Raw genomic sequence first — 55,269 nt, 5'->3', positions numbered from 1 at the left:
AAGGTCGTCTTCAACCCGTCGTTCCCGTACCGCCTCGTGCACATGACGATCGCGGCATTCATCGTCGCGGGCTTCATCGTCGCCGCGTGCGGCGCGTGGCACCTGCTCAAGGGGCGCCGCGACGAGCCGGTGAAGCGCAGCTTCTCGATGGCGCTGTGGATGCTGCTGATCCTCGCGCCGATCCAGATCGTCGTCGGCGATGCGCACGGGCTGAACACGCGCGAATACCAGCCGGCAAAGATCGCGGCGATCGAGGGGCTGTGGGAAACCGAGAAGGGCGGCACCGCGCTGAACCTCGTCGGGCTGCCCGACATGCAGGCCGAAACCACGCGCTATGCGATCCAGGTGCCGCACCTCGGCAGCCTGATCCTCACGCACAGCTGGGACGGCGAGATTCGCGGGCTGAAGGAATTCCCGCCCCAGGACCGCCCGTATTCGCCGATCATCTTCTGGACGTTCCGGATCATGGCCGGCCTCGGGATGCTGATGCTGCTGACCGCCGTGCTCGGGCTGCTGCTGAGAAAGGGCGGGCGCCTGTATGAAACGCGCTGGTTCCAGTGGTTCGTCGTATGCATGGGGCCGTCGGGCATCGTCGCGCTGCTGGCCGGCTGGATCACGACCGAGGTCGGGCGTCAGCCGTGGACCGTGTACGGCGTGCTGCGCACCATCGATTCGGTCGCGCCGCTGAGCGCGCAGCAGGTCGGCGTGTCGCTGCTGGTCTTCGTGGTCGTGTACTTCCTGGTATTCGGAACGGGGATCTACTACATGATGAAACTGATGAAGCACGGGCCGGCAGCCCAGGCCGGCTACATCGAGCTGCACCGGCATCCGGGGCTGCGCAAGAGCGCGCTGTCCACGCCGCTGAACGTCACCGAGGCGGAGTAACCATGCACATCGATCTTCCTGTCATTTGGGCCGCGATCATCGGCCTCGGCGTATTCATCTACGTGATGCTGGACGGCTTCGATCTCGGCATCGGCCTGCTGTTTCCGTTCTTCGATGCGAAGGCCGAGCGCCAGGTGATGCTCGACACCGTCGCGCCGGTGTGGGACGGCAACGAAACGTTCCTGGTGCTCGGCGGCGCGGGGCTCTACGGCGCGTTCCCGGTCGTGTATTCGACGCTGCTGCCGGCGAACTACCTGCCGCTGGTGCTGATGCTGGTCGGGCTGATCTTCCGCGGCGCGGCGTTCGAGCTGCGCGCGAAGGCCACCCGTACGCAGCACATGTGGGATCTCGCGTTCATCGGCGGCTCGGCGCTGGCCGCGTTCTGCCAGGGGATCGTGCTCGGTTCGCTGCTGCAGGGCATCAAGATCGAGAACAACCAGTTCGCGGGCGGCCCGTTCGACTGGCTGTCGCCGTTCAGCCTGCTGTGCGGGATCGGCGTGCTCGTCACGTATGCGACGCTCGGCTGCGGCTGGCTGATCCTGAAGGTCGACGGCGAACTGCAGCGCAAGATGCGCCTCCTGATGAAGCCGCTCGCGGGCGTGCTGCTCGCCGTGATGGGCGTGGTCAGCCTGTGGACCGTGATCGGGCTGCCGGCCGTCGCGCATCGCTGGTTCGGCAGCGGCAACCTCGGCTGGTTCCTGCCGGTGCCGGTGCTCGTCGTCGCGTGCGTGTGGGGCATCTTCCACACGGTGAAACGCGAGCACGAGGCCACGCCATTCCTGCTGACGCTCGCGCTCGTGTTCCTCGGCTACACGGGGCTCGTGATCAGTATCTGGCCGAACATCGTGCCGCCGTCGCTGTCGATCTGGGACGCGTCGTCGAGCCACTCGAGCCAGCTGTTCGCGCTCGTCGGCACCGTGATCGTGCTGCCGATCATCCTCGTATACAACGCGATGCAGTACCGCGTGTTCCGCGGCAAGGTGCGCGAGGGCGATATCGGTTATCACTGAGCGGCTATCACTGAACGCCGCATGATGTGACGGGCGTGGCGGGCGCGGGCGTATCATCACGCGCAGCGCGTGGCCCGGCCCGGCCCTCACCCGACAGCGGCCCGCCACGCGCGGGCCGTTGCGCATCGGGCGCCGGCGCGCGTTTGATGCATTCCCTGCAGTCGAGAAAACACCATGATCGTCCGACCACAACAAAACTGGCTCAGGATGCTGTTCGTCTGGAACGGCTCCGTGCTGCAATCGATCATTCCGCAGCTCGTGTTCATGGCGGTCGTCAGCACGCTGGCGGTCTTCACGAACGGGCGCATCTTCGGCGAGAAGATTCCCCTCAACACCGCGCCGTTCACGCTGTTCGGGCTCGCGCTCGCGATCTTTCTCGGGTTTCGCAACAGCGCGAGCTTCGAGCGCTTCAAGGAGGCGCGGCATCTGTGGGGCAACCTGCTGATCGCGGCGCGTACGCTGACGTCGCAGTTCAATCGCTACCTGCCCGACAGCGTGAGCGACGCCGAGCGCCACCGGCTCGCCGACCTGCTGATCGCGCTCACTTATGCGCTCAAGCATCAGCTTCGTCATACCGATCCGACCGCGGACCTGCAGCGCATTCTCGGTGCGGAACGCACGGCCGAGCTGGGCGGCAAATGCTTCAAGCCCGTCGCGATCCTCGACGAGTTGCGCGGCAGCATCGTCCGCGCGCTGGGCCGTGCGCCTGGCAGCGACGCGACCTGCTGGATGTTCGAGACGCAGCTCGACGAGGTCGGCAAATCGGTCGGTGGTTGCGAACGCATCCTGTCGACGCCGATCCCGTTCTCGTACAGCGTGCTGCTGCATCGCACCGTGTACGCCTATTGCGTGCTGCTGCCGTTCGGCCTCGTCGATTCGACGGAGTTCTTCACGCCGCTGATCTGCGTGTTCATCTCGTACACGCTGATCGCGCTCGAAGCGATCGCGAGCGAGGTGGCCGAGCCGTTCGGCCTCGCGCCGAATGCGCTGGCGCTCGACGCGATGACGCGCACGATCGAGCGGTCGGTGCTCGAACTGGGCGACCGCCCGCTGCCGGAGGAATTCGTGCCGGCGTCGACGTACCAGATCACGTAAGCAAGGGCGCGCAAGCGCGAAAGGGGTGCATCGCGTCGGGCGCTAGAATGGCGCTTGCCTGCTCTTCGGACCTGACGCGATGACCCTCGTCGACACCTATCTCGGCGGCCTGCGCGCCGCGCTTCCCGACACCGACAACGCGGCGCTTGCCGCGGCAACGGGCGCGACGCCCGCGCAGCTCGACGCGTTGCGCGCCGCGTATCCGCAGTGCCCGGCCAGCCTGCTCGAATTGCTCGGCAAGCTCGACGGGACCTACTGGCGCGACTACGGCGGCACGACGGTCCACGTGCGGGTGCTGGGCTCCGACGTCTACGAATACCCGTACTACCTGCTGTCGGCCGGGCAGATGCTCGAGGAAGCGACGAAGTACGCCGACAGCATCGCGCAGATCTATGGCGACGATGCAAACGACGACGGCGAACTCGTCGACCCGCGCATCGACATCGCGCTGCCGATGAACCGGCGGCTGTGCTTCTCGCACTGCATGAACAACGGCGGCACGTCCCAGCTCTACATCGATTTCGAGCCGGCGCCGGGCGGCAAGGTCGGGCAGGTCGTGCGTTTCCTGCACGATCCCGACAGCTACGCGGTGATCGCCGACGACTTCGACGGCTACCTGCGCAAGCTGATCGACGACGGTTATGCGTTTGTCATCGATTTCGACGAAGAATAGGGGCGGGGCGGTGGCTGCCGCGACAGGAGAGATTGACATGCGAATCTACGTGACGAGTATCTTCGTCGACGACCAGGACGAGGCGTTGACGTTCTATACCGACAAGCTCGGGTTCAAGCTGAAGAACAACGTGCCGGTGGGCGAGTACCGCTGGCTGACGGTGGTGTCGAAAGACCAGCCGGACGGCACCGAGCTGCTGCTCGAGCCGAGCAATCATCGCGCGGTCGGGCCTTACAAGCAGGCGCTGTACGAGGACGGCATTCCGGCGGCATCGTTCCAGGTCGACGATCTCGATGCGGAGTTCGCGCGGCTCAGGGATCTCGGTGTGCGCTTCACGCTGGAACCGATGGACGCGGGGCCCGTGCGCGTCGCGATCATCGACGATACGTGCGGGAACCTGATTCAACTGATGCAAATGACGTGACGCAATGCGCCGGTCGCGGGGTGCTCAACGCACCGCGACCGGCGGCGCATCATGCATCCAGCTGCGCCCGTCGGCGTGACCGACATCGCCCGTGACGGTGCCGCGTGTTCACGTATCGCCCACGGACGGTAGGGGGACTTCCATGAAAAATGCCGTGCTCGGGTAGACTCGTGTGCCCTTCGACGGAGGAGATGCGATGCAATTGCTTGACCACGTTTCAATCAGCGTGCCGGATATCGACCTGGCGCGCCCGTTCTACGATGCCATCATGGCCGCGCTGGGCGCAGCCAAGGTCTATGACCGGCCGACCGCGCTCGGCTACGGCGAACGCTGCAGTGCGAACGACACCGCATCGACGTTTCTGGCGGTCTATCTGGATCCCGCTGAAATCGGCGCGAGCAAGCGGCACTGGTGTTTCAAGGCCGCGAGCCGCGAGCAGGTGGAGGCGTTTTTCGAAGCCGGCCTGGCGACGGGCGGGCAGTCCGACGGCGAGCCCGGCTTGCGGCCGCAGTACCACGGCGATTACTACGGCGCGTTTCTCGTCGACCCGGCCGGCAATCGGGTCGAGGCGGTGTGCCACGTGTCCGTGCCGGTGCATGCATCGTGATGAAGGTGCGGTTCACTCGACGCTCGCTCGCGCGCGTGACGCGGTGAACGCCACGCGCCGGCCCGATACCGGCCGGCGCGCCATGCGCGTTCGCGCGCACGCTGCCTGCGTCGCTCAATCGAAGTAGTTCAGCCCCATCGCGCCCTTCACCTCGGCGAGCGTCGCGCCGGCCACGTCCCGTGCGTGCGTCGTGCCGCGCTTCAGGATCGCCATCACCTCGGCCTTGTCGGCCTCGAATTCGCGACGGCGCGCGCGGATCGGCTCGATCAACGCCTGCAGCCGCTCGTTCAGCACGCGCTTGACGACGCTGTCGCCGAGTCCGCCGCGACGGTAGTGCGCCTTCAACTCGTCGACCTTCTGCACGTCGGGCTCGAACGCATCGAGGAACGTGAACACGACGTTGCCCTCGACCTGGCCGGGATCGCTCACGCGCAAGTGGTTCGGGTCCGTGTACATGTCCTTCACGGCCTGCGTGATCTCGTCCGGTGTCGAGCCGAGCGTGATCGCGTTGCCGAGCGACTTGCTCATCTTCGCCTTGCCGTCGATCCCCGGCAGCCGCGTGACCGCCGACAGCACGGCCTCGCATTCGACCAGCACCGGCTGCTCGACGGTCGCGTTGAAGCGGCGCACGAGTTCGTTGGTCTGCTCGATCATCGGCAGTTGATCGTCGCCGACCGGCACGTGCGTCGCCTTGAACGCGGTGATGTCGGCCGCCTGGCTCACCGGGTAGGTCAGGAAGCCGGCCGGGATGTCACGCTCGAAACCGCGCAGGCGAATCTCTTCCTTGATGGTCGGATTGCGTTCGAGGCGCGCGACCGTGACGAGGTTCAGCAGGTATTGCGACAGTTCGGCGAGCTCGGGCACCTGCGACTGCACGACGATCGTCGAGATCGCCGGATCGATGCCGACCGCGAGATAGTCGAGCGCGACTTCGATCACGTTCTCGGTGACGCGCTGGCGGCGGCCCATGTTGTCGGTCAGCGCCTGCGTGTCGGCGAGCAGCAGGAACTGCTTCGCTTCGTGCTGCATCTGCACGCGGGCGCGCAGCGAGCCGATGTAGTGGCCGAGGTGCAGCGGGCCGGTCGTGCGGTCGCCGGTGAGGATGGTCGGTCGGGTCTGGGTCATGTTGGTCGTTGCTCCGGGTTATCGAAGCCGCCAGCCATGGTGTCTGCGCAGAAACGCAAATGCCGCCATCGCTGGCGGCATCACGTTTGGGACATGCAAAAGGAAACGGGCCGCCTGGGTCAGGCGCGCCACCAGCAATGCACGTTCGGCGAGGCAGGTCGGGTTTCCATTGCGTGAGTATAGCGTAGTGCGGGGAGGGGGTGCCGCGTCAGCGGATGACCGACTCCATCGCGAGGTACGCGGTTTCGGCCGACGGCCACAGCAGGTACAGCAGGCCGGCCATCAGCAGCAGTGCGCCGGCGCGCGCCAGCGACGTGCGGTCTTTCTCGCGCGGAGGGCGGGTGGACGGATTCGACTTCTTCATGCTTGCTGGCGCACGAGGCGCCACTCCAACGGTTGCTGCAACGGGTCGCGCGGGGCGACGCCGGGGTGTTGCGGGTTTCACGGGGGCTGGGGTGCGGTTCAGTGCACCGATGCGCGAGGGCGGGGTGAGCCGGCCGCGCGGCATCAAAAAAAGGGACGGTTGAATGTCCGGCTGCCGTCGATACCGAGGCGACGTGCATCCTACCAAATCATCGGCACGGGCACAGTCAAGAATTATCGGGGACGGGTGTGGCGTGATCCCGACAATGTCATTCACGCACGGCGCCCGATTTCACGGACGCGTCTCCCGGTTCGTCCCTGCAGCGGTCCTGCCGAACTTTCCGGCGAGGCCGTCGCACGTCCATTTCCGGGAGAACACCATGCAATATCCATTGCCGCCTACCGGCCGGCGCGCCTCGGCGCCGCGTCCGTCCGCCCCCCGACCGCACGCATCGGCGCCGCGGGCGGACATCGAGGAGAGGTAAGCCATGAGCCACGACGCACTCGACCCGCTGCTGCGGCAGTTCGCGGAGAAGCGATTGGGGCGGCCCCTCGCGCCGGCCGAAGAACAGGTGCTGCTGGAGCAACTGCCGAGCAGGAACGGGAACCCGCCAGCGCCGGGCACCGGCACGGCCGTGCCGGCGCCTGCCGCGAACCGGCCGTTGCCGCAGTTGAAAACCCGGCAGGAGGCACGCGAACAGGTCAAGCATTTCCTGCAGCTCAACCAGCAGAAGGCGTACGAGAAGATGCGCGGCATCCTGCAGACGATCGACGCGCAGAACGAGACGACCCTCGGCATGCTGGCGTCGGAACAGCGGAAAGTGTCGGGCGTACTCGACGCGCACGAGCCGCCGGGCGACGCGCAGGCATCCGGCGCGGCCGAGATCCAGGACAGTACCCGCGAGGCGCTGGCGATGATCGGCGAACAGTTGACGGGCCTGATCCGGCAGGAAATCGACGCATGCTTTCGGCAATACGTCGATGCGCTCGCCGAACGGCTCATCGCCCGGCTCGACGCGATGGAGGCGCGGTCGCGAAATGCCGACGCCGCGCCGGTCGAATCGTTCGAACCGACGACTGTCGTCGCCACCGCCGTTCACGATCCCTCCGGCCACGCGTCCATGGAGTAGCACGCGGGGGATTCGGCAGAAAGCAAAACCGGCCGGCCCCCGATGTGCGATCTCTCAACTACGTGAACCAAGGAGCAACAAATGACTGATACGTGCCAAGTGTGCCAGGTCAATCCCGCGATTACCGATGCGGTCACACAGGTCAACGTCAAGGTGGTCGCGGAAGCGCCGGCAATGGCGATGGGCTCGCTGTACCAGGCCCAGAGCCATTCGCTCAGCATCCTGTTCGAGAACGCGGTGCAGCAGCAGTCGCAGGCCGCGATCCAGTCGCAGACGTCGACGAACGTGGGGACGATGCAGCTCTATACGATCGGGCCGGAAAGCGCGGGCGCGGCCGCCACGGAAATCGGCGCGAACGGGATCATCTCCATTCTGGCCGACGTGATCGCGATCGGGAAGGCAGTCAAGGGCTGACGCGCCATCGCAACGCCGTGGTCGAGCAGCGGCGCAAGCGGCGCGAGCCGCCGATGCCGCCGCCGCGCCACGGAGCCGCAGCATGGCCGCCGGCGCCTGGACAGCGGTGCCGCGCGGTGTTCCGGAGTAACCGACAGAACGGGCAGAGCCGATTCGATGCGGTGCCTGTTCGAGAACCTGGAGAAATATGATGGCAACTGACACAACCGACCCGACGGACCCGAAGGACCCGAAGGACCCGAAAGATCCCTGCAACTGCAAGACGTGCGCGGTGAACGCCGCGATCACCGACGCGGTCACGCAGACCAACGTCAAGGTGGTCGGCGAAGCGCCGGCGATGGCGACGGGCTCGTTGTACCAGGCCCAGAGCCATTCGCTCAGCGTGCTGTTCGAGAACGCGGTGCAGCAGCAGTCGCAGTCGGCGGTACAGCTGCCGACCTCGACGAACGTGGGCACGATGCAGCTGTACACGCTCGGGCCGGCGAGTGCGGGCGCCGCCGCGACGGAAATCGGCTCGAACGGCGTGCTGTCCGTGCTGGCCGACGTCCTCGCGATCGGCAAGGCGCTCGCCTGACGCGCAGCCTGGCGTCGACGCCGGGCGGCGGCCCCGATCGGTGGCTGCCGCCCGGCGCCCGATGCCGTGCCGGCGTTCGCGACGTATCGACGGCCCCATGCGGCGCGCGTCGCCGGCCGACCCTTTCATGCTTTCGCCGTGACTGCACCGCAGCGGCGAGCCAACCAGGAGCAACGACATGCCGGAACAGGTTTCCGCCGCGGTGACCGATGCGGTCACGCAAGCCAACGTCAAGGTGGTGGGCGAGGCGCCCGCCGTGGCCTTGGGCACGCTCATGCAATCGAACAGCCATGCATCTGCGATCCTGCTGCACAACGCGGTGCAGATGCAGGCGAACCAGGCGATGTCCAATCTCGCCGCGACGACCGTCGGCGTCATGCAGCTCTATGCCGGCTCGCCGGCCGCCGCCGCCGGCGCCGCGCGGTCGGCGAACGACAGCTTTGCATCGCAGCTGGCCGCCGTCGCGCAGTTGATGAACGCGATCGGCCACTGGCGCGGCTGATTCTCTCCGCGCGCCGCCCGACGCGGCGCCCGCGATTCCCTCGCGCCGCGGCACCGCACGATGCGCGTGCGTGCCCGGCCGTCAATTGGCGTCGACGATGGTCCGGAGCTGCTCCGGCTTCTTGATCGTCACGCCGTGTTCGTGAAGCCGGATCAGCCCGTCGCGCTGCATCTTCTGCAGGCTGCTGTTCAGTCGCGGCCGGCTGACGTTGAGCATCGCTGCGAGCACGCTCTGGTTCTCCGGCAGCGGCACCTCGAGATCATTCCCTTGCATGCGGTTCAGCAGATGGCGCGCGAGCCTGGCATCGAGCCGGTACAGGCATGCCGACTCGACGAAGTCGCTCAGCTGGTGGATATGCCGGCACAGCTGCTCGTGGATGCGCCCCATGAATTCCGGGTTGGCCAGCAGCGGTGCGAAGTACTGGCGATGCAGCAGCGAAATGCGGCAGTCGGCGCTCAACTGGGCGGTGAAGGGGCGCCGGTGCGCGCGAATCAGCGTGTTCTCGCCGATGAGCTCGCCCGGCATCGAGTGGCCGAGAATGATCTCGCGCCCCCCGGGTTCGTGCAGCGTCTTGTAGACGTGTCCGCGGTGCACGAAGGCGACGAAGTCTCCCGGATCACCCTTGAAGAACAACAGGCGATTGCCGTGTTCGGGCCACGGTGTGACATGCCGCTCGATATGCGCGATCAGGCTTTCCGGGAGGTCGGTGAGTATCGGTATATTGCGCAGCGTTTGAGCATTAGCAAGGGCAGGCATGTTTTCCGCGCGAGGTTGTTTGACGATACGGCCACCTAGCGAAAAACGCTGCCTTCGGCATGACGTGAAAAATGAATGATGAAAGGTTCGAGATAATCGGCAAGCAATCCGGACAGGGCGGTATTTTGGCGGTAACGGCGCCTGGTCGATCGACATGGGGAGCTGCGTGCGGGCGCATGAATCCTTCGCGGCGGCCGTCGTTCTGTTTCATCGCAATGCCGTTATTCAGGCCCGGCGACGCACCTGAAACAACGGATCGGGCCATGCCGGAGAATTGAAATTTCCGTTCATAATAATCAAGAAAATTTACCGAACCCGATTATCGTTATAACGGTGTTACACGGGTAACAGCGCCCTTCGCGGTGTCGAATCGATTCTGTGTTTTCCATAAAAACGGGAAGGCACGGGATGACAACCTCGAACCAGCACGCTGCGCCGACGCCCGAGTCTCCGGCGCAGCAACTCGATCGCACGTGGCGGGAAATGCAGGGGAAATTGCGGCGCCGTGCTCGCCTGTTGTGCAAGGGCGATATTCACCGCGCCGACGAACTGCTTTCCGATACCGCACTCAAGGTCCACATTTACCTGCAGCGCTCGCCCGAGCGCGTTCAGAACCTGGCCGGCTTTCTCTTTCTGGTGCTGAACCACGCATTCCTCGATGGCGCACGGCGCCGGCTGCGCGAAAGCGGCATGCTCGAATTCGACCCGGGCTGGGACGACGATCACACCGTCGAGCTGGCCGGCCACGCGCCGTCGGTGGAGCAGCAAATGCTGTTTCGACAGCAGTTGCTGCGCCTCCAGCAGGCGCTGTCCACGCTGCCCCCTCAGCAGCAGATGCTGTTCACGCTCAAGTTCGAGGAGGACCGGCCCTATCTGCACATCGCGGCGACACTCGGGATCAACGAGCCGCTTGCCCGGAAGCGGGTCGAGTTGCTGCGCAAGAAGTTGCGCGAGGAACTCGCGTGAACGCGTTCACGAACGCGGGCGCGCAGCGTTCCTAACGGCATGTGCGGCGTCGCTGGCCTGCCGGCCCGTCCGTTCCTTCAATCGCATGCCGGAGCCGGGTTCCGAGGAGGCCTCGTGGCAGACAAAGTCAATGAGCAGATTACCGACGCGGTGACGCAGACCAACGTCAACGTCGTCGCGGGATCCCCGGCCCAGGCGCTGGGCACGCTTTACCAGATGTTCAGCCAGGCCGTCGGCATCTCGGCGCAGAACATGACGCAGCAGCAGGCCGCGCTGAACCAGATTTCGAACGCCGTCGTGTCGAAGGCGGTGGCCATGATCCTGTCCGTCGAAGCATCGCCGAAGGGCGGATCGGGCGGTGGGTCCGGCGGCATGCCGCAGGTTCCGGCGGCCGGGCCGCAGACGGGCCCCACGCATTAGGATGCGATGACTCTCGGGATACCTGAATCATGAACATGAAAGGTCTTTTGGGCGGACGCGGTGACGGCACGGCGCAGACGCCGGACGATGTCGCGGACACCGCAGCCGAAGCCGAAGCCACGACGCCGGCCGATGTCGCGCCGCACGCCGCGACACCGAAAGCCGGCGCGCGCGCGTGGCCGGTGAACCGGCTGCGCCGCTTGACCGATGCACTGAAGGCACCGGACCAGGTCGCGAATCCGGCCGGGTCCGGCGGCTCGGCGCTGCAGACCGTGCAGGCGATCAACGCGGAGGCGGCGTCCTATGCGACGACGCAGATTGCCGTCGGCCCGAACATGATGATCACGCAGGCGGGCGGCATGGTCGCGCAGGCGGCGGCGAACTACTTCGAGGCGACGACGTCGCTGGCGATCGCGGGCAAGAGCGTGCTGATGAAGGACCTGGCGCAGAAGACCGTCGACGAGAACGTGCGCGGCATGGCGATGGATGCGGTGGGCCTGCTGTTGACCGATCTGTTCGTGGCGACCGCGGCGATCGTCGCGGGTGCCGCGGAAGCGATCGAAGGGGAGGCCGCCAGTGTCGCACTCGACAGGATCGACGAAAGCCTGCAGAAGTACCAGGCGCTGCTGGACAAGAAGGGCGCGTAGGGTGCGCCGACGATGCAGCCGCGGGCTGCGCTTGCAGCGTCGACGACGACCACCGCCGGCTCGCAAGGGCAGGCATTGAATCGATGCAGGCGTGATCGTCCGCGTGGCGTGGAGGATCGCGCCGAGGCGGAACGTCGTGAGCCATTGCTTTGCGCACGCCCACCGACGCAGCATCAATCGACACGACCCGCCGGGCCGTCAGGCTCGATGCGGGATGTGAGCGGCGGGACCGACACACGTTCGCTTTCCCGGACACGTCGCGGCCCGCTACCGGCAGTCCTGTCAGTCAAGTGAGGAACCCATGTCCTACATCATTCACAACGTACACGGTCCCGCGCCGCTCGCGGTTGGCGAGCGCACCTGGGGCGATGCGACGGAAATCGATTTCGGTGCGATGACGAGCTGCATCGCGCTCGTCGAGCAGGCACCGGCTCAGCCCACGCAGGTGCGCGGCATCCACCTGTCGATCGTCAGCGCCGACGGCACGCGGGTCTACGATCCGGCGGCGAACGTGGCCGGCCAGGTCGAGACGATCATGCAGCAGAGCGGCGATCTGCGTGCATGCCTCGGCCGCATCGACCTCTGGCAAGCCAGCCAGACGCAAGAACTGCAGGATTTCTTCGTCGGGTTGATGCAGAGCCTCGACATGCTCAATTGGGTGCAGGTGCCGGACGGCAACCTGCGGGTGCGGATCCACGGTGGCGTGATGCAGTATCAGCACGGCAACGGGGCATGGACCAACGTGTAGCCGGCACGATTCGTTGAAGCCGGTGCCCGCTGTGCGGGCGGGCGCCGGGTCGAACGGCTGGGATGCCACCCGCTCGGGATCTCGTCGTTCAGATGTCGCGATGCAGTCTTCCTTGCCCTCCGCGAGTTTTCACCGGTTCCCGCGACGTGGACCGCATTCACCGGAGACGTGGGTTTGCAGCACCGTCACGCAGCTCGACTCACGACGCTCTCCCGGCCAGAAACGATTACATCCGGCAAGGACCTGCCGACGATCGTAAGGTAGCCGTCGGCCGATTGCATTAATAAACTCCGCTGCGCACATGTGATTATCTGGCGCCGGTTTTTACGATATCGTCGCAAATGCGCAAGATTATTCATGAAAATAAAACGAGCCAATGGCTGCTTCCGCATTCGCATTTTTTTAATAATTCAGGCTGCCTTGTCCTTGCTAAAAACAGTGGCATCTGCTTTATTTACTCATACCAAATCAGGATAAAACGCTACGGGGTATCTCGGCCACTTCGCCAGGCATGCGTGCCTGGCGAATCGGCATCGATTCACCACGGCATCCCTACGATCTGAAGGCGCAGCCCCTTGTCAGGGGCCGTGCTGTGCCTGTTGCGCGTGTCCACGCCACCCATGGAGGCGATCCGGTGACCACGCGGGCCCGCCTATGGTCCGCCGGTTAATGCTTTCAAAATGCCAAACGCTATTTAAATAAAACGAATTCAATTGAACGCGAGTTTGAGTGATTTATGAATTACCTGCTTACGTTCAAAACCTGGCGGTCAAACCGTAACGCTATCCACGAAGGGGACTGGGCACATCATGAATAACGCACCTGGGGTCAGAGTTCGTCCGTCGATCGAATCGTTGCAAGCCGAATATCGGAAAGGCAACAAAAAGCCGCTGGAAGACGTGATGCGCGCGTGGAAAGGCATCAAGGCGTTGCCGCCCGACGATCCGAACTCGTTCTTCATGATCGGCGGCTTCCACGGCGAGCCGTTCCGCGGCGCCGGCTGGGGTTCGGCGTCTTACTGGGGCGGTTACTGCAACCACGGCAACGTGCTGTTCCCCACCTGGCACCGCGCTTACCTGCTGCGGCTGGAACAGGCGCTGCAGAGCATCCCCGGTTGCGAGGAGGTGATGCTGCCGTTCTGGGACGAAACCAGCGAAGAGTCGCTGACGAAAGGCATTCCGTGGGCGCTGACCGACCCGCATTTCGAGCTCGACGGCGAAAAGATTCCGAACCCGCTGGCGTCCTTCGCGTTCAACCGGGCGATCACCGACAACATCAACGGCGACAATCCGAACTACAGCAAGCCGCTGCCCTACGTCACGGTTCGCTACCCGTTGTCGGGGCTCGTGGGGACCGACAAGGACCGGGCCGCCACCGAGAAGCACAACGCCAAGTTCCCCCACGCCAAGGAGAACGTCGTCATTCTGAACCGCAACATCGTGGACTGGCTCACGTCGTACATCGTCGTGAAGGGCGACGTGGTGCCGACCAACGTGAAGAGCAAGTTCGAGCAGTGCCTGGATGCGCCGAACTACACGGTGTTTTCCAACACGTCGTCCGCGGCCCAGTGGAACGAGAATCTTCCGGACGGCGCGATTCCCGTGGTCCCGCTCGAGTCGCCGCACAACGACATTCACCTTGCCGTCGGCGGGTTCGACGTGCCGCACGGCCCGAACAAGGGCGATTTCTCGCCGATTCCCGGTGCCAACGGCGACATGGGCGAAAACGACACGGCGGGCCTCGACCCGATCTTCTATTTCCACCACTGCTTCATCGATCGCGTGTTCTGGCTGTGGCAGAAGCGGCATGGCTTCACGCAGCACCTCGACGTCATCGCCGAGTATCCGGGCACCAACTCCGTCGATGCGCAGGGGCCGACGCCGGGCATCGTCCCCAACTCGTGGCTCACGCTCGACACGCCGCTCGATCCGTTCAAGAAGAGCGAGAACGGCAAGGAGCGCGCCTACACGTCGCTCGACTGCATCAACATCGAGGAACAGCTCGGCTACACGTACGGCCCCGGTTCGCTGGAAGACCTGCCGAAACGCTCGCTCGCGGCGTCGACCGTGCCGGCCGGCAACAGCAGCAAGGTCGTGCGCGTCTCCGGGCTGAATCGTGCGCCGATTGCCGGGTCGTTCCTCGTGTCCGCGTACATCAACGTGGACGGCCAACGGCAACTGCTCGGTTCGGAGGCCGTGCTGAGCCGCTGGAGCGTGCAGTCCTGCGCGAACTGCCAGACGCACCTCGAAGTGAAGGCGTTCTTCCCGCTCAATCACTTCGCCGAAAGCGCGGTGCAGGATGCGCAGTACGACGTCGAAATCCATACGCGCGAGGGCGTACGCCTTCAGACGCAACCCGCGTCACCGCCCGCTTCGCAAGCCGCCGCCGGCGCGGCGCCGCAACCCGTACGGAAACTGTTCCGGCTCGAGGTCCGGTAGCGGCGGCGCGTGACGAACCGGCGCCGTTGCCCGGCGCCGGTTCACCTCGGGACTTCGACAACGCGGACATGACGGGGAGACGCGGGCATGAGCTACACACCCGAAACCGGCAGCCTGGTGGGGCTGTGGACCTATCGCAGTTTCCTGAACGATCCCGACCCGGCCACCGCATTCAACGACCTTGAATTCGGCCTCGGCACGATCGAGATCGCGCACGCGCCGGCGGGCATTTTCAAGGGGCGCATTTTCGGACCGGGGTGGGAGCTGCAGCTCAACGGCTGGATTACCTACGGGAATCCGGGCACGGTGCGATTCCAGGGGCGCGGCGTGGTCAGCGGCGAGGAATGGGTCTACGACTATGTCGGGTACGTGAGCGCGCCCTGGCCCAACGGCATCGATCAGCGCCCGGCGCTGACCGGTTCGATCGTCCGAACGGTGCCGCATGCGAGCGGCAACGGCGGCGTCGCCCCGGCCGGGGTGGTGTGCTCGTGGTACGCGGTCATGAGAGATCCCGCCTGAACCATCATGACTACGCCGACTGCACCGCCGGCTGACCCGGCCAGGCGTCCGGCGACGGTGATGGACGCGATTCGCGCATGCGTCGGGATCGGGCCTGCGCGAACGGCTGTTATTTCGCGATCCGAACGGGTGGGCGGCGCGATGGCATTCGCACTCCTCGGCTACCTGGCTTGCGACTTGCCGACCCGGCTGCACGGTGCCCCTTCCAGCTGGATATGGAACGGCGTCGGCGCAATGGTTTGCGGCATCGCCGGCTATTCGATGAAAGGCGGAGCGTCCGGCGGGTGCGCGCGCAGGGCGATGCTCCAGTGCATGGCGGCCATCTGCGCGGGATTGACGCTCGATGCGATACGGTCGCCCGTCGAAGCCATTCTCGACATCTGCGGTGGAACGCTCGATGCCGGCGCGATGTGGAACACGCTCGTGCTGCATCTCCAATGGTTCCCGATGTCGATGCTGGCCATGCTGGCGCTGTTGATCCGGCGCGAGGCCGATCGCAAGGACCGGCGCCGAAGCGGCACGGTACGCGCGCTGGTTCGGGCTCCGGCTCGGGTCGCGCTTGAATTTGCGGCGATGTTGCTCGTCATGGCGCTCGGCATGACCGCGATCAGGGCATCGGCGTTCGCTGCCGGGCTGCGTTGGGATACGAGCGGCGTGGCAGTGTCGATGATCGCCAGCATGCTGGCGTTCTACGCATTGAGCGATCGGGCGGCGCGCGCAGGGCGGGCGTTGAATGGTCGATTACGAAATAAAAACAGCCATATTACTTAGGATGACAAAAAAGCAGGAGATTGTATTCGACGAAACATGATCGTGGCGTGAGTCGATTGCAATAACGAGACCACGCGTTCGGCGACAAGCGAATGGCGCGCAACGGTATCGGCCGGTATGCGCGTGGCGACTGCTTGCCCGCGAATCGCCGCGTTGGACGTCGGGTCGTGCGCGCAGTGGCGTTCGCGCCGGCGCCGGGCAACGAGCATGCACCGGCAGCGAGTACACGGCTACTTTCGATGTGACGGCGTGGAAGGTCGCAGGGATGCAGTTGATCAGGCGATCATGCAACTGAGCAATTGCAAAAATGGCGCGGCCATCTCTTGTCAGACGAGGCCGCGTTCAAGCTGATCTGGAAAAGTGTACTGGCGCGGTTTCCGCTCATTTACCGGAGCGCTTTGGCATCCGAATCCGGGTTTTAACCCGCGTCACACGGAAGTTGCGCGTACGCCAGGAGGCGGTCGTCACTATTCACGATGCTCGCCCTCATGCTCGTGCTCATGCTCGCGCCACGGATCACGATCGCGCGGATGACGATGCCTCCACTCGTCGCGCTCCCAGTAGCGATGGCCGTCCCAGTAGCGGTCTCCGTGCACGCCGATCTCGACCGATACACCGGCCCCCGGGGCGGGCGCTCGCTCTTCGACCCTCGGTGGCGGTGCGCCGTAGCCTTGCGCGAAGGCCGTGCTGGTCGCGGCGAGTGCGCCGCCTGCCACGAGGGTCGCCAGAATTCGACGCGTTGCAATTGTCAGGGGTTTCATCGAGCCGTCCTCCATTGAATGCCGACCACGACTGACGCGCATGATTCGTTCCCGTATGGCGCGGCAGATGCCCCCCGCTCACCATTTCGACCCTGCCGCCGCGTCACCTCGCGGCCGGTGCCGACCCGGTGTCGGACCGCATGATGTCTCCATCTGGAGGCGTCACTGATCCCCCAGCTTTTTTCTCGTCAACAACGACAAAAAACATCATTTCGCCCACGCCTGGCTGTCAGCAGAATGTCTCCATTCCCACTCGCGCGACGACACGGGCATACGAGCCTCGCAGCGAGCCGCACCTCAAGGAGACAGCCGTGGCAGTCGAAACAACCTCAATCGATACGCTCATCGTCGGCGCCGGCCAGGCCGGCGTGGCCATGAGCGAGCACCTGGGCAAGCTGGGCGTACCGCATCTCGTGCTGGAGCGCAGCCGCATCGCCGAGCGCTGGCGCACCGGGCGCTGGGATTCGCTGGTCGCGAACGGCCCCGCATGGCATGACCGTTTTCCAAGCCTCGAATTCGACGGCCTCGATCCCGATGCGTTTGCAACGAAAGACCAGGTCGCCGACTACTTCGAAGCGTATGCGCGCAAGTTCAACGCGCCGATCCGTACCGGCGTCGAGGTGAAGCAGGTCGTGCGCAATGCCGGCAAGCCGGGTTTCATCGTCGAGACGTCCGACGGCACGATCGAGGCGAACCGCGTGGTCGTTGCGACCGGGCCGTTCCAGCGCCCGGTGATTCCGCCGATCGCGCCGGACGATGCGCGCCTCGTGCAGATTCATTCCGCCGACTATCGCAACCCGGAGCAGCTTCCGGAAGGTGCGGTGCTGGTGGTCGGCGCGGGGGCGTCGGGCGTGCAGATCGCCGACGAGCTGCAACGCGCGGGCCGGCAGGTGTACCTGTCGGTCGGCCCGCACGATCGGCCGCCGCGTGCGTATCGCGGCCGGGATTTCTGCTGGTGGCTCGGCGTGCTCGGCGAATGGGACAAGGAAGTCGCGACGCCCGGCCGCGAACACGTGACGATCGCGGTGAGCGGCGCGCGCGGCGGCCATACGGTGGATTTCCGCAAGCTCGCGAACCAGGGCGTGACACTCGTCGGGCTGACGAAGTCGTTCGACGGCGGCGTGGCCGTGTTCGAACGCGATCTGGCGATCAATCTCGCACGCGGCGACGAAAACTACCTGTCGCTGCTCGACGCGGCCGACGCCTATGCGGCGCGCAACGGCCTCGACCTGCCGGAAGAGCCGGAAGCCCGCCGCATCCTGCCGAACCCCGACTGCGTCGCGCATCCGATCCTCACGCTCGACCTTGCCGGCGCGGGCGTCACGTCGATCATCTGGGCGACCGGCTACGCGGTCGACTACGGCTGGCTGAAGGTCGACGCGTTCGCCGACAACGGCAAGCCGCAGCACCAGCGCGGCGTGTCGAAGGAGCCGGGCATCTATTTCCTCGGGCTGCCGTGGCTGTCGCGGCGCGGCTCCAGCTTCATCTGGGGTGTGTGGCACGACGCGCGGCACATCGCCGATCACATCGCGATCCAGCGCACCTACCTCGACTACCACGACGCAGCGCAGCGTCGCTCGACTTCGCACGCGGAGCAGGACGGCGCCGCGCCGCACGCCGACGCGCAGCCGCACGACGATACGCAGCCGCTCGCCGACGCGGTGAACTGACCGAACCCATGCCGCTTGCCGCACCGCGTCTGCGGCCGGTGCGGCGGCGTGCCCCCTGACGACTGAAGGATTCCGATGAGCCAACCCACCCATACCCGTATCCGCATGTTCAACACGAAGGATACCTACCCGAACCAGACGCTCGACAACGACCTGTGCCAGGCCGTGCGGGCCGGCAACACCGTCTACGTGCGCGGCCAGGTCGGCACCGATTTCGACGGCAGACTGATCGGCCTCGGCGATCCGCGCGCGCAGGCCGAGCAGGCGATGAAGAACGTCAAGCAGCTGCTGGAGGAAGCCGGCAGCGACCTCACGCACATCGTGAAGACGACGACCTACCTGATCGACCCGCGCTATCGCGAACCCGTGTACCAGGAAGTCGGCAAGTGGCTGAAGGGCGTGTATCCGATCTCGACGGGGCTCGTCGTGTCCGCGCTCGGCCAGCCGCAGTGGCTGATGGAGATCGACGTGATCGCCGTGATCCCGGACAACTGGCAGCCGAACCGCGCGTAGGAGGCGACATGACTTTCTCCATCGTCGGGCGCTGCCCGGAGACGGGCCAGCTCGGGATCGCGATCAGCTCGTCGAGCATCGCGGTGGGCGCGCGCTGCCCGTGGGTGCGCGCGGGCGTCGGCGCCGTCGCGACGCAGAACATCACGCTGCCGGCGCTTGGGCCCCAGATCCTCGACCTGATCGAGCACGAGCAGCTCGCGCCCGCCGCGGCGCTCGACCGCGCGCTCAGCGCGAACGGCTGGAGCCAGTACCGGCAGGTCACGGTGATCGACGGGCAGGGGCAGACGGCGTGCTTCACCGGCAAGGAAGCGCTCGGCACGCATCACGCGGTGCAGGGCGACCAATGCGTGGCGGCCGGCAACCTGCTGGCCGCGCCGGCCGTGATCGACGCGATGGCGCGCGCCTTCGAACAGGCGCCCGGCCTGCTCGCCGATCGGCTGCTGGCCGCGATGCACGCGGCGATGGCCGCCGGCGGCGAAGCAGGGCCGGTGCATTCGGCCGCGCTGAAGGTGGCCGGCGACGTGACCTGGCCGATCGTCGACCTGCGTGTCGACTGGGCCGACGCCGATCCGATCGGGCAGCTCGATGCGCTGTGGCACGCGTATCGGCCGCAGATGCAGGATTACCAGACGCGCGCGCTGAACCCTACCGCCGCGCCGAGCTACGGAGTGCCGGGCGATGAATGACACGTCGAGCCGCGCACTGTTGGAACGGCTGGTCGGTTTCGCGACGGTCAGCCGCGAGTCGAACCTCGAGATGATCGGTTTCATCCGCGACTATCTCGCGGGCTTCGGCGTCGAGAGCGAACTGTTCTACAACGCGGAGCGCACGAAGGCGAGCCTGTACGCGACGATCGGGCCGCGCGATCGCGGCGGCATCGCGCTGTCGGGCCATACCGACGTGGTGCCGGTCGACGGGCAGGCGTGGACGGTCGAGCCGTTCCGGCTGACCGAGCGCGACGGCCGCCTGTACGGCCGAGGCACGGCCGACATGAAGGGCTTCATCGCGTCGGTGCTCGCGGCCGTGCCGGCGTTCGTGGCCCGGCCGCTGAGCGTGCCCGTGCATCTCGCGTTCTCGTACGACGAGGAAGTCGGCTGCCTCGGCGTGCGGCCGATGCTCGACGCACTGGCCGCGCGCGAGCATCGGCCGCGCCTGTGCCTGATCGGCGAGCCGACCGAACTGAAACCGGTGCTCGGTCACAAGGGCAAGCTCGCGATGCGCTGCCACGTGAAAGGCGCCGCATGCCACTCGGCGTACGCGCCGTCGGGCGTCAACGCGATCGACTATGCGGCGAAGCTGATCGGTCGGCTCGGCGAGATCGGCGCGGCGCTCGCGCGGCCGGAGCGACACGACGAACGATTCGATCCGCCGTTCTCGACCGTGCAGACGGGGCTGATCAAGGGCGGTCGCGCGCTGAACATCGTGCCGGCCGAATGCGAGTTCGATTTCGAGGTGCGGGCGCTGCCGGATTTCGATGCGCACGACGTGCCGAGGACGCTGCAGGACTATGCGAAATCCGAACTGTTGCCGAGAATGCGCGCGGTGCAGGCCGATACCGACATTCAGCTGCAGCCGCTGGGCGCCTATCCGGGGCTGGCGACCGCGCCCGACAGCGAGGCCGCGCGCCTGCTCGCGATGCTGAGCGGCTCCGATGCCTTCGGCACGGTGGCGTTCGGCACCGAGGGCGGTCTGTTCGGGCAGGCCGGCATTACGACCGTGGTGTGCGGGCCCGGCAGCATGGACCAGGGGCACAAGCCCGACGAGTTCGTCACGCTCGACCAGCTCCACGGCTGCGACGCGATGCTGGGGCGGCTGGCCGCCCATCTCGCCACGGCCGCCTGACGCGGCGCGCCTTACCGACACGACCGACCCGCACGCACCGCCTCCCGCGGCGCGTGCGTTTTCGTGTTCCTTCCGGTTCCTTATCGCGCCGCTTCCGCGACGATCTGCGCGAGCCGCTCGCGGCAGAAATCGACAAACGACTGCGCCTGCTTCGTAAGTTGCCCGCGCTTCAGCCGTGCGCTCACGAGCCCGGACGGGCTCACCGTTTCGCTGAGGCCGATCGTCACGACGCGCTGGCCGTCGTACGTGTATTCGGAATGCGGGCGCGTGACGAGCAGCGAGAAGCCGAACCCCTGGCCGACCATCCCGCGCACCATCTCGATCGACGGCGACCCGAACACGATGTTCGGCGTGAGCCCGAGTTCGTGAAAGAGGCTGACGAAATACGTGCGGCTCGGCTGCACGTCGAGCAGGATCATCGGTTCGACGCAGAGGTCGCGCAGCGATACGTGCGTCTGGCCCGCGAACCGGTGGTTCTCCGGCAGCAGCACGTACGGCTGCTGCGGCGGCATCAGCGGTTCGGTCTCGATCGTGCCGTCGAGATCGTGGTCGTACATCAGCGCGAGATCGAACGTGCCCGACGTCAGGCCCTGCACGAGTTCCTGCTGGTCGCCGTCGCGCAGCCGGATGTTCACGCCCGGGTAGCGCTCGCGAAAGCCCGCGATCAGTTGCGGCAGATAGAGCGGTGCGACCGTCTCGAAGCAGCCGATGTCGATCTGCCCGGTGATCACGTCGTTGTCGGCCAGCGCGTTCTGTTCGAATTCGTGCGCGATGCGCAGCAGCTCCTGCGCTTTCCGGTAGAAGCGCGTGCCGCTCGGCGTCAGCGACACGCCCTGCGCGTGATGGCGGATGAACAGCTTCACGCCGAAGCTTTCCTCCAGCCCCTTGATCGCGCTGGAGATCGACGGCTGCGCGATGAAGAGCTGGCGCGACGCCTCGGCAACACTGCCGGATTCCACCGTCGTCACGAAGTATTTCAGTTGCCGCAAAGTGTAGTGAGCCACAAGCACCTCTGATGCACGGCCCCGGCGTGCCGCCGCGGGCGCAATCTGTCCATGGTTTGCCTAGCACCTTACCTGAAAGCCTCCCGGTGCCGAAATGTCCGCTGCAGAGCTTTTTCGTATGTCGCGGAAATATTTTTAGTATTTTCCGGTCGCGCAGGTCGTGGCGCACCATCGTCTCCAACCTGGATCAAGAAGCAAACGAAGCGGCCGCGCACGCACCGGCGGGACCGGTCATCCGTCCCCGCACGCGCATCGTCCGTTTCGTTCGACCCCGCCGCGCGTGCACGCGGCGCGTCGTCGCTCGCGTATCCGGACCCGATTGCAGGCGCGACCCCCAACGCGCGCCGGCTGACACGGCAAGCGCGCATCGCCGCGCAGGACAGGAGACATCACCATGACGAACGTGGACCGCAACGCGTCCCCGATGATAGAGAAACACACGATCGGCTACGTGCCGCCCGCGGAGCGCCACGGCAAGGTGCGCGACCTGTTCACGCTCTGGTTCGGCGGCAACATCGCGCCGCTGCCGATCGTGACCGGCGCGCTCGGCGTGCAGCTCTTCCACCTGAACCTGATGTGGGGCATCGTCGCGATCGTCGTCGGCCAGGCGGTCGGCGGCGTGCTGATGGCGCTGCATTCGGCGCAGGGGCCGCAGATGGGCATCCCGCAGATGATCCAGAGCCGCGCGCAGTTCGGTTCGTGGGGCGCGCTGCTCGTGACCGTGATCGCGGCCGTGATGTACGTCGGCTTCTTCGCGTCGAACATCGTGCTGGCCGGCAAGTCGGTGCACGGCATCGCGTCGTCGGTGCCGGTGCCCGTCGGCATCGTGATCGGCGCGGTGGGCTCGGGGCTGATCGGGATCGTCGGCTACCGGTTCATCCACATCCTGAACCGGATCGGCACGTGGGTGCTCGGCATCGGCATCCTGGTCGGCTTCTGGATGATCCTCACGCACGTGACGACCGACGATTTCCTGACGCGCGGCGGCTTCAACTTCGCCGGATGGCTCGCGACGGTGTCGCTGTCGGCGTTGTGGCAGATCGCGTTCGCACCGTACGTGTCGGACTATTCGCGCTATCTGCCGGAAAACGTCGGCGTGGCGTCGACGTTCTGGGCGACCTATCTCGGCTGCACGATCGGCTCGACGCTGGCGTTCATCTTCGGCGCGGTCGCGGTGCTCGCGGTGCCGGCCGGCGTGGACGCGATGGATGCGGTCAAGCAGGCAACGGGCCCGCTCGGCCCGCTGATGCTCGTGCTGTTCCTGCTGAGCGTGATCAGCCACAACGCGCTGAACCTGTACGGCGCGGTGCTCGCGGTGATCACGTCGGTGCAGACGTTCGCGTACCAGTGGATTCCGACCGCGAAGGCGCGCGCGGTGGTGTCGGTCGTGATCTTCGTCGCCTGCTGCTACGCGGCGATCGGCGCGTCGACGAACTTCGTCGGCAACCTCGTGGATCTCGTGCTCGCGCTGCTCGTCGTGCTGGTGCCGTGGACGGCGATCAACCTGATCGACTTCTACGTGATCCACAAGGGCAAGTACGACATCAAGTCGATCTTCATGGTCGACGGCGGGATCTATGGCCGCTTCAACCCGCAGGCGCTGCTCGCGTATGCGATCGGCATCCTCGTGCAGATTCCGTTCATGAACACGCCGATGTATGCGGGCCCGATTCCCGCGCATCTCGGTGGCGCGGACCTGTCGTGGCTCGTGGGGCTCGTGCTGACGTCGCCGCTGTACTACTGGCTCGCGACGCGCGACAGTGCGTATCGGCGCCGGCAGACGGGCGCGACGATGCCGCCGACGGCGGCGCGGTAACGACGGGGAAGGAAGGGGGCCATCGCGTCCGTCGAGACACGGTGGCCCGTAGAGGAGGTCGGGCCGGCTCGCGGTAGCATGTGCGCCGCGAGCCGGCCCGTCAGTCGGTCAGACCACCGCCGAGCGCGCGACGCGCACCGGCACCGACTTGTACGACGGCGTGCCGCTTTCCTTGTCGATGTAGTCGAGCGGCACGAGCACGTTCGCTTCCGGGTAATACGCGCCGACCGACCCCGGCGCGATGTCGTACTCGATCGCGGTGATCTTCTCGAGACGCAGCGCCCGGCCCGATGCGGTGACCGTCTCGATGTCGACGAGGTCGCCGTGTTCGAGCCCGTACTTCGCGAGGTCGGCAGGGTTCATGAACAGCACGTCGCGCCGGCCGAACACGCCGCGATAGCGGTCGTCGAGCCCGTAGATCGTCGTGTTGTACTGGTCGTGGCTGCGCAGCGTGATCAGCCGCAGCACCTGCTCGGCGCCGAGCACGTCGGCGTCCTCCTTCACGCCCTTGTAGACCGAGAACATCGCCTTGCCGGTCGGCGTCGGCCACACGCGCTCGGTGGGCGGCAGCGGCAGGCGGAAGCCGCCCGGCGTGCGGATGCGCTCGTTGAACGCCTCGAAGCCGGACACCGTTTTGTCGATCAGGTCGCGGATGCGGTCGTAGTCGGCGACCAGGTCGAGCCACGCGACCTTGCTGGCCGGCAGCGTCGCATGCGCGATGCCCGCGACGATCGCCGGCTCCGAGCGCAACTGGTCGGACGCCGGCTTGAGCTTGCCGGCCGACGCGTGAACCATCGACATCGAATCCTCGACGGTGATCGACTGCCGGCCGGTGGCCTGCATGTCAAGCTCGGTGCGGCCGAGCACCGGCAGGACGAAGGTTTCCTTCGCGACCAGCAGGTGCGAGCGGTTCAGCTTGGTGCCGAGATGCACGCTCAGGTCGAGCTTCGCCATCGCCGGGAACGACTGCTCCGGATCGGGCAGCGCGACCGCGAAGTTACCGCCGAGGCACAGCAGCGCCTTCGCGGTGCCGTCGATCATCGCCTGCATTGCCTGCACGGCGTCATGCCCGTGATGCGCGGGCGGCGTGAAGCCGCACACGTCCTCGATCTTCTTCAGGAACTCGGCCGACGGCTTCTCGGTGATGCCGACCGTGCGGTTGCCCTGCACGTTCGAGTGGCCGCGCAGCGGGCACACGCCGGCGCCGGGCTTGCCGATGTTGCCGCGCATCAGCAGCAGGTCGGCGATCAGGCGCACGGTTGCGGTGCCCTTGTTGTGCTGCGTGACGCCCATCCCGTACGTGACGATCGTCGCGTTCGACTTCGCATACGCGAGCGCGACCTGTTCGAGCTGCGCCTGGCTGAGCCCGCTCGCGCGCTCGATGTCGTCCCACGACGTGGCTTCGAGGTCGGCCGAGAACGCGTCGAAGCCGTTGGTGTGCTGTGCGATGAAGTCGCGGTCGAGCACGTCGCCGCGCTCGGCTTCGAGCTGCAGCAGCGCCTTCATGATGCCCTTCAGCGCGGCCGCGTCGCCGCCGGCGTCGACCTGGTAGTACGTCGATGCGATCCGCGTCGAGCCGAACGACGCCATCTCGATCATGTCCTGCGGATCCGCGAAGCGTTCGAGCGCGCGTTCGCGCAGCGGGTTGAACACGATGATCGGCACGTTGCGGCGCGAGCACTCGTGCAGCGTGCCCATCATCCGCGGGTGGTTCGTGCCGGGGTTGTGGCCGATCGAGATGATCAGCTCGCAGTGGTCGAAATCCTCCAGCGATACGGTGCCCTTGCCGATGCCGATCGACTGCGGCAGGCCGACGCTGGTCGGCTCGTGGCACATGTTCGAGCAGTCGGGGAAGTTGTTGGTGCCGAGCTCGCGCGCGAACAGCTGGTACAGGAACGCGGCTTCGTTCGACGCGCGGCCGGACGTATAGAACTCGACCTGGTCGGGCGGCAGCGCGCGCAGCACTTCGCCGATGCGTGCGAACGCGTTGTCCCATTCGATCGCGCGGAACGTGTCGGTCGCGCGATCGTAGACGAGCGGATGCGTGAGCCGGCCCATGTTCTCCAGCTCGTAGTCCGACATGCGCAGCAGCGACGACACGGTGTTCGCCGCGAAGAACTCGGGCGTCACGCGCTTGGTCGTCGCTTCCCACGTGACGGCCTTCGCGCCGTTCTCGCAGAACTGGAACGTCGATTTGTGTTCCTTGTCGGGCCACGCACAGCCGGGGCAGTCGAAGCCGTCGGGCTGGTTGGTCCGCATCAGCACGATCGGCGCCTCGATGGTTTCCATTTGCGTGCGCACCGCATCGGCTGTCGCGCGAAGCGCGCCCCAACCACCGGCGGGCCCGTCGTACTTCCTGATGCCTGGCACTTCGCGTCGATTTGTCATGTGAATCTCCATCTGCCGTTCCCGGTGCGGGCGGCTCGGTTTGCGCCGTGTCGCGGCGTGGGGCGGCTCCGTCCGGTGGACGGAGCCGGTCATGCATGCCCCGTGCGTGCGGGGCAGGCGGGTTTTCAGTGCGCGTCCTTCTTCGCGCCCGACGACTTCTTGCCGGACGCCTTCGCGGCGGGCGCGGGCGGCGGTGCATCGGCGGGCGTGTCGCCCGTCTTCGCATCGTCGGTGGCCTTGGCCGCCTTGCCGTTCGATTTCGCCTTGCCGTCGGCGTCCTTCTTCGCGTCCTTGGTCTCCTTCGCTTCAGGCGCCGCGAGCTTGGTGAACTTCACTTCGTCGCTGGCCTTGTCGTAGTCGACTTCACACCGGTCGCCCGACTTCAGCCGGTCGGCGAGGATCTCCTTCGCGAGCCGGGTCTCGATGGTCTGGCGGATCTGGCGCTTCAGCTCGCGTGCGCCGAACTCCGGCTGGTAGCCGGCTTCGGTCAGGTGCTCGACGAGCGAATTGCCCATCACGAGCGTGATGTCCTGCGCGGCGGCCGTGCGCACCACGCGGTCGAGCTGGATCTGCACGATCGCGCGGATGTTCTCCTTCGACAGCGCGTGGAAGACGATCACCTCGTCGATCCGGTTCAGGAACTCGGGCCGGAAATGCCCCTTCAGCACCTGCATCAGTTCCTCGCGGATCGCCTTGTCGGTCTTGCGCGCGGCTTCCGGTTGCGTGAGGTTGTCCATGATGATCGCGGCGCCGAGGTTGCTCGTCGCGATGATGATCGTGTTGCTGAAGTCGACCACGCGGCCCTTGCCGTCGGTCAGGCGGCCGTCGTCGAACACCTGCAGCAGCACGTTGTAGACGTCCGGATGCGCCTTCTCGATCTCGTCGAGCAGGATCACGCTGTACGGGCGGCGCCGCACGCGCTCGGTGAGCTGGCCGCCTTCGTCGTAGCCGACGTAGCCGGGCGGCGCGCCAATCAGCCGCGCAACGGCATGCCGCTCCATGTACTCGGACATGTCGATGCGGATGATCGCCTGCTCGTCGCCGAACACGGTCTCGGCCAGTGCCTTCGCGAGTTCGGTCTTGCCGACGCCCGTCGGCCCGAGGAACAGGAACGTCGCGATCGGCCGGTGCGTCTGGCCGAGCCCCGCGCGCGACAGCCGCACGGCATCGCTGACGGCCACTACCGCGTCGCTCTGGCCGACCACGCGCTCGCGCAGCTGCTCTTCCATCTTCAGCAGCTTCTGGCGCTCTTCCTGCGTGAGTTCGGAAACCGGGATGCCGGTCAGCCGCGACACGACCTCGGCCACCGATTCGACGGTGACCTCGAGCGTCTCGGAGCCGGTCTTGCGCTGCCACGCCTCCATCTTCTCGTCGACGGCTTTCTGCTTCTCGTTGATCTGCTCCTCGAACTGCTTCGCTTCGTCGAAGCGCTTGCGCGACGTGGCGTAGTCCTGCTCGCGCTTCAGTTGCGCGATCTGCGCTTCGCCTTCCTGGATGTCGACCGGGCGCGACGTCGCGCCGATCCGCACGCGTGCGGCGGCCTGGTCGATCAGGTCGATCGCCTTGTCGGGCAGGAAGCGCGACGTGATGTAGCGATCGGCGAACTCCGCGGCCGCGACGAACGCGTCGTCGGCGAACGTCACCTGGTGGTGCGCCTCGAGGCTGTCGCGCAGCCCGCGCAGGATCACGATCGTCTGCTCGACGCTCGGCTCCGGCACGAACACCGGCTGGAAGCGCCGTTCGAGCGCGGCATCTTTCTCGATGTACTTCTGGTATTCGTTGAGCGTCGTCGCGCCGATCAGGCTCAGCTCGCCGCGCGCGAGCGCGGGTTTCAGCACGTTCGCGATGTCGAGGCCGCCTTCGCCGCCGCCCTGGCCGGCCCCGACGATCGTGTGCAGCTCGTCGATGAACAGGATCAGTTCGTCCTGCTTCGCAGTGACTTCGTCGATCAGCTGCTTCGCGCGCTCCTCGAACTCGCCGCGATACTTCGCGCCGGCCACCATCGAGTTGATGTTGACTTCGACGAGCCGCTTGTCGCGCAGCACCTCGGGCACGTCGCCGTTGACGATCCGCTGCGCGAGCCCTTCGACGATCGCCGTCTTGCCGACGCCCGGCTCGCCGATCAGCACCGGGTTGTTCTTCTTGCGGCGCGCGAGCACCTCGATCGTGCTCTCGATTTCCTGCGCGCGGCCGAGCACCGGGTCGAGCTTGCCCTGGCGCGCGATCGCGGTGAGGTCGCGGCCGAACTTGTCGAGGTTCGGCGTGCCGGTCGGCGCATCGACGCGGCCGTCCTCGGCGCCTTTGCCGACCACCTTCACGACTTTCTGGCGCAGCGCCTCGGGCGTCACGCCGTATTTCTTCAGCAGCGTGCCGGCGACGCTGTCCGGCACCGACGCGAGCCCGATCAGCAGGTGCTCGGGGCCGATGTACGAGTGGCCGAGATCGCGCGACGCCTGGAACGCGTACTGCACGGCCTTCTTCACGCGCGGCGAGATCGACAGCTTGTCGAGCGGCGCATCGGGAGCGGCCGTGCCGGTGTGCGCATGCGCGTCGATGTACGACTTGATGTCTTCCGGCGACAGCTTCAGTTCCTTCAGCAGCGCGGCGCACACGTCGGTGTCCGCGAGCGCGTACAGCAGGTGTTCGGAATCGAGCTCGCTGCGGCGCAGCTCGTGCGCCTTCTCGGCCGCGCGCTGCAGCAGCTCCAGCGTCTGCTCGCTGAACGCGTCGGTCGGGTCGACCGATTCGCGCGGAATCTCGGCGGCGAGCGGCGCGTCGTCGTCGAGCCCGCCGAACAGCGACGACGAGCCGCCGCCCAGCAGCGAATCGAACGGGTTCAGCATGCTCTGATGCCGCATCAGCTGACGGAAGTGGTAATCGCAGATCGAGATCGTCTTGCGCTCGCCGTCCTGCATCACGGTTGCGCGCGCGACGGCCGGCCGGGCGTGGCAGATATCGCAAAGTGCGGGCATGGTGGTCTGGCTCCTGTCGGTGAAAGTGGGTCGAAGGGTGAAGTCCCGATGCGGTGCGGCGCTTGGCGCTTCCGACCGCGAACGCACGACACGCGGCACGGCGGCGCGCGGGCGGCACCGGTGCTGTCACGCGGCGCGCGTCGGCGTCGTGCACGGTCGCGGTCAGGGCGGCAAGCGTGCGTGCCGGGAGGAGCCCACGGCATCGCTTCGACTGCGTTCAAAATAGCGAATCGGCGGAGGCTATCCAAGGCACAGTTCTGCACCGGCCCGGCCGTGAATTGCACCCTCGCATGCACTCGCGCACGGGTGGCGAGGAGTACAGACGGGCGGGCGCACGGCGCCACGGGCGTGCGCGGCGTGCGCAGCGTGTGGTGACAGGAAGCGGAAGCGGGCGGAACGCGAACGGATCGCGGTGCGACATCGGCGCGCAGGGCGCCGGTTATCGGGGGATGAAAGGCCGCGCGGATGGAGAGGCGCGACGCAAGCGCCGCAGGGGGCGCGTGCCGCGAGCGGTCAAGCGCCGCCACACACGCACCGCAGACGATGCGTGTGGGGCGGCCACAGGCGAGGGCAGGTTGCACGGTCCGGGCCGGACACGTCGCAACCGTGGCGTGCCGCGGTCAGTCCGGGAGGGTCATCGCGAGCCGCTGTCGGGCGATCCGCTTCACGTCCGTTGAAAGTGCCGCATCCGCCAGGCCATTGGCCCAGACGGAGAACGAATCCTCGATCAGGTTGCGCGTGTCGGGCGGCAACTCCGCCAGGACCAGCGACAAGACGGTGAACAGCACGGCGGTGTCGCCGGCCTGGCTGCTCGCGTTCGCGTCGACCGCCTGCTTCAGGTGGTCGACCGACGCCTGCAGCGCCTGCAATGCTTCATTCGACTCGCTCATCACACACTCCATGCAAGATGGGTTTGATCGGCGACGAATAGGCGGCCGGCGGTGCGGCCGCTCGCGCGCGACACCCGGTGGGCACCGCGCGCAGGCAACCGCGGTCAGGCCGCCGTGGTGCCCTGCGGCGCCACGGCCACCGATGCTTCGCTCGTGAGCATCAGGAACGTGAACGTTTCGCGCAGGTACAGGCGGACGACCTTGTCGGTATGACTCGTGTAGCCGATCGATACGTCTTCCCCGAGGTGCAGCTCGTAATCGCCGCCGCGCGTGGACAGCACGCAGCCGCCGCTGATCGCCGGCGCCCAGATGATCTCGCCGCTGACGATCCGCTTGATATGGCCAAGGACCGGATAGCCCTGGTCGCGCGCTTCGCTGAGCGCCGTGTACGCATCCGAGCCGAGCACGACCGAGTACGGGCCATCGACGCCGGCAAGCCGCAATGCCTCGAGCGCGTCGCTGATCGCGTCGGGGTAGGCGGCGACGTCCGCCGGCAGTGTGAGCTTGCGGTTCGACGTGCCTTCGCGGATGCCGAGAATGCCGGCGGCCGGGTAGCCGTCGAAAATCGCGCCGTCTTCGGCGAACGCGAGCCGCTGCGCGGCGTCCTTCGCCGGTTGCCAGTCGGCATCGCGCGCGCCGCGCTCGACGCTGTCGATCGCATCGCGGCTCAACTCGAACGGCACCGTCAGCTCGACGATCGTGCGGACTTCGCGCAGCCGCGCATTCACCAGCTCGCGCGGGGCGGCGACGTCGACGAGGTGCCCGGTGCCGACGGCCGACAGCTCGGGGCCTTCGGGGCCTTCGACGTCGACAACGCGGCGGCCGGCCACCGATCGTTTGAACGTGCGTGCCACTTCCTCCTCGATTTGCTCCCAGGCGGAGGACGAGATCGGGGCGAGTTCGCGGTGCAGGTTGTTCATGGGTTCTGGTTGCCTCACGTCAGCGAAAACACTTCATGGTTGGCCGATCGGCTGACGGACTGCGCCTGAGCCCGGCAAGCCGATCGCGGACGAAAATGCATATTAGCAGGCTCTATTGACACCGCTGCAGCACAAATCGAAGCGACACCCTGCTGCGGCGCAACTGTTCTGCAATTCACGTGAGGGGAGAGGGTGTGCGCGGGTGCGGAACGCCGCGACCGTCGCTCGGGCCGCGCTCGATGGTGCGCCGAACCATTTCCGGTCGCGGGCCCATCGCGTGTCGTGCATTCTTACTAACATTCATCCGGCAGGGTTTCCGGACGCCGGGGCTCGGCGGCGTTCCGTTGCCCGGACCGACCCCTGACGAATCATAGGCGCAGTCTATTGAAGCTTCACAACGAGTGGAGGTCGTTCATGGCACGCCAACCCGTCTCGCCCGGCGCGGGGTGGGCGCGCCGGACTTTGGCGATTGGCGTTACGACGGCACGCCTTTCAGCGAGCCGATTTTCAGCGAACCGTCGCGATGCGGCGCGGACGATGCGGGCGCCGGCTCCGCGGCATCGGCCGCCGGCGCCACGCGATCGGCGAGCGCTTCGAGCAGGTCGGCGGACGGCACGAAGAACAGCGAGCCGGTGACCGCGCGGCTGTAGTCGAGCAGGCGGTCGTAGTTGCCGGGCGGGCGGCCGACGAACATGTTCTCGAGCATCTGCTCGATCGGCGCCGGCGAGCGCGCGTAGCCGATGAAGTAGGTGCCGAATTCGCCCGCGCCCGGGCGCCCGAACGGCATGTTGTCGCGCAGGATCTTCACTTCCCGGCCGTCCTCGTCGAGCGTGGTCAGCGAGCTGTGCGAGCACGACGGCTTCACATCCGGCGCGAGTTCGATGTCGGACAGCTTGGTGCGGCCGATGATGCGCTCCTGCGTCTCGACCGCGAGCGCGTTCCAGCCGGCCATGTCGTGCAGGTACTTCTGCACGATCACGTAGCTGCCGCCCGCGAATTCCGCGTCCTCGTCGCCGATCACCGTGAAGTCGACCGCATCGCGGCCTTCCGGGTTCTCGGTGCCGTCGACGAAGCCGATCATCGCGCGCTGGTCGAAATTGCGGAAGCCGTGCACCTCGTCGACGACCGTGACGGCATCGCCGAGCGCGCCGAGCAGCTGCGTCGCGAGTTCGAAGCACAGGTCCATCGCTTCCGCCCGAATGTGCAGCAGGATGTCGCCCGGCGTCGCGACCGCGACGCGCTGGCCCGCGCCGAATTCACGGAACGGATGCAGCGCGGCGGGACGCGGGTTGCCGAACAGCGCATCCCATGCGTCGGCGCCGAAGCCGCACACGCAGGTGAGGTTGCCGCCCGGCACGCGCTTGCCGACCGAGCGCACGAGCGCTGCGATGTCGCCGCACCATGAACGGATCGTATCGGCGTGGTCGGCGCCGGGATTGATCGTCGCCACGAGGAAGATCGCGCTGCGCGTGATCGTGCTGTGTACGTTTTGGGGGATCGGGGGAGGTGTCTGCATCGTGGCTTGCCGGTCAGTCATGTCGGGACGGTAGTGCCGTGGCGCGCGAGGGCGAACGGTTGAACTGTGTCATGCGACTGTTCTCTTTGTGTCATGCGGATGAAGGACGTTGCGCGGGCCTCGCGCAACGGGCCGCAGCGGTGGCGGCCGCACGGGGCGCGTGACCTGCCCGCGCCGCGTCACGTCGTCGAGCAAGCAATCTAGCAGCTTCGGCCGGTCTTTGGAACACGAATTGCCAAACTGTCATGCGAATGCGTCAAACAGGGCCGGATTTTGGCCCGCGCCCGCGCAGCTGTACTCCTGGCGCGTGCGGCGCTGTGCTCTTGAGCGTGCGTGCCGCGTGCAGTAGATTAGGTCCCGCTGCGCCGCCACGAGGAGCGTCATCATGAACCTGCTGGAAGCGATGCGTGTGTATGTCGCGGTGGTCGAGCATGGCGGCCTGTCCGGTGCGGCGTCCGCGTTGCAACTCGACGAAGCGCAGGTGAGCGAACGGATCGACGGCCTCGAACGGTATCTCGGCTGCCGCCTGCTGCTGTGCCGCGACCACGACGACGTCGCCTGCACCGACGCGGGCGACGCGTTCCACGTGTGCTGCCGCCGGACGCTGTCCGCGGTCGAGCAGGCGACCGACGCGGCCGGCCCGCATGCGCCCGATATGCCGGACAGGCCCGATGCGCACGATACCGTGCATGCCGCCGCGCGCGACGCGACTTTTCCGCCGCCGCCCGGCGCCGCTCATGCCTCAACACAGCGACTGTCACCTTGAATACGACCACCATTCCCTGCTCGCCCGCCGAGCGCATCCGCCGCCGCTTCGGCCATTTCCTTCACGCGGCCGAACTGGCCGGGCTGATCGTGATCGGGCTCGCGACCGCGTTCGCGATGGCGCAGGAGGCGTGGAAGGTCGTGCTCGCGGGCGAGGTGTCGCTGACCGACCTGCTGCTGATGTTCCTGTATCTGGAAGTGCTCGCGATGGACGTGCGCTACCTGCGGCTCGGCCGGTTGCCCGTGCGGTTTCCGCTGTTCATTGCGATGACGTCGCTCGCGCGCGACCTGATCCTGCGCGGCGCAACCGACAGCCCCGAACGGATGCTGATGACGACGTTCGGGATCGTGCTGCTCGCCGTCGGCGTTCTGATCCTGAGTTTCGGCCAGCACCGCTTCCCGGCCGACGTCGCCGATGTCGAGGACGATGCGCATGCGCGCAGGTAACGCGCGGGCGGCCGGCCGCATGCATGTTCGCTGTCCTTGCAAGGAGGGAGCCGGATGAGCACCCATTCCGTGGAATCGAAACGGGCGATCGAGCTGCAGCGCGCGGCGTCGGACGCCTACCGGCTGGCGCGCGACACGCGCGATGCCGATCCGGCGCTCGCACGCGCGCCGTCCGTCGCCGGGTTGCAGCGAGAGGCTGCGTACGCGTATGCCGACGCGGCGCGTGCACGCGAGGCGGCCATCGGCATCTGAGTCGAACCCCGGCGTGCCGCATCGGGTGCGGCCGCTGCCCCTGACCATCCAACCGAGCGAGGTATCGAATGACCAAGCAACTGATCGTCGCCGTGTTCGGCAGCGTCGACACGGCCCGCCAGGCCGCGAACGATTTCGAGGCGCTGTCGGAGAAGGACGAAGGATTCAACATCGAGAACGGCGTCGTCGTCGAGAAGGACGCGACCGGCAAGCTCGCGGTCCTCCACGCCGAATCGCGGCCGTTCAAGGGCGGCGTGATCGGGGCGATCGCGGGCGGCTTGCTCGGCCTGCTCGCCGGGCCGCTCGGCGTGGTCACCGGCATGGCGGCCGGTGCGGGCGCCGGCATTCTCGCGGAAGCGGCCGGTAATGCGCTGCTCGACGGCACGTTCGTCGAGACGGTTGCGGCGCGGCTCGTGCCCGGCAGTGTCGCGATCATCCTGGAAGCGAAGGAAGATACACCGTTCTCGGTCGACAACGTCGTGACGGGATTCGGCGGCAAGGTGTTTCGCCAGTCGCTCGATTGAGCGTGTCGTTGTCGAACCGTAACGGGAGAACCGCATGCGCATCGAACAATCGTACCGTCGCTTCGACATCGCGGCGACGCTGTCGCCGCTGCCCGGCCACGGCAACCGCGCGATCGCTAGCGTCGAGGTGACGACCGACGATCCGGCCCGCCTCGCCGATCTCGGCACCGGGCAATTCCTGCAGATCCGCAAGTGGGTCGAGTCGAACGACATTGCCTTGCTGACGGTGGTGTTCGACGAGTGCAAGGTCGCGATCGATCACTACGCGGACAACGTCGACGACGCTTGAGCGCACGCGGGGCCCGCGTGTGACCGGGCTTCGCATGACTGGCCGCCCGATGGCCGTCGGCAAACCGCGACGCCGCGCGTCGGCACCGCGCCCGGCGAATGCCTGCCACGCGATCGCGCGGGGCCGTTTGACGTCGCGTTTCAATCTGTTCACCACGCCGGCCGGATTTCACGTTTCCTCGCCAAACTGTCACTTACATTCGTCGAAATGACGCAGTAGGATGCCGAACCTTGTCTTGATGAGATTCGCATTGCTATCCGCCTTCAATTTCGATAACGGACGAGGTTCGCACCGGGACGCCCGCGCCCGGGCACGGCTATCCGGCTTCGTGCACCGGCGCGGCCCTGCCGCCCGTGCAGCGCACGCCGGTTCACCGCTGGCGGGGCGAGGCGGATGAAGCTCTACGAGAAATTTGCAAACGACATAGAGAGACTCATCCGGCAGGGCGTATATCGACACGGCGATCGTGTCCCTTCGGTGCGGCAGGCGAGCCAGCAGCACCGGATCAGCATCACGACCGTGCTGCATGCGTATCTGCTGCTGGAAAGCCGCGGGCTGCTCGAGAGTCGCCCGCAGTCGGGCTATTTCGTGAACCTGCGGCGCGACGACAGCCATGCGCCGGTGCGCGAGCTGCGGCCGTCGAAGCCGATCGCGATCTCGTCGTCGGTCGACGTGAGCCGGCTGGTGCTGTCGACGCTGCGCTCGATCGGCACCGACGACGCGGTGCCGCTCGGCTCGCCGTATCCGGACCCGAGCCTGTTTCCGTTCGAGAAGCTGAACCGCTATGCGTACGCGGCCGGCCGCGACAAGTCGCTGTGGGGCGTGACGGACGGGCTGCCGCCGGGCCATCCGCGGCTGATCCGCCAGATTGCACGCCGCTACCTGGAAAACGGGATGTCGGTGGACCCGAACGAGATCATCGTCACGGTCGGCGCGACGGAGGCGATCAACCTGTGCCTGCAGGCGGTCGCAAAACCGGGCGATACGATCGCGGTGGAATCGCCGACGTTCTACGCGATGCTGCACGCGATCGAGCGGATGGGAATGAAGGCGATCGAGGTGGCGACGCATCCGGAGTACGGAATCGACATCGCGGCGCTGGCCGCGATCGCGAAGTCGCAGCCGATCGCCGCATGCATGGTGATGCCGAACTTCCAGAACCCGCTCGGCTTCCAGATGCCCGACGAGCGCAAGCGCGAGCTGGTCGAGTTCGCCGCGAAAGCCGACCTGCCGATCATCGAGAACGGCGTGTACAACGAACTGTACTTCGGCAACATGCATCCGAGCACGCTGAAGTCGTTCGACCGGCACGACATCGTGCTGCACTGCTCGTCGTTTTCGAAGAGCCTGACGGCCGCGTACCGGATCGGCTGGGCGCTGCCGGGCCGCTATCGCGAGCAGGTCGAGAAGCTGAAATTCCTGAACACGCTTGCGACGCCGTCGCTGCCGCAGCTCGCGATCGCGGAGTTTCTCGAACGCGACGGCTACGAGCATCACCTGCGGCGGATTCGCAAGGCCTATGCGCAGCAGGCGAACCTGATGCGCACGATGGTGTCGCGGTTCTTTCCGGAAGGCACGCGCATCTCGAGCCCGGCGGGCGGGTATGTGCTGTGGATCGAACTGCCTGCGCAGATCGACGCGATGCGGCTGTACCAGCTCGCGCTGGAGCAGGGGATCACGATCGGGCCCGGCTACATGTTCTCGATCACGGACAGCTACCGGAATTTCATCCGGCTGAACTACAGCAGCCCGTGGTCGCCGGAGATCGAACAGGCGGTGATCGCGGTCGGCAAGCTCGCCGCCTACTGCCTCGACTGATTGATCCGCCGCGCGTCGCGCGTCGTGCGGCGCGTGCGCGGCGTCACGTCAGCCGGTACGACTGCGCCCCCGTTCCCGCGAGCGTGCCGCCGTCGACGATCAGGTATTCGTTGCGGATCGGCTTGCCGTCGAACCAGCATTGCAGGATCTCCAGCGTGCCGGCCGCGTAGCGTGCCTGCGCGGACAGCGACGTGCCGGAGATATGCGGTGTCATCCCGTTGAACGGCATCGTGCGCCACGGGTGATCGGCCGGCGCCGGCTGCGGAAACCACACGTCGCCGCCGTAGCCCGCGAGATGCCCGGACGTGACGGCATTCACGACCGCGTCGCGGTCGACCAGCTTGGCGCGCGCTGTGTTGATCAGGTACGCGCCGCGCTTCATGCGCGCGATCATCGCCGCGTCGAACAGGTGCTCGGTCGACGGGTACAACGGAATCTGCAGGTTGACGATGTCGACGGCGCTCGCGAGCGACGCGGCATCGGCGTGATACGTGAGCCCGAGTGCCTGCTCGACCGACGCATCGAGCCGGTGGCGCTGCGTGTAGTGCAGATGCAGCCCGAACGGCTGCAGCCGGCGCAGCACGGCGAGCCCGATGCGCCCCGCGCCGACCGTGCCGAAATGCATGCCTTCGACGTCGTAGCTGCGCGACACGCAGTCGGCGATGTTCCAGCCGCCTTGCTGCGCGATCGCATGCGACGGCAAGTAGTTGCGCACCAGCGCGAGCGTCGTCATCACCACGTGCTCGGCCACGCTGATGCTGTTCGAGCCGGTGACTTCGGCGACGGTGATGTGGGCGCGCGCGGCGGCGTCGAGATCGACGTGATCGGAGCCGATGCCGGCCGTCAGCGCGAGCTTCAGCTTCGGCGCGCGGGCGATTCGCTCGGCCGTCAGGTACGCGGGCCAGAACGGCTGCGAGATCACCACGTCCGCTTCGGGCAGCCGGCGCTCGAATTCGGAGTCGGGGCCGTCCTTGTCGCTCGTGACGATCAGCGTGTGGCCGTGCGCTTCCATATAGGCGCGCAAGCCGAGTGCGCCAGACACCGAGCCGACGAGTTCGCCGGGACGAAAGCCGGGCGGCCCGGCCGGCGTCGGCGCGGTTTGTCCGTCCGCGTAGTGCGTGATGACCGGAATTGCATCGCGCACGTAGCGCGGCGGATAGCCGTCCACAGGATCGGGGTACAGCACGCACAGGACAGTGGCCATCGGGTAGTACTCCTGGTGACGGGAAGGCGGCATGCAGCTTGCGCAGGATGCGCGACGTGCGCCGCAGGCCGCTGCCGTGTTGCGCCGCAACGTTGATGACGTTCTACGCCCGTCATGGATCTCGTACAAGCTACAGTGCGTGTTTGCGTGCGCTGCGGGGACGTCTGTACCTGTTCTTTTCAGGAGGGATGTCGATAATGGGATCGTTACCTGACTTTTCGGGAGCCACGTCATGACTGAACGCGACGATTCGTCGTCACGCCCCGATCTCACGCAAGGCATCGCGCTCGACGAGCTCGCCGACGGCGCAATGATCGAGGGCCATGTCGGCGACGCGGCGGTGCTGCTCGTGCGCCGCGCCGATGAACTGTTTGCCGTGGGCGCGCAGTGCCCGCACTACGGCGCGCCGTTGGCCGACGGCCTGCTGGAGGGCGACACGATCCACTGCCCGTGGCATCACGCGGCGTTCTGCCTGCGCACCGGCGAGCTGCTGCGCGCGCCGGCGCTCGACGGGCTGCCGTGCTGGCGTGTCGAACGCCGCGACGGCCGCGCCGTCGTGCTCGATGAACGCCCGGCCGCCGCGCCGCCGGTGCTCAATGCGGCCGGACTGCCCGCGTCGGTGGTGATCGTCGGCGGCGGCGCGGCGGCCATCGCGGCGGCGGTGACGCTGCGTCAGGAAGGTTATCCGCATCCCGTCACGCTGCTCACGGCCGATGCCGATCCGCCATACGACCGGCCGAACCTGTCGAAAGACTATCTCGCCGGCACGGCCGATGCCGACTGGCTGCCGCTGCGCGCGCCGTCGTTCTATGCGGACCATCAAATCGACGTGCGGTGCGGCACGCGTGTCGTACGAATCGATCCCGCGCAGCAGGCGGTCGAACTGGCCGACGGCAGCCGCGTCGGATACGGCGCGCTGCTCCTTGCAACGGGGGCCGAGCCGAACCGGCTGACCGTGCCTGGCGCGGATCTGCCGCACGTGTGCGTGCTGCGCTCGCGCGCCGATTGCGACGCACTGATCGGCAAGCTGAAAACGACGCGTCGCTGCGTCGTGGTCGGCGCGAGCTTCATCGGGCTAGAAACGGCCGCCGCGCTGCGCACGCGCGGGCTCGACGTGCAGGTCGTCGCGCCCGATGCGCACCCGATGGCGCGCGTGCTCGGCGAAGCGCTCGGCAGCACGATCCAGGCACTGCACGAGTCGCACGGCGTGGTGTTCCATCTCGGTGCGACACCCGCGCGGATCACGCCGGACAGCGTGACGCTGTCGACCGGCGACGTGCTGCCGGCCGATCTCGTGGTGGTCGGCATCGGCGTGCATCCGAACGTGGCGCTCGCGCAGGACGCGGGGCTGGCCGTCGACCGCGGCGTGACGGTCGACCGCTTCCTTCAGACGAGTGCGCCCGGCATCTATGCGGCCGGCGACATCGCGCGCTGGCCCGATCCGCTGACGGGCGAGCGGATTCGCGTCGAGCACTGGGTCGTCGCCGAGCGGCAGGGCATCGCCGCCGCGCGCAACCTGCTCGGGCAGCAGCGGCCGTTCGACGCTGTGCCGTTCTTCTGGACCCAGCATTACGACCTGACGGTCAATTACGTCGGGCATGCGGAGCAATTCGATCGTGTCGAGATCGATGGCGACCTCGGCGCGCACGATAGCTCGGTCGCGTACTGGCGCGGTAACACACGGCTCGCGGTCGCGACGATCGGCCGCGATCTCGACAGCCTTAAGGCGGAAGCGGCATTCGAGCGGCAGATTGCAGCCGCGTGACGGCGATGTGACGACATGATTCGAACCCGGAGGCGAGATGAATCCCGATGTGCGTGCACGTTTCGAAACCGAGTTTGCGCCGCGCATCGCGGCGCGCGTGCTCGGCCTGTATCGGCCTGGCGAAGTGAGGGTGGACGTCGTGCCGCACGACGGGCAGGGCAGCCCGACCTGTGTCGACGTGATCGGCCTCACGTCGACAGTCGGATTGCCGAACCGGCTGAACGCGCGGCTCGCGTGGCGTGACGACGCGATCGATGCGTTGCTGGCCGAGCCCGACCGCAGCCGCTTCGACCGCTATCTCGCGGCGCTGCCGGTCACGATCGAACGCTGGCAGATGGAGCTGCCGGTCGATTTCAGCACGCGCACCCAGCGCGATCGCGAGATCCTGATCGGCGATCTGGATTTCGATGCGTGAAACGCGCCGTGCGATGCGTGCGGGTGAGCCGGTTGCCGCTACCGGTCGCGTGTCTTGATGATCACGCGGCCCTGGTCGATGCCGCCGCGCAGTGCTTCGTCGCACGTGAGCCATTCGGGTGTGACGAGCTCGGGCGCGGGCAGGTCGACCGGCACGCCGTCGCGGAAGATCCGCACCTGCGCGACCCACGCGCCGTTCGCGTTGCGCGTCGCGTCGACGCGAATCTCGTGACCCATGAAGGTGTCGGTGGCTTGCATCGGTCGGGGCCCTCCGTCGTACGTGAACGCGGTGCGTCGATCGTAGCAGCATGGCGTGCGCCGTGCATCCGGAACGAAGCGGAACCTGCGCGCGATTCGACGCACGTGTCGACGCGCGAGACGGGAGCGAACCTGTGGCCTTCGACCTGACCTTTTCGATCAAGGTGTTCGCGGCGCTGTTCGCGATCATGAACCCGATCGCGAACATCCCCGTGTTCCTGTCGCTCACCGAGGGCGCGGCGGATGGCGAGCGCCGCAAGGTCGCGCTGACGGCCGCGATCGGCGTGACGGTCGGCTGCATCGTGTCGGCGGTCGCGGGTGGCGCGATCCTGCATGTGTTCGGCCTGACGATCGACGATTTCCGCCTCGCGGGCGGGCTGCTGGTGCTGCTGATCGCGCTGTCGATGCTGCACGGCGCGCCGAGCCGCCAGCATTCGCCGGGTGACGACGAAGGCGCCGATCCGGCCGCGGCCGAGGGCGTCGCGATCTATCCGCTGACGATCCCGCTGCTCGTCGGCCCCGGCACGATCGCGACGATGATCGTGCTCGGGCATAGCGCGTTCTCGACCGGGCAGGAAATCGCGTTCGCGCTCGGGCTCGCGGCGTTTCTCGTGTTGCTGGCCGTCTCGCTGCTGTCGGCACCGCTGATCGGCCATTACCTGTCGCCGCGCGTGACGGCGGTGACGCAACGGCTGATGGGGATGATTCTCGCGGCGATCGCGATGCAGATGATCGTCGCGAGCCTGAAGGCCGCGTTCGGGCTGCCGCATTGAGTGCGGCGCATCCGGAAGCGGCCGCCTGAATTCACGGAGTGGCAGATGAATACGTTGATCGTGTTGTCCTATCCCGACCTCGCGGCCGCCCATCGCGCGCTCGCCGAACTCGATACGTTGCGCGACCGGCACGTCGTCGCGCTGTCGGGGGTGGCGATCGTCGAGTGCACGACCGACGGACAGTTGCACGCGCATGCGGTCGACCCCGATCGCACGCCGCCCGCGTCGCTGCTCGACAGCGTGGTCGAGCGCATTGCATCCTCGCTCGATGCGTGGCGCGAGAAGCCGGTGGACGACGCACTGATCGACCGCGTCGCGCGTAAGGCGCGCCCCGGCACCGTGTCGCTCGGGCTGGCCGCGACGCAACTCGATATCTACGCGCTGAGCACGGCGCTCGCACCGTTCGGCGGAGACGTGATCGACACGACGCTGTCGATCGACGACGAACTGAAGCTCGTCGAAGCGATTTCGAACGCGCGCGACGGCGGCAGCCAGGCCACAATCGACTGACGGATCGACGAATCGGATAGAACGCCCGATGCGCGGCAAGTGACGCAGCAGGGTCGGAATCGAACGCTAACGAGCGGCCACGATCGTCATCCGACGATTTCGACATGCGAAAAATCGGACCGGAAACTTTGACCGCTCGGCGCGTCGAAGTGCGCAAAAGACGCGATCGGGACGACTTCACGCCGCATGACCCCTTTTAAACGATGACGTTCTTACCGATTGCGGTGCATTGAATCCGGCAATGCAGGTGGTGTGCGCGGATAGATTTATTCGATGATCGGCGAATGCGCGACATGCCTCTCCTATACTGACAGGGACAGCTTTTCACGGGAGGACAGCCAATCGGCACGAGTGCATCGATCATGCCGTATCGTCGTGCGACCGGTGGCCAGACCTCGCTGCAACCTGCCGCGGTCCCGGCAGCTACGCGCGCCGGGCCGCTTCACAAGGAGCCACGATGCCCTACGTCCTGATCGTCGAAGACGATGCCGATACGCGGGCGATGCTCGCAACGCTCGCACGCACGCAGCAGCTTGCCTGCGATACGGCCGCGACGCTCGAGGAAGCGCGCACGCTCGTGTCGACGAATACCCCCGATCTCGTGCTGTGCGATCTCGTGCTGCCGGACGGCAACGGGATGGATCTGTTCGATGCGTTGCCAAAGCATTCGCACTGCGAAATGGTGCTGACCACCGGCCACGCGAGTCTCGAAACCGCGATCGATGCGCTGCGTCGCGGCGCAACCGACTACCTGGTGAAGCCGCTGAACATGCAGCGGCTGAACAGCATCTTCGCGCGCGTGCCGCGCACCACCGCGCTGCATGAAGAGATTGCCGAACTGCGCTCGGAACTGCAGCGCCTCGGCCGCTTCGGCCGCATGCTCGGCAGCTCGCCCGCGATGCAGACCGTCTACGACGCGATCGGCCGGGTGGCGCGTACCGAGGCGTCGGTGCTGCTGACGGGCGAATCGGGCACCGGCAAGGAGCTGGCCGCGCAGACGGTGCACGACCTGAGCCTGCGCCGCCGCGGCCCGTTCCTCGCGGTGAATTGCGGCGCGATCGCCGCGAACCTCGTCGAGAGCGAGATGTTCGGCCATGACCGCGGCAGCTTCACGGGCGCGGAGCGCCAGCACAAGGGCTTCTTCGAACGCGCGGACGGCGGCACGCTGTTTCTCGACGAGATCACCGAGATGCCGCTCGAGTCGCAGGTCAAGCTGCTGCGCGTGCTCGAGACGGGGCGCCTCACGCGGCTCGGCTCGACGCGCGAGATCGATGTCGACGTGCGCATCGTCGCGGCGACCAACCGCGACCCGGAGGCCGCGATGGCCGACGGCAAGCTGCGGCCCGACCTGTTCCACCGGATCAACGTGTTCCCGATCCCGCTGCCGTCGCTGCGCGAGCGCGGCGACGACATCCCGATGCTCGCCGATGCATTCCTGCAGCAGTTCAACGCCGAAAGCGGCCGCACATTGCGGTTCTCGCCCGCCGCGCGCGACGCGCTGAAGACTTATGCGTGGCCCGGCAACGTACGCGAGCTGCGCAACTTCGTGCAGCGCGCGAGCATCTTCTGCGACGCGGACGTAATCGATACGCTGCCGCCGCCGATCATGGACGAACTGTCGAACCTGGCCGATTCGCACGAGGATCGTGTGACCGTGCCGTTCGGCACGTCGCTCGAGGAAGCCGACCGCAAGCTGATCCTCGGCACCATCGCGCAATGCGGGGGTGTGAAGGCGCAGGCGGCCGAGGTGCTCGACGTCAGCCTGAAGACAATCTACAACCGGCTCGCGCAGCTCGAAGACGAGGCGGACAAGCCGGAATCCTGATGCAGCCGCGACCGACTCGCAGGCAGGAGCGTGATCGATGATCGATATTTCGCGGACCCGCGCCGGCAACTACGTCACGGCCGTGATGCTGGTTGCGATCGCCACCGTGCTGCAGGCGCTCGCGATCCGCTTCGGCGGCGTGAACCTGCCGCTCGTCCTCTACTATCCGCTGCTCGCGGGCGCCGCGTGGGCGACGTCGTTCCTGTTCGGGATGGCTGCGACCGTCGTCAGCGGCCTGCTCGTGTGGACGCTGTTCCTCTCGGATCCCGTGGCCTATACGCAGCCGCTGCCCGATCGGCTCATGCAGCTCGGCACCTTCGTGCTGATCTGCGCGCTCGTCTGCGCGATCGTGTCGATGCTGCGCCACGCGCGCTTCACGAACGATGCGGCGGTGCGGCGCGAAGCGGCCGCGCGCCGGCGGCTCGAAGCCGTGCTGCAGGCGCTGCCGCATGGCGTGATCGCCACCGATACGAACGGGCGGCTCACCTACATCAACGCTGCCGCGGCCGCGCTCGTCGGCGCCCGGCCGGACGATGCGCTGGGCCGCGCCGCGCGCGACGTGCTGCGGATCGTCGATCGCGATGGCCGGCGCGTTCAATCGACACCGCTCGATCTCGCGCTCGGCGGCGAGGGTGTCGTGTCGGATCGCCACTGGCTGCAGGGGGAGAGGAGCGAGCCGGTGCCGATCGCCGAGGTGGCCTCGCCGCTCGCCGATGCGGACGGCAACGTCGATGGCGCCGTGCTGCTGCTGCGCGCCGCCGACGCGGACCGTTCGCGGGTCGATGCGTCGCGGTTGCAGCGCGCCGTCGTCGATGCGTCGCCCGACGCGATCGTCGGCATCGATACCGACGGACGCATCGTCAGCTGGAACCCGGCCGCGCAACGCATGTTCGGCTATGACGAAAGCGCTGCGCATGGGCGCACGTTCGAATCGCTGGTGGCGATGCGCTGGCTGAAACGCAAGCCGCTCGTCCAGTCGTTCGACGACATGCACGCAGCGGTCGGGCCGATCGACCTGCTGTGTGTGCGACGCGATGGCCGGCGCTTTCGTGCGACCGTGTCGGCGGGCCCGGTACGCGGCGACGCGCGTGCCGCCGTCGCGCTGTCGCTGACGCTGCGCGAGGCTGGCGCGCAGCGCCGTCATGACCTGCGCGCGCAGCGGTCGCTGCAGGGCGCACGCGATGCGCGCGACCAGGCCGATACGTCGAACCGCCTGAAGGACGAACTGCTCGCGACGGTGTCGCACGAGCTGCGCACGCCGCTGAACGTGATCTACGGCTGGGTCGAGGTGCTGCGCAATTCGGGCGACAGCGCGCTGCAGCAGCAGGCGATCGACGCGATCGACCGCAGCGCGCGCTCGCTCACGCGGATGGTCGGCGACATCCTCGACGCGTCGTCGCTTGCCACCGGCAAGCTGCAGCTCGACGCGATGCCGGTGGACGTCGTGCGGCTGTTCTCCGATTCGGTCGGTGCGTTCCAGACGGCCGCGGCGTCGGCCGGCATCGTGCTCGAATTCGACTGTGCGGCGCCGACCTGCGTGGTGTCGGGCGATGCCGAGCGCTTGCGGCAGATGCTGTCGAACCTCGTGTCGAACGCGCTCAAGTTCACGCCGTCTGGCGGCAGCGTGACGGTCGGGCTCGCGCGCAACGACGCGCGGGTGGTGCTGACCGTGCGCGACACGGGGCAGGGCATCGTGCCGGCGTTCCTGCCGTACGTGTTCGACATGTTCCGCCGCGCGGATGATTCGCCGGCGTCGTCGCGGCGCGGGCTCGGCCTCGGCCTGTCGATCGTGCGGCATATCGCCGAGCTGCACGGCGGCGGCGTCACGGTCGAGAGTGCGGGCCGCAATCGCGGTGCGACGTTTACGGTGACGCTGCCGGCCGGCTGGCCGCCGGTCGGCGCGATGGCGTGGGGGAGTGCGCACATGGACGGCCTGCGCGCACCGCTGACGCTCGATACGCAACGCATCCTGATCGTCGACGACGATCCGACGACACGCGAGAGCCTCACCGCCGCGCTGACGACGTTCGGCGCGGCCGTCGCGATCGCGTCGACGGGCCGTGAAGCGCTCGCGGTGGCCGCCGACCTGCGGCCGACCGTCGTGCTGTCCGATCTCGCGATGCCCGATGGCGACGGCTTCTGGCTGCTCGACGCGTTGCGGCGCGCCGGCATGAACGGCGGCGGCGGGCCGCCCGGCATGCGGGTGCTCGCCGTGACCGCGCATGCCGGCCTGGCCGACGAACGCCGCGCGCTCGAGGCCGGGTTCGACGGCTATCTGTGCAAGCCGGTCGACGTACGCGAACTGGCGGACAAGATCTCGCGCGTGACGAAGCAGGACGGTTGACGCGGCGGCCGTCCGTCGTTGCCCCCGTTGCGACGACCTGTTTCGGTGATGCGGGGCCGACCTCGACCGGAGCCTGGCAGGCTGCATCGCGCGCGGCATTCGATGCGCGATCACGTCCGCTTCGGCTGCGACACGCCTTCGAGCACGTTCGCGACGTCGTCGCGCGCTGGGCCGACCGAGCGCGTCGCGATGTCCGCGAGCGACAACATGCCGACCAGCCGCTTGTCGTGGTCGACGACCGGCAGGCGCCGCAACTGCGCATCGGCCATGTAATGCTGGACCTCGTCCAGCGAATCGTCCTCGAAACACCATTCGATCGGGCCCGACGCGACTTCCTGAATCCGCGTCTCCGGCGGCTTGCCGACCGAGATCGCGCGCACCGCGAGGTCGCGGTCCGTCACCATCCCCACCAGCCGGTCGTTGTCGCACACGGGGAGCGCGCCGACGTCGTAGCGCTCCATCAGTTGCGCGGCATGGCGGATCGAATCGGTCGGCGCGATGCGCACGACGTCCTGCGACATGATTTCGTTGACGCGATGCATGACGACCTCCTGGCGGGTTGGATGGGGTGATTCCTGTGCGGATTCGGCAAACCGCATGCCGTCCGGCACGCGCGGCCCGTCACTCGCCGCTGCGTTTGCGCGAGTTCTGCCGAGGGATTTCGTCTTTCGTCATGCGTATCACGTAACGCCGCCCGTCGCGGGCGGGTCGCTCGCGGGAACATGTCCTCGAGCTGCGCGTCGACACGGCATTCCGAATGACGAATGACGCGTGCGCGTGTGGCCCGATGCTTATGCGACCGCGACGGATCGGCGGTTCGTCGTTCGTGCACCGGCGCGTCATGGCCGGGCCGGGCCGAATCCTTCATGGCAACGCGCCCGCGGACGACGAAGTCGCGAACGTTTCCGCAACGACCATGCCCGGGGTTGGCACGCGGCACGGGACTTGCCGTATCGACGGGGATGACGACGAAGATGACGACGACCACGCGCGCCGCGACCAGTGCCGGCCGTGCGCACATCACACGGAGGCACGATGACGATTCCAAAACGGCGAGAGGGCGTGCGCTACGAGCTCAACGTTTGCGGCGGCGGGTTCGATTCGGTGAAGAGCCACTTCAAGGAATGGAAGAGCGAACCGCTGATCTACCGACCCGAGCGCCGGATGTTCGAGGGCAAGGCTGATGTACGGCTGCTCGGAGAAGAGACGTTCGGCTCGACCGAGCCGGCGAGATTCGCGCTGCAGCGTGCGTGCGAGCCCGCCGACACGTATGCGCTCGCGGCACGCGTGCGCGACGACGGCCGCGAGCTGTGGCTCGTGATGGCCGCGTATGACGCATAGCGGCGCGCGGGCAGGCATCGCAGCGAACGACGGTGGTTCGAACGCCCGGCGCACTGCGGGACGATGTGCTCGACGCGTGAGCGGATGGCACGTGGATTGCGGATTGGCCGTGACCTGACCAACCGATTCCGCGGCTGTCGCGGACTTCAGGAGGTATTCAATGAAACCGATCCGCACGATACGCCCAGGCGCATGCCTGATGACCGTCGCGTGCGCGCTGGCCGCATGCACGCAACCTGCTCCCTACGGCGCGCGAGGCGCGCCGCCCGCGCCGCCCGGCGTCCACGCGCCGTCGCCGGGCACGACGATGCCCGATGCCAATACGCGTTACGAGACGCGGCCGTCGCCGGGCAACACGATGCCGCCGGGCGCGAATGCCGGCGACCCGGTCGACGTGCCGCCACCGGGCCCGAACGGCACGCCGGGTGACCCGCCGCTGCCGGGCACGCCGCCGCCGACGCAGTACTGAAACATTCCACGGCCGGCGCGTGGCGGGACGGTGCGCGAAATGCGTGCCCAAACTTGCCGACAGCTTGTAAAAAAGCGGCCCCGACGGTCTGCAGGACGGGGTGCGAACCCGCGTGACCCGCGACGCGGTGCGACCGGCCCGCCTGGCATGGAAGCTGCATTAATCCTGACCGAATACGAAACGAAACCCGTGAAACGTCAGGAGGACCATCGATGTCCGTCTCGCTTGCGCTGCAGATGCGACAGCATCTGGCACTTACGCCGAGGCTTCAGCAGTCGCTGCGGTTGCTGCAGTTGTCCTCGCTCGAATTTCAACAGGAATTGCGACAGGCGCTCGATCAGAATCCGTTCCTCGAGGATGGCCAAGGAGACGAGGAGGCTGCCACTGACGCAACCGGGCAGCCGGCCGAGGCCGCCGCGCCCGAAGCGGCACCCGAGCCCGACGACGCTCGCCTGCAGGACGGCGAAGTCCCCGAAGTGCCCGAGGTGTCCGAAGTGTCGTTGACGGCCGCGCCCACGCCGCGCGGCACGAGCCGCCAGGGCGACGATGCAGGCGGCCAATCGCCCGGCGAATGGCTGGCCGCGGAGCCGTCGCTGAATCAGCAGTTGCACGATGCATTGCGCCTCTATCCGTTGAACCGGCGTGACCGCGAAGCCGCGCGCATCGTGATCGACGCGCTCGACGAAGACGGCTACCTGCGCCAGGAACTGGCCGAACTGCTGGTCGCGGCCGACCCCGCGCTGCTGCTGTCGGAGCAGGATCTCGCGGTCGGGCTGCGGCTCGTGCAGATGCTCGACCGCCCGGGGCTGGCCGCGCGCTCGCTGTCCGAGTGTCTCGTGCTGCAACTCGACGCGATCCCGGCCGGCACGCCGGCGCTCGCGGAAGCGAAGGCAATCGCGCGCGAGCATCTCGAGCGTCTGGCACGCCGCGAGACGGCCGAGATCCAGCGGCGGATCGGCTGCGACGCGCCGACGCTGCAGGCGGCCTGCGCGCTGGTGCGCGGGCTCGACCCGCGCCCCGGCAATCATTACGGCAGCACGCGCGGCGACTACGTGGTGCCCGACGTGATCGTGCGCCAGGTGCGCGACGAGTGGATCGTGACGATCAACCCGGCCGTGCTGCCGCGCGCGCGGCTGCATGAACGCTATGCGACGCTGTTCGCGCAGTCGAGCGGCGAACGTGATTCGCCGCTTGGCCAGCAGCTGCAGGAAGCGCGCTGGCTGATCCGCAACGTGCAGAAGCGCTTCGAGACGATCCAGCGCGTCGGCGAATGCATCGTCGCGCGGCAGCGCGATTTCTTCCGCTACGGCGAGATCGCGATGAAGCCGCTCGTGCTGCGCGACATCGCCGAGGAACTCGACCTGCACGAATCGACCGTGTCGCGTGCGACGGGCAACAAGTACATGGCCACGCCGCACGGCACGTTCGAGTTCAAGCATTTCTTCCCGCGCAAGCTCGAGGCGGCCGGCAAGGGCGTGTGCTCGGCGGCGGCCGCGAAGGTGCTGATCCGCGACATGATCGCGTCCGAACGGCACACCGATCCGCTGTCCGACGTCACGCTCGCGCAGAACCTCGCGGGCCGCGGCATCCTGCTTGCGCGTCGCACGGTGACGAAGTATCGCCAGGCGATGAAGATTCCGCCGGCCGACCTGCGGCGCCGCGACGCCGCATGACGGTGGCCCGGGCGAGCCCGTCGCGGGCACGTGCCGACCGTCGCGTCGACGCGTGCGCCCACGACGGGCGCGCAACCCTGCCGGCGACGTCCCAGGCCCGGCAGCGTGCGGCGAGCGCCGCGCTGTCGGCCAGACACGGCAACACGAAAATGCAGGACCTCATGCCGCCGGCGAAGCCGATGGCCAGGTCGATGAGCGAAAAGGAACGTGAAAAAATGGCGTCCACGCCGAGACGCGGCAAACCGGAGCACAAGCACGATGCGTGACCGGCGACGACGTGTATTGACCACTGCTGCCATCCAGGAGGTATCCATGCTGCGATACGCCGTCATCTTCTTCATCATCGCGATCGTCGCGGCCGTGTTCGGCTTCGGCGGTATCGCGGCCGGCGCGGCCGAGATCGCGAAGATCCTGTTCTACATCTTCGTCGTGATCTTCCTGGTCACGCTGCTGCTGGGCGTCGTGCGACGATGAGCGGCGCACTCCGCCGGTCGCAGCGCATCGAGGAACTCGAGCATGCGCTCGCGAACGGTTTCCCGTCGGAATCGACCGTCGTCGTGCATGCGGACGACGCGTCCGGGCGGCTGACGATCCAGGTGTCATGGGTGCGCGTGCCGTCCGACGAGGACGCGCGCGAATGGCGTTGCACGGTCGACCTGCGGTTCGATCCGGACGTGATCACGCGCTATGCATCGCTCGGCGCGGCCGACCGGCTGCGCGTGCGCACGGTTCTGTGCGACCGCGCGCGGCGCGCGGTGGACGAGCGCAAGCCGCGCGTCGAGGAGGAGGCGATCGAATGCAACGTCGCGCTCGACGTGACGCGCGCCGAACTCGACGCGGCGCTGCGCGCGCCCTGACGCCGCTGCCGCTCGCGGGGTGGCAGCGCGGCGATCCGCGTGGCCGCTGCATCCCGAACGCAGCGAGCGCATGTCGATGCCTCCCTCAAACACTCCGGCGCAGGCGCCCGCGTGGCGACCCGATCGCGTGGCCGCGTGCATCGTCATGCACGCTTCAGCGCCGATGCTGCAGCCGGTGATACCAGTTCATCAGCGGCGTCGCGGTGATCCCGTGCGCGATCACAGATGCCGACACGACGGCCAGCACGGGAGCCACGAGCGGGCGCACCGTGCCGGAGGGCCCGTGTTCGAGCGCGAACAGCAGGTAGTAGAACGAGCCGATGCCCCGGATGCCGAACCACGCCATCAGCCGTCGCTGCGCAAGCGTCGCGCGCGAACCGGTGAGCGTGACCAGCACCGCAAGCGGGCGCACGGCGACGAACAGCACGACGACCAGCGAGGCCACGCCCCACGTCAGCAGCGGGCCCGGCAGTTTCATGAGCACGCTGCCGATCATCGTCATCACGAGGGCTTCGGCGATCCGTTCGAGTTCGATCGTGAAGCCGAGCACCGATTCGGCCATGAACGCGTGCGTTTTTTCCGGATGCTTCTCGGTGGCGACGACGTCGGACGAATCGATCTTGCCGATCACGTCGCGTGGCGCGCGGTCGCCGCTCGCGCGGTGCTCGACCCGGCGCATCGCGACCCCGGCCGCGAACGTCGCGATGAACCCGAATGCATGCGCGTACTGCGCGGCGCCGAACGACAGCACGATCAGCGCGAGCGCGAAGAAGCCTTCGAGGCCGAGCGCCTGGGCGTGGCGCGTGCGCAGCCAGCCGATCGTCTTCGTCGTGATCCAGCCGAGGCCGCCGCCGATCGCGGCCCCACCGGCGATGCCCCACAGCGCGGTGAGCGCGAACGCGCCCGACAGCGGCGGCAGCCCGTGCGTCGTGCCGGGCGCGCCGCACAGCGCGAGCCCGGCCAGCGCGAACGGCAGTGCGATCCCGTCGTTCAGGCCGCCTTCGCCCGACAGCGCGAAGCGCACGAGATCGCGATCGCCAGGGTCGTGCACCTGCACGTCGTGCGCGAGCACCGGGTCGGTCGGCGCGAGGATCGCCGCGAGCAGCAGCGCGGGGCCCAGGTCGAGCCCGAGTACGAGCATCGCGCACGCGGCCAGCAGCGGCACGGTGAGGCCCATCGCGACCAGGCCGAGGCTGCACGGCACGCGCCACAGCGGGTCGTTGAGCGGCACGCGCAGCCGCAGCCCGATCGCGAACAGCGAGACGAGCAGCGCGATCTCGACGATTTCACGCAGCAGCCGTGCGTCGCGTTCGAGATCGAGATCCAGCAGGCCGGCGCCGGCCGGGCCGAGCAAGACGCCGAGCACGAGATAGATCATCGCGCTGCTGACGGGCAGGTGGCGCAGCGCGGACGTCGCGACGCCCATGCCCATCAGCACCGCGCCGACGATCAGGTACCAGAGCGTCTCGTGCATGTATGCCGTCGCGGCAGGCCGGTCACGTGGTCGCGCGCCGTCAGGGCTTGCGGCCGAACGCTTCGCGCAGCTTCCGCTTCGCGCGTTCGAGCGTCGTGCGGCGCGTTTTCGGCAGGTTGCGGCCTGCGCGGTTCACGTAGAAGTTCAGCATCGACATCGCCGACTGGAACGGCGACGCATGGCGGCGGCGGCTGTGTTCGGCCGAACGCTTCAGCGACGCGGCGATCGCGGCCGGGTCGTCGGACTTGAAGATGTCGGGTTCGATGTCGAGCGCATCGCTTTTTTGCGTGACCTCGGCGGACCAGCGCTTGCGGTGGTGCGGGTCGGTGCCGCGGGTGCGGCCGGGGCGCCGCGTCAGGCGCTTGCCATGCGCATGGGTAGCGGTAGCGGAAGGCATTAAGTCGGCTCCATTGGGGTGACAGGGACGTAGTGACGCGGTTGGCGGCGCAAACCGCGTGCCGCGCGGCGCGCCTCATCCGTACGACGAACCCGTGCCGGGCGCGGCACGGGTGTTGCTCCAAAGGACAGGCTGGACATGCCATCCCGCCATCACGCAGGAGGACATCATGCAATCGCATTCCCGGATCTGGCTGGAAAACGACGAGTTCGACAACGATGCCGATGGCGACATGATCGACGCCGACGATCTCGATACGACGGTCCATGTCGACGTCGCAACGGGCAGGATCGTGTTTCAGGCGGCGTGGGCGGAGGCGGCCGATCCGCCGCCGGAGACCGCGCGGCATTCGGTCGTGCTCGTGCTCGATTGCGACACGATGGAGCGCTATGCGGACCTCGACGAAAGCACGCGGATGCGCGTGCACGCGCTCCTGCACGCCACGGTGGAGGACCTGCTCGACCGCCTGCCCGACGAACACGTGACGCTGACGGTCGAGCTGACCGACGCGATGCTCGACGCCGCGCGCAGTCTGCAGTAGCTGCGCCGATCGGCTTTCCGATACTCGATTGGCGCGCGCGAACGGGGCGGCAGGCACGCCGCTTGCTGCGCGACTGGCATGGCGCGTCACGCGCCACCACGCGGACGGAGGGGCTCATGAGCGGCAGATTGGAGCATTGCAGGCTAGCCATTCTCGCGATCGGGGACGCGCCGGTCGATCGCCTCTCGGCGCGGGGCGCCTGAGACCATGGCCACCGATTCCGCACGCCGTGTGACGCTGGTCGACGAGCCGCCCGTGTTCGACGGGGCGGCGCTGCAGTTGTGTTTCGTCGTCGATGTCGATGGCGAGCCGCAAACCTGGGCCATCACGGTCGAAGCGCTGGAAGATCATTTCGGCGCACGCTCCGCGCTGGAGGCCGACTTGCGCGATGCGTTCGAACAGGGCCGCGCGCGCATCGAAGCCGCATGCGCCGACGTGCTGGGCGACAGCAACGACAACGGTAACGGTAACGGCGGCATGGTGCTGCACAGCGGCTATTTCCGCGCGCCGGCCGGTCGTGCGCGAGCGGGCCTGTCCCGGTCTCGGGGATCCTGACCCCGGCTGGCTTTCCCGGTGCGTGCGTGCCGGTTTGCCTCCCGCGGTTTGCCTCCCGCATTACACACCGTTGAAAACTTTGCACCGCGCACGGGCCGCCGTGTGGTGCCACATCGCGCCGCGCGCACGCGGCACGGATGACGGAGGCGCCACGCAAACCGGCATGGTCCGTGCATGCATTGCTGCTCGCCGGCGCGCATCTCGCGCAGCCGCCAACGGGGAACGAGCATGCTGACCGCACATGAATTCGCCACGCTGCTCCTGGTGCATCGCGCACCGGAGCAGCTCCAGATCGACCGCGAGGATGTCCTTGCGCTGGTCGAACAGCACCTGATCGTGATGCAGCACGACGACGCGTCCGGCGAGCGCCGGCCTGCGTTGACGGCCGACGGACTGTCGGTCGTGCAGTGCGTGCAGCGCAACGACGCGAGCGAGCCCGACGTCACCGACGCGTGACGGGCGGATGCGCCGCGACGAGCACCGCGACGGGCAACGCGGCCAGGCAGCGGTCGAGCGGCAGCATGCGTCCCGGCACGTCGATCGTATCCCGCGCATTCAGCCCGTCCGTCCATGGCCCGTCGATATCGCGCGGCAGCACGACCGCCGTTTCGCCCCATTGCGCGGGTTCGACGCGCGGCACTTCCGGTGCTTCGCCGAGCAATCGGCCCGCGAGCCGCGTCGCGACCACCACCACGGTGGCCTCCTCGCTGCACCGCGCGAACGCCACCGCATGCCGCCCGAGCGGACCGCGTACGCGCAGCGGCACGTATGCGCCATCCGCGAACGTCACCGGCCATCGCGCGCGCAGCGCCAGCATGCGCTCGACCAGCGCCCGCTTCACGCGCGCATCGGGCCACGTCGCCAGATACGACGCGACCGGCTCGTCGACCCGCTCGGCCGCGAGCGCCGCGAACGGCACGTCGCGGCGGTTGTCCGGATCGACGAGCGAGTGATCCCATGATTCAGATCCTTGATACAGGTCGGGCACGCCGGGCGATGCCATCCGCAGCACGGCCTGCGTCAGGCTGTTGACGACGCCGGCCGGCGCGATCCGCGCGACGAACGCATGCAGCCGGTGCGCGAAGTCGCCGGCGCCGCACGGCCTCAGGATCGCGCGCACGAACGCTTCGCAATCGCGCTCGTAGCGCATATCCGGCGCGAGCCAGTCGGTGTGCCGCTTCGCCTCGCGCAGCGCTTTCGTCTGCCACTGCACGACGCGCTCGGTGAGCGCCGCGAGCCCCGCCGCGTCGTCGGGCGCGAGTCCAGGCGGCCAGCAGCCGACGAGCGTCTGGTACAGCATCGCCTCGGCGGCCGGCCCCGGCGCCCATGCGAGGTCGCGATGCGCGCTGCCGCGATGCGGCCGGTTGAGCGCGGACCAGTCGAGCGACACCGCGCGCCACGCGTCGGGTATTTCGCTGAGCACGGCCAGCCGCGCACGGGCATCCTCGCCGCGCTTGTGGTCGTGCGTGGCGGTGGCGACGAGCCCGTGCGGCACGGTGCGCGCGCGGCGCCGGTTGCGCGCATGGAACGCGCCGCGCGACAGGCTGAAGTCGCCCGCGTCGGCGCCGACCTCGTTGCGCGACAAGAGCCGGCCGTAACGATAGTGAGCCGTATCCTCGACGCCCTTCGCGGCCAGCGGCGCGGTGAGCTGCGCGAACGCGACGCGCGCCGCGTGCAGTGCGGCGGCGTCCGCGCGCGGCACGCGTGCGACCGGCAAACCGAGCCAGGTGGCGACGTGATCGAGTGCGAACCGGTCGGCAGGATCGATGGCCGCGACCGCCCGTTCGTACGCCTGCGCGAGCACGCGACGATCGGCGTCGGCCGGTTCTTCGTCCTGCACCGGATACATCCGGTACACGGGCAACTGCACCGCGAGTTCCCCCAGTACGCGCCGAATCGCGATCCGGCTCACGTCGCGTGTCGCGGGTGCCGCACGCGCAACGCCGTGCAACGCCCGCGCGGCGCGCGCATGCTCGACGGCGAGCTGGCGCATCAGCACGCGCCGCTTGCCGTCAAGCGCTTCCTGCGCGAAGGTGCGCGACGAACCCGACACGTGCGCCCAGTGCGCGGCGAGCGGCGCGGCGCCGGCCGGATCGTGCAGCAGCGCGCCGACGTCGTTCATGAAGTCGTAGCCGGTCGTGCCGTCGACGGCCCAGTCGGCGCGCAGCGTTTCGCCGGGCGCGAGGATCTTCTCGACGACGATATACGGCCGCGCGTCGCGTTGCGCGGCAAGCCGCTGATGCAGCCGCCGGCAATATGCGCGCGGATCTCAGTAAGTCGTGGTCGGGCGTGCCGTCGACGGCCCAGTCGGCGCGCAGCGTTTCGCCGGGCGCGAGGATCTTCTCGACGACGATATACGGCCGCGCGTCGCGTTGCGCGGCAAGCCGCTGATGCAGCCGCCGGCAATATGCGCGC

Annotated in this window: 58 protein-coding genes and 1 pseudogene (1 of these 59 only partly in view); 43 read left to right on the top strand and 16 right to left on the bottom strand. The window is 67.4% G+C overall.

The genetic code is table 11. The features are described 5' to 3' along the window. The 6 genes from F3J15_RS11585 to F3J15_RS11560 form a co-directional block, all read left to right on the top strand. Positions 1–885: the 3' portion of a cytochrome ubiquinol oxidase subunit I gene (locus tag F3J15_RS11585; RefSeq protein WP_069249445.1), read on the top strand. It extends 516 nt beyond the left edge of the window; only the last 885 of its 1,401 coding nucleotides appear in the window; its start codon lies beyond the left edge, outside the window; the stop codon is at positions 883–885. Between the two features lie 2 nt (positions 886–887). Beyond that, on the top strand, positions 888–1,895 hold the full coding sequence (gene cydB / locus F3J15_RS11580) for a cytochrome d ubiquinol oxidase subunit II (RefSeq protein WP_089433623.1): 1,008 nt from the start codon (positions 888–890) through the stop codon (positions 1,893–1,895). A 174-nt stretch (positions 1,896–2,069) separates the two neighbouring features. Beyond that, entirely contained in the window at positions 2,070–2,990 is a 921-nt protein-coding gene (locus tag F3J15_RS11575; protein WP_166890938.1) for a bestrophin family ion channel, read from the top strand. 79 nt (positions 2,991–3,069) lie between these two features. Further along, the gene (locus F3J15_RS11570) at positions 3,070–3,663 is read left to right on the top strand and encodes an SMI1/KNR4 family protein (RefSeq protein ID WP_166890935.1); all 594 of its coding nucleotides are present in this window, start codon (positions 3,070–3,072) and stop codon (positions 3,661–3,663) included. A 37-nt stretch (positions 3,664–3,700) separates the two neighbouring features. Beyond that, positions 3,701–4,087 carry a VOC family protein gene (locus F3J15_RS11565; protein WP_166890932.1) on the top strand — a complete coding sequence of 129 codons (387 nt, stop codon included), beginning with the start codon at positions 3,701–3,703 and terminating at the stop codon, positions 4,085–4,087. A gap of 196 nt (positions 4,088–4,283) precedes the next feature. Next, positions 4,284–4,694, top strand: coding sequence for a VOC family protein (locus F3J15_RS11560; protein WP_089449412.1), 411 nt, complete (start codon positions 4,284–4,286; stop codon positions 4,692–4,694). 114 nt (positions 4,695–4,808) lie between these two features. Here F3J15_RS11560 and trpS read toward each other — a convergent pair whose 3' ends face one another. After that, positions 4,809–5,819 (bottom strand): tryptophan--tRNA ligase, encoded by a 1,011-nt coding sequence (gene trpS / locus F3J15_RS11555; protein WP_089449413.1) that lies wholly within the window; start codon positions 5,817–5,819, stop codon positions 4,809–4,811. A 208-nt stretch (positions 5,820–6,027) separates the two neighbouring features. Continuing rightward, entirely contained in the window at positions 6,028–6,183 is a 156-nt protein-coding gene (locus F3J15_RS11550; RefSeq protein ID WP_166890929.1) for a hypothetical protein, read from the bottom strand. Positions 6,184–6,670: 487 nt separating this feature from the next. Between F3J15_RS11550 and F3J15_RS11545 the strand changes: the two genes are divergently transcribed. From F3J15_RS11545 to F3J15_RS11530, 4 genes are all read left to right on the top strand, one after another. Next, entirely contained in the window at positions 6,671–7,312 is a 642-nt protein-coding gene (locus F3J15_RS11545) for a hypothetical protein (protein WP_166890926.1), read from the top strand. An 81-nt stretch (positions 7,313–7,393) separates the two neighbouring features. Then, positions 7,394–7,726: a RebB family R body protein gene (locus tag F3J15_RS11540; RefSeq protein WP_069249453.1), complete on the top strand. Its 333-nt coding sequence runs from the start codon at positions 7,394–7,396 to the stop codon at positions 7,724–7,726. A 190-nt stretch (positions 7,727–7,916) separates the two neighbouring features. Then, positions 7,917–8,300 carry a RebB family R body protein gene (locus tag F3J15_RS11535; protein WP_166890923.1) on the top strand — a complete coding sequence of 128 codons (384 nt, stop codon included), beginning with the start codon at positions 7,917–7,919 and terminating at the stop codon, positions 8,298–8,300. A 202-nt stretch (positions 8,301–8,502) separates the two neighbouring features. Further along, positions 8,503–8,802 (top strand): RebB family R body protein, encoded by a 300-nt coding sequence (locus F3J15_RS11530; RefSeq protein WP_231937802.1) that lies wholly within the window; start codon positions 8,503–8,505, stop codon positions 8,800–8,802. Between the two features lie 81 nt (positions 8,803–8,883). Here F3J15_RS11530 and F3J15_RS11525 read toward each other — a convergent pair whose 3' ends face one another. Continuing rightward, positions 8,884–9,714: a Crp/Fnr family transcriptional regulator gene (locus tag F3J15_RS11525; protein ID WP_240158991.1), complete on the bottom strand. Its 831-nt coding sequence runs from the start codon at positions 9,712–9,714 to the stop codon at positions 8,884–8,886. A 252-nt stretch (positions 9,715–9,966) separates the two neighbouring features. Here F3J15_RS11525 and F3J15_RS11520 point away from each other — a divergent pair, with 252 nt between their 5' ends. The 7 genes from F3J15_RS11520 (at position 9,967) to F3J15_RS11490 (ending at position 16,067) form a co-directional block, all read left to right on the top strand. Further along, positions 9,967–10,524 (top strand): sigma-70 family RNA polymerase sigma factor, encoded by a 558-nt coding sequence (locus F3J15_RS11520; protein ID WP_069249456.1) that lies wholly within the window; start codon positions 9,967–9,969, stop codon positions 10,522–10,524. A 114-nt stretch (positions 10,525–10,638) separates the two neighbouring features. Further along, entirely contained in the window at positions 10,639–10,944 is a 306-nt protein-coding gene (locus tag F3J15_RS11515; protein ID WP_166890921.1) for a RebB family R body protein, read from the top strand. A 35-nt stretch (positions 10,945–10,979) separates the two neighbouring features. Beyond that, positions 10,980–11,591: a hypothetical protein gene (locus tag F3J15_RS11510; protein ID WP_240158988.1), complete on the top strand. Its 612-nt coding sequence runs from the start codon at positions 10,980–10,982 to the stop codon at positions 11,589–11,591. Positions 11,592–11,892: 301 nt separating this feature from the next. Further along, positions 11,893–12,339 (top strand): hypothetical protein, encoded by a 447-nt coding sequence (locus F3J15_RS11505; protein ID WP_166890919.1) that lies wholly within the window; start codon positions 11,893–11,895, stop codon positions 12,337–12,339. An 809-nt stretch (positions 12,340–13,148) separates the two neighbouring features. Further along, on the top strand, positions 13,149–14,777 hold the full coding sequence (locus F3J15_RS11500; protein ID WP_166890916.1) for a tyrosinase family protein: 1,629 nt from the start codon (positions 13,149–13,151) through the stop codon (positions 14,775–14,777). 87 nt (positions 14,778–14,864) lie between these two features. Continuing rightward, a complete protein-coding gene (locus F3J15_RS11495; RefSeq protein WP_089449420.1) occupies positions 14,865–15,296 on the top strand; it encodes a hypothetical protein in 432 nt (143 codons plus the stop codon). Between the two features lie 6 nt (positions 15,297–15,302). After that, positions 15,303–16,067 (top strand): hypothetical protein, encoded by a 765-nt coding sequence (locus F3J15_RS11490; RefSeq protein WP_166890913.1) that lies wholly within the window; start codon positions 15,303–15,305, stop codon positions 16,065–16,067. Positions 16,068–16,534: 467 nt separating this feature from the next. On the opposite strand, the gene F3J15_RS11485 is transcribed toward F3J15_RS11490, so the two are convergent. Beyond that, positions 16,535–16,828 (bottom strand): hypothetical protein, encoded by a 294-nt coding sequence (locus F3J15_RS11485; RefSeq protein WP_166890910.1) that lies wholly within the window; start codon positions 16,826–16,828, stop codon positions 16,535–16,537. A gap of 311 nt (positions 16,829–17,139) precedes the next feature. Between F3J15_RS11485 and F3J15_RS11480 the strand changes: the two genes are divergently transcribed. The 4 genes from F3J15_RS11480 (at position 17,140) to argE (ending at position 20,853) form a co-directional block, all read left to right on the top strand. Beyond that, positions 17,140–18,498 carry an NAD(P)/FAD-dependent oxidoreductase gene (locus tag F3J15_RS11480; RefSeq protein WP_166890907.1) on the top strand — a complete coding sequence of 453 codons (1,359 nt, stop codon included), beginning with the start codon at positions 17,140–17,142 and terminating at the stop codon, positions 18,496–18,498. Between the two features lie 75 nt (positions 18,499–18,573). Beyond that, positions 18,574–19,011 (top strand): RidA family protein, encoded by a 438-nt coding sequence (locus F3J15_RS11475; protein ID WP_069249465.1) that lies wholly within the window; start codon positions 18,574–18,576, stop codon positions 19,009–19,011. An 8-nt stretch (positions 19,012–19,019) separates the two neighbouring features. Then, positions 19,020–19,697: a DUF1028 domain-containing protein gene (locus tag F3J15_RS11470; RefSeq protein WP_069249466.1), complete on the top strand. Its 678-nt coding sequence runs from the start codon at positions 19,020–19,022 to the stop codon at positions 19,695–19,697. Next, positions 19,690–20,853 (top strand): acetylornithine deacetylase, encoded by a 1,164-nt coding sequence (gene argE / locus F3J15_RS11465; RefSeq protein WP_166890904.1) that lies wholly within the window; start codon positions 19,690–19,692, stop codon positions 20,851–20,853. Before F3J15_RS11470 ends, argE begins: the two co-directional genes overlap by 8 nt. An 80-nt stretch (positions 20,854–20,933) precedes the next feature. Here argE and F3J15_RS11460 read toward each other — a convergent pair whose 3' ends face one another. Beyond that, entirely contained in the window at positions 20,934–21,857 is a 924-nt protein-coding gene (locus F3J15_RS11460) for a LysR substrate-binding domain-containing protein (RefSeq protein ID WP_069249468.1), read from the bottom strand. Between the two features lie 394 nt (positions 21,858–22,251). Between F3J15_RS11460 and F3J15_RS11455 the strand changes: the two genes are divergently transcribed. After that, on the top strand, positions 22,252–23,673 hold the full coding sequence (locus F3J15_RS11455; RefSeq protein ID WP_166890901.1) for a cytosine permease: 1,422 nt from the start codon (positions 22,252–22,254) through the stop codon (positions 23,671–23,673). Between the two features lie 108 nt (positions 23,674–23,781). On the opposite strand, the gene F3J15_RS11450 is transcribed toward F3J15_RS11455, so the two are convergent. From F3J15_RS11450 to F3J15_RS11430, 5 genes are all read right to left on the bottom strand, one after another. Next, positions 23,782–26,061 (bottom strand): FdhF/YdeP family oxidoreductase, encoded by a 2,280-nt coding sequence (locus F3J15_RS11450; protein ID WP_166890897.1) that lies wholly within the window; start codon positions 26,059–26,061, stop codon positions 23,782–23,784. Positions 26,062–26,186: 125 nt separating this feature from the next. Continuing rightward, positions 26,187–29,033 carry an AAA family ATPase gene (locus F3J15_RS11445; RefSeq protein ID WP_166890894.1) on the bottom strand — a complete coding sequence of 949 codons (2,847 nt, stop codon included), beginning with the start codon at positions 29,031–29,033 and terminating at the stop codon, positions 26,187–26,189. A gap of 620 nt (positions 29,034–29,653) precedes the next feature. Then, the gene (locus F3J15_RS11440; protein ID WP_089487205.1) at positions 29,654–29,923 is read right to left on the bottom strand and encodes a hypothetical protein; all 270 of its coding nucleotides are present in this window, start codon (positions 29,921–29,923) and stop codon (positions 29,654–29,656) included. Between the two features lie 104 nt (positions 29,924–30,027). Then, on the bottom strand, positions 30,028–30,843 hold the full coding sequence (locus tag F3J15_RS11435; RefSeq protein ID WP_069249473.1) for a family 1 encapsulin nanocompartment shell protein: 816 nt from the start codon (positions 30,841–30,843) through the stop codon (positions 30,028–30,030). 475 nt (positions 30,844–31,318) lie between these two features. Continuing rightward, positions 31,319–32,380, bottom strand: a complete 1,062-nt coding sequence (locus F3J15_RS11430) for a Dyp-type peroxidase (protein ID WP_166890891.1) — start codon at positions 32,378–32,380, stop codon at positions 31,319–31,321. Between the two features lie 364 nt (positions 32,381–32,744). Here F3J15_RS11430 and F3J15_RS11425 point away from each other — a divergent pair, with 364 nt between their 5' ends. From F3J15_RS11425 to F3J15_RS11400, 6 genes are all read left to right on the top strand, one after another. After that, positions 32,745–33,125: a LysR family transcriptional regulator gene (locus tag F3J15_RS11425; protein WP_166890888.1), complete on the top strand. Its 381-nt coding sequence runs from the start codon at positions 32,745–32,747 to the stop codon at positions 33,123–33,125. Continuing rightward, a complete protein-coding gene (locus F3J15_RS11420; protein WP_089487201.1) occupies positions 33,122–33,571 on the top strand; it encodes a phosphate-starvation-inducible PsiE family protein in 450 nt (149 codons plus the stop codon). The genes F3J15_RS11425 and F3J15_RS11420 overlap by 4 nt, the downstream gene beginning before the upstream one ends. Before the next feature lie 54 nt (positions 33,572–33,625). After that, positions 33,626–33,823, top strand: coding sequence for a hypothetical protein (locus F3J15_RS11415; RefSeq protein WP_089449432.1), 198 nt, complete (start codon positions 33,626–33,628; stop codon positions 33,821–33,823). A gap of 68 nt (positions 33,824–33,891) precedes the next feature. Beyond that, positions 33,892–34,347 (top strand): DUF1269 domain-containing protein, encoded by a 456-nt coding sequence (locus tag F3J15_RS11410; RefSeq protein ID WP_166890885.1) that lies wholly within the window; start codon positions 33,892–33,894, stop codon positions 34,345–34,347. 34 nt (positions 34,348–34,381) lie between these two features. Then, positions 34,382–34,636 (top strand): hypothetical protein, encoded by a 255-nt coding sequence (locus F3J15_RS11405; RefSeq protein WP_166890883.1) that lies wholly within the window; start codon positions 34,382–34,384, stop codon positions 34,634–34,636. Positions 34,637–35,029: 393 nt separating this feature from the next. Further along, positions 35,030–36,454 (top strand): PLP-dependent aminotransferase family protein, encoded by a 1,425-nt coding sequence (locus F3J15_RS11400; protein ID WP_069249479.1) that lies wholly within the window; start codon positions 35,030–35,032, stop codon positions 36,452–36,454. Between the two features lie 43 nt (positions 36,455–36,497). On the opposite strand, the gene F3J15_RS11395 is transcribed toward F3J15_RS11400, so the two are convergent. Continuing rightward, complete coding sequence (locus tag F3J15_RS11395; RefSeq protein WP_166890880.1) at positions 36,498–37,658, bottom strand: NAD-dependent formate dehydrogenase; 1,161 nt, start codon at positions 37,656–37,658, stop codon at positions 36,498–36,500. A gap of 232 nt (positions 37,659–37,890) precedes the next feature. Here F3J15_RS11395 and F3J15_RS11390 point away from each other — a divergent pair, with 232 nt between their 5' ends. Together F3J15_RS11390 and F3J15_RS11385 are read left to right on the top strand one after the other, a co-directional pair. Next, positions 37,891–39,423, top strand: coding sequence for an FAD-dependent oxidoreductase (locus F3J15_RS11390; protein ID WP_166890877.1), 1,533 nt, complete (start codon positions 37,891–37,893; stop codon positions 39,421–39,423). Positions 39,424–39,460: 37 nt separating this feature from the next. After that, on the top strand, positions 39,461–39,838 hold the full coding sequence (locus F3J15_RS11385; protein WP_166890873.1) for a DUF5594 family protein: 378 nt from the start codon (positions 39,461–39,463) through the stop codon (positions 39,836–39,838). Between the two features lie 38 nt (positions 39,839–39,876). On the opposite strand, the gene F3J15_RS11380 is transcribed toward F3J15_RS11385, so the two are convergent. Next, entirely contained in the window at positions 39,877–40,095 is a 219-nt protein-coding gene (locus F3J15_RS11380; protein WP_089449438.1) for a DUF6566 family protein, read from the bottom strand. A gap of 134 nt (positions 40,096–40,229) precedes the next feature. Between F3J15_RS11380 and F3J15_RS11375 the strand changes: the two genes are divergently transcribed. The 4 genes from F3J15_RS11375 (at position 40,230) to F3J15_RS11360 (ending at position 45,547) form a co-directional block, all read left to right on the top strand. Next, positions 40,230–40,868 carry an NAAT family transporter gene (locus tag F3J15_RS11375; protein WP_089449439.1) on the top strand — a complete coding sequence of 213 codons (639 nt, stop codon included), beginning with the start codon at positions 40,230–40,232 and terminating at the stop codon, positions 40,866–40,868. 45 nt (positions 40,869–40,913) lie between these two features. Further along, positions 40,914–41,378 carry a DUF1269 domain-containing protein gene (locus F3J15_RS11370; RefSeq protein WP_166890870.1) on the top strand — a complete coding sequence of 155 codons (465 nt, stop codon included), beginning with the start codon at positions 40,914–40,916 and terminating at the stop codon, positions 41,376–41,378. A gap of 457 nt (positions 41,379–41,835) precedes the next feature. Continuing rightward, on the top strand, positions 41,836–43,203 hold the full coding sequence (locus F3J15_RS11365; protein ID WP_166890868.1) for a sigma-54 dependent transcriptional regulator: 1,368 nt from the start codon (positions 41,836–41,838) through the stop codon (positions 43,201–43,203). 37 nt (positions 43,204–43,240) lie between these two features. After that, a complete protein-coding gene (locus F3J15_RS11360; RefSeq protein WP_166890865.1) occupies positions 43,241–45,547 on the top strand; it encodes an ATP-binding protein in 2,307 nt (768 codons plus the stop codon). A gap of 110 nt (positions 45,548–45,657) precedes the next feature. On the opposite strand, the gene F3J15_RS11355 is transcribed toward F3J15_RS11360, so the two are convergent. Further along, positions 45,658–46,089 (bottom strand): CBS domain-containing protein, encoded by a 432-nt coding sequence (locus F3J15_RS11355; protein ID WP_166890862.1) that lies wholly within the window; start codon positions 46,087–46,089, stop codon positions 45,658–45,660. 493 nt (positions 46,090–46,582) lie between these two features. Here F3J15_RS11355 and F3J15_RS11350 point away from each other — a divergent pair, with 493 nt between their 5' ends. The 6 genes from F3J15_RS11350 (at position 46,583) to F3J15_RS11325 (ending at position 49,887) form a co-directional block, all read left to right on the top strand. Next, positions 46,583–46,888, top strand: a complete 306-nt coding sequence (locus tag F3J15_RS11350; RefSeq protein ID WP_166890859.1) for a hypothetical protein — start codon at positions 46,583–46,585, stop codon at positions 46,886–46,888. A 160-nt stretch (positions 46,889–47,048) separates the two neighbouring features. Continuing rightward, positions 47,049–47,357 (top strand): hypothetical protein, encoded by a 309-nt coding sequence (locus tag F3J15_RS11345; protein ID WP_166890856.1) that lies wholly within the window; start codon positions 47,049–47,051, stop codon positions 47,355–47,357. Between the two features lie 212 nt (positions 47,358–47,569). Next, positions 47,570–49,030 (top strand): RNA polymerase factor sigma-54, encoded by a 1,461-nt coding sequence (locus F3J15_RS11340; RefSeq protein WP_166890853.1) that lies wholly within the window; start codon positions 47,570–47,572, stop codon positions 49,028–49,030. Positions 49,031–49,107: 77 nt separating this feature from the next. Continuing rightward, a complete protein-coding gene (locus F3J15_RS11335; RefSeq protein ID WP_089449570.1) occupies positions 49,108–49,296 on the top strand; it encodes a DUF3008 family protein in 189 nt (62 codons plus the stop codon). A gap of 46 nt (positions 49,297–49,342) precedes the next feature. Continuing rightward, complete coding sequence (locus F3J15_RS11330) at positions 49,343–49,504, top strand: DUF1328 domain-containing protein (protein WP_011349711.1); 162 nt, start codon at positions 49,343–49,345, stop codon at positions 49,502–49,504. Further along, positions 49,501–49,887, top strand: a complete 387-nt coding sequence (locus F3J15_RS11325; RefSeq protein WP_089449447.1) for a DUF3022 domain-containing protein — start codon at positions 49,501–49,503, stop codon at positions 49,885–49,887. Before F3J15_RS11330 ends, F3J15_RS11325 begins: the two co-directional genes overlap by 4 nt. A gap of 154 nt (positions 49,888–50,041) precedes the next feature. On the opposite strand, the gene F3J15_RS11320 is transcribed toward F3J15_RS11325, so the two are convergent. Together F3J15_RS11320 and F3J15_RS11315 are read right to left on the bottom strand one after the other, a co-directional pair. After that, positions 50,042–51,361 (bottom strand): cation:proton antiporter, encoded by a 1,320-nt coding sequence (locus F3J15_RS11320; protein WP_166890850.1) that lies wholly within the window; start codon positions 51,359–51,361, stop codon positions 50,042–50,044. 40 nt (positions 51,362–51,401) lie between these two features. Next, the gene (locus tag F3J15_RS11315; RefSeq protein WP_069249493.1) at positions 51,402–51,758 is read right to left on the bottom strand and encodes a DUF3175 domain-containing protein; all 357 of its coding nucleotides are present in this window, start codon (positions 51,756–51,758) and stop codon (positions 51,402–51,404) included. A gap of 169 nt (positions 51,759–51,927) precedes the next feature. Between F3J15_RS11315 and F3J15_RS11310 the strand changes: the two genes are divergently transcribed. The 3 genes from F3J15_RS11310 (at position 51,928) to F3J15_RS11300 (ending at position 53,310) form a co-directional block, all read left to right on the top strand. Continuing rightward, a complete protein-coding gene (locus tag F3J15_RS11310; RefSeq protein ID WP_069250254.1) occupies positions 51,928–52,299 on the top strand; it encodes a DUF3022 domain-containing protein in 372 nt (123 codons plus the stop codon). Positions 52,300–52,506: 207 nt separating this feature from the next. After that, positions 52,507–52,854: a DUF1488 domain-containing protein gene (locus F3J15_RS11305; protein WP_166890847.1), complete on the top strand. Its 348-nt coding sequence runs from the start codon at positions 52,507–52,509 to the stop codon at positions 52,852–52,854. Positions 52,855–53,082: 228 nt separating this feature from the next. After that, a complete protein-coding gene (locus tag F3J15_RS11300; protein ID WP_166890844.1) occupies positions 53,083–53,310 on the top strand; it encodes a hypothetical protein in 228 nt (75 codons plus the stop codon). Here F3J15_RS11300 and treY read toward each other — a convergent pair. Next, positions 53,297–55,154: pseudogene (treY, locus tag F3J15_RS11295) on the bottom strand (malto-oligosyltrehalose synthase); the annotation flags it as partial. The gene F3J15_RS11300 and the pseudogene treY sit on opposite strands and share 14 nt — an antisense overlap. Positions 55,155–55,269: the final 115 nt, after the last annotated feature.

This window comes from Burkholderia sp. Ap-955, from assembly GCF_011753045.1.
GTDB classification, from domain to species: Bacteria; Pseudomonadota; Gammaproteobacteria; order Burkholderiales; family Burkholderiaceae; genus Burkholderia; species Burkholderia lata_D.
This window is presented reverse-complemented; position numbering and strand designations above follow the sequence as displayed.

Bases quoted from the DNA above. Each gene is read 5' to 3' on its own strand.
- F3J15_RS11565 (WP_166890932.1), top strand. From the start codon at position 3,701: ATGCGAATCTACGTGACGAGTATCTTCGTCGACGACCAGGACGAGGCG.
- F3J15_RS11365 (WP_166890868.1), top strand. From the start codon at position 41,836: ATGCCCTACGTCCTGATCGTCGAAGACGATGCCGATACGCGGGCGATG.
- F3J15_RS11360 (WP_166890865.1), top strand. From the start codon at position 43,241: ATGATCGATATTTCGCGGACCCGCGCCGGCAACTACGTCACGGCCGTG.
- F3J15_RS11445 (WP_166890894.1), bottom strand. From the start codon at position 29,033: ATGCCCGCACTTTGCGATATCTGCCACGCCCGGCCGGCCGTCGCGCGC.
- F3J15_RS11355 (WP_166890862.1), bottom strand. From the start codon at position 46,089: ATGCATCGCGTCAACGAAATCATGTCGCAGGACGTCGTGCGCATCGCG.
- F3J15_RS11560 (WP_089449412.1), top strand. From the start codon at position 4,284: ATGCAATTGCTTGACCACGTTTCAATCAGCGTGCCGGATATCGACCTG.
- F3J15_RS11470 (WP_069249466.1), top strand. From the start codon at position 19,020: ATGACTTTCTCCATCGTCGGGCGCTGCCCGGAGACGGGCCAGCTCGGG.
- F3J15_RS11300 (WP_166890844.1), top strand. From the start codon at position 53,083: ATGCTGACCGCACATGAATTCGCCACGCTGCTCCTGGTGCATCGCGCA.
- F3J15_RS11350 (WP_166890859.1), top strand. From the start codon at position 46,583: ATGACGATTCCAAAACGGCGAGAGGGCGTGCGCTACGAGCTCAACGTT.
- F3J15_RS11485 (WP_166890910.1), bottom strand. From the start codon at position 16,828: ATGAAACCCCTGACAATTGCAACGCGTCGAATTCTGGCGACCCTCGTG.
- trpS (WP_089449413.1), bottom strand. From the start codon at position 5,819: ATGACCCAGACCCGACCGACCATCCTCACCGGCGACCGCACGACCGGC.
- cydB (WP_089433623.1), top strand. From the start codon at position 888: ATGCACATCGATCTTCCTGTCATTTGGGCCGCGATCATCGGCCTCGGC.
- F3J15_RS11440 (WP_089487205.1), bottom strand. From the start codon at position 29,923: ATGAGCGAGTCGAATGAAGCATTGCAGGCGCTGCAGGCGTCGGTCGAC.
- F3J15_RS11435 (WP_069249473.1), bottom strand. From the start codon at position 30,843: ATGAACAACCTGCACCGCGAACTCGCCCCGATCTCGTCCTCCGCCTGG.
- F3J15_RS11405 (WP_166890883.1), top strand. From the start codon at position 34,382: ATGCGCATCGAACAATCGTACCGTCGCTTCGACATCGCGGCGACGCTG.
- F3J15_RS11310 (WP_069250254.1), top strand. From the start codon at position 51,928: ATGCAATCGCATTCCCGGATCTGGCTGGAAAACGACGAGTTCGACAAC.
- F3J15_RS11500 (WP_166890916.1), top strand. From the start codon at position 13,149: ATGAATAACGCACCTGGGGTCAGAGTTCGTCCGTCGATCGAATCGTTG.
- F3J15_RS11430 (WP_166890891.1), bottom strand. From the start codon at position 32,380: ATGACTGACCGGCAAGCCACGATGCAGACACCTCCCCCGATCCCCCAA.
- F3J15_RS11505 (WP_166890919.1), top strand. From the start codon at position 11,893: ATGTCCTACATCATTCACAACGTACACGGTCCCGCGCCGCTCGCGGTT.
- F3J15_RS11370 (WP_166890870.1), top strand. From the start codon at position 40,914: ATGAATACGTTGATCGTGTTGTCCTATCCCGACCTCGCGGCCGCCCAT.
- F3J15_RS11410 (WP_166890885.1), top strand. From the start codon at position 33,892: ATGACCAAGCAACTGATCGTCGCCGTGTTCGGCAGCGTCGACACGGCC.
- F3J15_RS11510 (WP_240158988.1), top strand. From the start codon at position 10,980: ATGAAAGGTCTTTTGGGCGGACGCGGTGACGGCACGGCGCAGACGCCG.
- F3J15_RS11380 (WP_089449438.1), bottom strand. From the start codon at position 40,095: ATGCAAGCCACCGACACCTTCATGGGTCACGAGATTCGCGTCGACGCG.
- F3J15_RS11305 (WP_166890847.1), top strand. From the start codon at position 52,507: ATGGCCACCGATTCCGCACGCCGTGTGACGCTGGTCGACGAGCCGCCC.
- F3J15_RS11450 (WP_166890897.1), bottom strand. From the start codon at position 26,061: ATGACAAATCGACGCGAAGTGCCAGGCATCAGGAAGTACGACGGGCCC.
- F3J15_RS11490 (WP_166890913.1), top strand. From the start codon at position 15,303: ATGACTACGCCGACTGCACCGCCGGCTGACCCGGCCAGGCGTCCGGCG.
- F3J15_RS11325 (WP_089449447.1), top strand. From the start codon at position 49,501: ATGAGCGGCGCACTCCGCCGGTCGCAGCGCATCGAGGAACTCGAGCAT.
- argE (WP_166890904.1), top strand. From the start codon at position 19,690: ATGAATGACACGTCGAGCCGCGCACTGTTGGAACGGCTGGTCGGTTTC.
- F3J15_RS11545 (WP_166890926.1), top strand. From the start codon at position 6,671: ATGAGCCACGACGCACTCGACCCGCTGCTGCGGCAGTTCGCGGAGAAG.
- F3J15_RS11395 (WP_166890880.1), bottom strand. From the start codon at position 37,658: ATGGCCACTGTCCTGTGCGTGCTGTACCCCGATCCTGTGGACGGCTAT.
- F3J15_RS11340 (WP_166890853.1), top strand. From the start codon at position 47,570: ATGTCCGTCTCGCTTGCGCTGCAGATGCGACAGCATCTGGCACTTACG.
- F3J15_RS11475 (WP_069249465.1), top strand. From the start codon at position 18,574: ATGAGCCAACCCACCCATACCCGTATCCGCATGTTCAACACGAAGGAT.
- F3J15_RS11315 (WP_069249493.1), bottom strand. From the start codon at position 51,758: ATGCCTTCCGCTACCGCTACCCATGCGCATGGCAAGCGCCTGACGCGG.
- F3J15_RS11495 (WP_089449420.1), top strand. From the start codon at position 14,865: ATGAGCTACACACCCGAAACCGGCAGCCTGGTGGGGCTGTGGACCTAT.
- F3J15_RS11570 (WP_166890935.1), top strand. From the start codon at position 3,070: ATGACCCTCGTCGACACCTATCTCGGCGGCCTGCGCGCCGCGCTTCCC.
- F3J15_RS11390 (WP_166890877.1), top strand. From the start codon at position 37,891: ATGACTGAACGCGACGATTCGTCGTCACGCCCCGATCTCACGCAAGGC.
- F3J15_RS11520 (WP_069249456.1), top strand. From the start codon at position 9,967: ATGACAACCTCGAACCAGCACGCTGCGCCGACGCCCGAGTCTCCGGCG.
- F3J15_RS11525 (WP_240158991.1), bottom strand. From the start codon at position 9,714: ATGTCGATCGACCAGGCGCCGTTACCGCCAAAATACCGCCCTGTCCGG.
- F3J15_RS11345 (WP_166890856.1), top strand. From the start codon at position 47,049: ATGAAACCGATCCGCACGATACGCCCAGGCGCATGCCTGATGACCGTC.
- F3J15_RS11455 (WP_166890901.1), top strand. From the start codon at position 22,252: ATGACGAACGTGGACCGCAACGCGTCCCCGATGATAGAGAAACACACG.
- F3J15_RS11550 (WP_166890929.1), bottom strand. From the start codon at position 6,183: ATGAAGAAGTCGAATCCGTCCACCCGCCCTCCGCGCGAGAAAGACCGC.
- F3J15_RS11425 (WP_166890888.1), top strand. From the start codon at position 32,745: ATGAACCTGCTGGAAGCGATGCGTGTGTATGTCGCGGTGGTCGAGCAT.
- F3J15_RS11535 (WP_166890923.1), top strand. From the start codon at position 7,917: ATGGCAACTGACACAACCGACCCGACGGACCCGAAGGACCCGAAGGAC.
- F3J15_RS11400 (WP_069249479.1), top strand. From the start codon at position 35,030: ATGAAGCTCTACGAGAAATTTGCAAACGACATAGAGAGACTCATCCGG.
- F3J15_RS11320 (WP_166890850.1), bottom strand. From the start codon at position 51,361: ATGCACGAGACGCTCTGGTACCTGATCGTCGGCGCGGTGCTGATGGGC.
- F3J15_RS11385 (WP_166890873.1), top strand. From the start codon at position 39,461: ATGAATCCCGATGTGCGTGCACGTTTCGAAACCGAGTTTGCGCCGCGC.
- F3J15_RS11540 (WP_069249453.1), top strand. From the start codon at position 7,394: ATGACTGATACGTGCCAAGTGTGCCAGGTCAATCCCGCGATTACCGAT.
- F3J15_RS11575 (WP_166890938.1), top strand. From the start codon at position 2,070: ATGATCGTCCGACCACAACAAAACTGGCTCAGGATGCTGTTCGTCTGG.
- F3J15_RS11415 (WP_089449432.1), top strand. From the start codon at position 33,626: ATGAGCACCCATTCCGTGGAATCGAAACGGGCGATCGAGCTGCAGCGC.
- F3J15_RS11330 (WP_011349711.1), top strand. From the start codon at position 49,343: ATGCTGCGATACGCCGTCATCTTCTTCATCATCGCGATCGTCGCGGCC.